Raw genomic sequence first — 56,504 nt, forward strand, 5'->3', positions numbered from 1 at the left:
GCGAAGCGTTGTCTGCATGCCGGGACGAAGGACGCCGCCGGAAGGCGATGCTCCGGGCGGCGTCCCGTCGACCAACGGTTCGACGGATCAGATCTTGCCGTCGAGTCCCTGCTGATAATATTTATGGGTGATCTTGTCCTGGTTCTCCAGCAGCCAGTCGATCGAGGGCTCGTTCCGCATCGCCTTGCGGATGGCATTGGTCATGCCTTTGCGATGGATGTCGAAGAGCGCCTTGTGATCGAGATTGTCTTCCTCGATGACGCTGGGCGCCAGCCAGACCGAGCAGATGATCCCGAGATCGTTGACCCTGTCCTTGGGCAGCAGGCCCTCGCGCACGGCGTCGAGGACGCCGTTGGCGATGGCGAACTGCACGGTGCCCATCAGGATGGAGGTATATTTCGGATTGTCGACGGTGACCTTGGAGACGCAGAGCGTGACGGGGCGCACCATGATGTCGGTGTTGAGAAGAGCGAAGACGCGGCTGTGGCCCTTGACCTGATCGCCGGTGAGCGTCGCGAGTGCGGTGCCGACGGGGCCGTCGAGTTCTCCGATGACCACTTCGGGTTCGGCGGCGGTGCCCGGAGGACCTCCGGCGACGAGGGCTTCACCGGTGCGCATGACGATACGATCGGACATGAAATCTCCAAAACCTGTTTCGATTGGTGCCTCGGTCCGCCTAACAGATCGGCGGGCGCTGCGGCAACCGGGCCGCGTCCGGTCACAGCTCCCGCCACATGACGCAGGCGTCCACCAGGCCCTCGCGCGGATGATCGAAGGCGTTCGGCAGGCGCGTCAGCGTCCTGAAGCCTAGGCTCTCCCACAGATGGATCGCGCCGAGATTGGTGGCGACGACGAAATTGTACTGCATCGCCCTGAAACCGCGTGCCTTCGCCTCGGCGAGCGAGTGCCGCGCCATGGCGCGGGCGATGCCGCGCCCGCGCGCCGCCTGCGAGACGGCATAGCCGCAATTGGCGATGTGCGAGCCGCCGCCGGCCTGGTTGCGCTTCAGGTAGTAGGTTCCGACGATCGCGCCGGCCAGTTCGGCGACGAAGGTCGAACGATCCCCGCCGAGCCAGTAGGCGAGGGCGTCCGTCTTCCCGATGTCCCGGTCGAGGGCGTAGGTCTCACCGTCACGCAGGATCGGCCCGATGATCGACCAGACGGCCTCGCGGTCCCCTGCCGTTGCAGGTCGCATGACGGGTGTTTCAGTCATGTGGGGATGATCCGAGGCGTCAGGCCTTGAGAACCGTCTTGTCGCCGATCGTGGAATCGGGATTGATCCTGTAGACGATCGGCACGCCGGTCGCGATCTCGTAACCGAGGATCTCCTCCGGCGTCATGCCTTCCAGCGCCATCACCATGGCGCGCAGCGTGTTGCCGTGGGCCGAGACGATCACGGTCTCGCCGCGCAGGACGTGCGGCTGGATCGTGTGATAATAATAGGGCCAGACCCGCGCGCCGGTGTCCTTCAGGCTTTCGCCATTGGGCGGCGGCACGTCGTAGGAGCGGCGCCACTGGTGCACCTGCTCCTCGCCCCAGTTCTTCTTCGCCTCGTCCTTGTCGAGGCCGGCCAGATCGCCGTAGGCGCGCTCGTTGAGGGCGATGTTCTCGGTCACGGGCAGATCGCTCTGGCCGATTTCCGCAAGCATCAGCGTCATGGTGCGCTGGGCCCGCACGAGCAGCGAGGTGAAACCGATGTCGAAGCGATGGCCCGCCGCCTTGAGGCGCTGGCCGGCGGCCTTTGCTTCCGAGACGCCGAGTTCGGTGAGGTCGGGGTCCTTCCAGCCGGTGAAGAGGTTGCGCTTGTTCCATTCGCTCTGCCCGTGACGGACGAGGACCAGGGTGCCGGACATTGTGATGGGATCCTTCTTGGATGAAGCGGGGATAGGAAAGACTAGCCGGTGAGGCCCAGAACGTCGCGCATGGAGTAGAGGCCCGCGGAACGGCCCTTCGTCCAGAGCGCCGCCGAGACCGCGCCGCGCGCGAAGATGGCCCGGTCGCCCGCCTTGTGGGAGATCTCGATCCGTTCGCCCTCGCCCGCGAGGATCACGGCGTGCTCGCCGACGACGGAGCCCCCGCGCAGCGTCGCGAAGCCGATCGATCCGGTCTGCCGCGGCCCGGTCTGTCCGTCGCGCACGCGCACGGCGTGTTCGTCGAGACCGATGCCCCGTCCCTTCGCGGCGGCCTCGCCCAACAGCAGCGCGGTGCCGGAGGGCGCGTCGACCTTGTGCCGGTGGTGCATCTCGAGAATCTCGATGTCGAAGAGGTTGGCCGGAAGCGCGCGTGCCGCCTGTTCGACGAGGCCGGCGATGAGATTGACGCCGAGGCTCATATTGCCGGACTTGACGATCGCGGTCCTGCGGGCGGCGTCCGCGATCCGCGTCTCGTGTTCGACCTGGAAGCCCGTCGTGCCGATCACGTGGGCGCAGCCGGCCAGCGCCGCGGCGTCCGCCAGCATGGCGCTGGCGTCGGGCGCGGAAAAGTCGATGACGGCATCGGCGCCCGAAAGCGCGCCCGCAATGTCCGAGGTGACGCGCACGCCCTGCTTGCGGATGCCGGCAAGGCTTCCGGCATCCTCTCCGAGGGCAGCCGAGCTTGCGGGCTCCAGGGCCGCGACGAGCTTCGCGCCGGCGGTCTCGGCGACGATCTCGATGATCGTTCGGCCCATCCGTCCGGCTGCGCCGAAGACAACAATACGTGTTTCGCTCATCGTTTCATGCCTTCGAGCCGGATGGGGGCCTGAAGCCGGCGGTCAGGCCAGCGGGAGAATATCGTCGCCCTGGCGACGGGTCTGCAGGGCATAGAAGCGGGCATAAAGGCCTTTCGGCCGGTCTACAAGCTCTTCGTGCGTGCCGCCCTCGGCGATCTCGCCGCCGTCGATGACGAGAATCTGATCGGCGTTGACGATGGTGGACAGGCGGTGCGCGACCACGATCGTCGTGCGATCCTTCATCGCGTTTTCCAGCGCCTCCTGCACGAGGGTTTCCGAGCGCGTGTCGAGCGCGCTCGTCGCCTCGTCGAGAAGCAGGATGGGCGCGTTGCGCACCAGAGCGCGGGCGATCGACAGGCGCTGGCGCTGGCCGCCCGATAGCGTGATCCCGTTCTCGCCGAGCGGCGTGTCGTAGCCGAGGGGCTGGCGCAGGATGAATTCCTCCGCCTGCGCCTTGCGCGCCGCGTCCTCGATGTCGGCATCGCTCGCATCCATGCGGCCAAGCCGGATATTGTCGCGGATCGTGCCCTCGAAGAGGTAGGGCGATTGCGGGACGTAGGCGATCTGGGTGCGCAGGGAGGCCTTGGTGATGTCGCGGATATCCGTGCCGTCGACGCGGATCGCGCCCTTCTCCACGTCGTAGAAGCGTTGCATCAGGGAAATGATGGTCGACTTGCCGCCGCCCGACGCGCCGATCAGCGCCGTCGTGCGGCCTGCCGGCGCCGTGAAGCTGATCCCGTTCAGAACCGCTTCGCCTGCATGATAGGAGAAGGTCACCGCGTCGAAGCTGATCTCCCCCGTCGTCAGGACGAGGGGCCTTGCCGTCGGCTTGTCGGCCTGGCGCGGCTCGAGATCGAGGATCTCGTAGATCATCGCCGCGTTGACCATGGCGCGCTCGAGCTGCACCTGCAGCTTCGCCAGCCGCCGCGCCGGATCGTAGGCGAGGAGGAGCGCGGTGATGAAGGCGAACATCGCGCCGGGCGAATAGCCGAAGACGATGGCGCGGTAGCCCGAATAGGCGATGACGCTCGCGATCGCGAGGCCGGCGACGACCTCGGTCACCGGCGTCGTGCGCTCGCTGATCGCGGCGACGCGGTTCGATCGGGCCTCCGCCGTCCTCACCAGGACCTCCAGCCGGTCGCGCAAGGGACGCTCCATCGTGAAGGCCTTGACGACGGTGATGCCCTGGGCCGCCTCCTGCATGGAGGCGAGCACGCGCGCGTTCACGTCGATGACCTCGCGGGTGACGGTGCGCAGCTTGCGGGCAAGGGTCGCGATCATGATCGTGATCGGCGGGGCCGCCAGGAGCGCGATCGCCGACAGGATCGGGTCCTGCCAGATCATGACGCCGACGAGGAAGATCAGGCTCAGCACGTCGCGGGCGAGCGAGGTGATCGTCAGGTTGAGCGTATCGCGAATGCCCGAGACGTTCTGGTTGATGCGGGCGGCCAGATGCGCCGAGCGGTTGTCGGCGAAGAAATCGACGGAAAGCTCCGTCAGCTTCTCGAACAGGCGGCGCTGATAGCGCGCGACGATATTGTTGCCGATCCGGGCCAGGAGCACGCCCTGGCCGTAGCTTGCGAAACCGCGCACGACGAAGGTCAGGAACACGATGATCGGCAGGGTCACGATCGCCGTCCGATTGCCCTCGACGAAGATCTCGTCGATGACGTCCCGCATGATCCATGCCAGGAACGCCGTCGTGCCGGCGATGAGAACCAGGCAGACGATGGCGATCGCGTACTGGCGCACGAACCGGTGGGCGTTTTCCCGGAACATCCGCTTGACGAGGCGCAGCATGACGCCGCGATCCTCCCGCTGCTTCAGGCGCAGCTTGGGCCGCTTCGAGATCGGGGGTTTTTTGTCTTCGGATTTCGTCATGTCGCGCCAAGGCTATAACGGGCCGGCTTTGCGCTGCCTATTGCAAATCTGCCCTGCGAGGGTGCGTTCGGCCCCGGCCGGGCCCATTCTCTTTGCGACCGCGTTATTCCTGCATCGCATCGCGGGCAGGGCCCGGCCGCGCAACGGTTTGCGGCGGATCGAGGGGGGCGGGAGGAGGCAGGCGCGGGGCGGCGGGCGACGCTTTCCCCGCCGGGCGGCGGGTATGCAAGGGCCGGTAGCACTTTTTTTGCGATCTCTAACCGCTCGGTAACTTCGTCCCGGTTATGGAGAGAGGGCCCTTCCGGACTTCAGGAATGTTTCGTCGCGAGGGGCTGGCAGGAGCGCACCGGATACCCATGTCGATCACGTCGCGAATCATAGCAGGTAGCTTCGTCTTTTTGTCCTTGATGGTCGCGTTCGCCCTGTTTTCCCTCCAGACCCAGTCCGCAGCCCTCGAACTTTCCGACCGGATCTACTCGGCGAGCGTCGTGCCCCTCGATCGCCTGCACGCCGCCCAGAGCAAGGCCGATGCCCTGCGCGGCCGGCTCGAGCCGTCCACCACCGATTCAACGCGCGGACCCGGCCTCATCGAGAGCGAGAAGCAGGAATTCCGCGAGGCGATCGGCCAGATCCGGTCCGATTTCGATCTCGTCCTCGCTTCACCGATCTCGACCGAGACCGCCGCGGTGATTTCCCAGATGCGCTATCCGCTCAGCCGCCTGTCCATGAGCAACGGGAAGCTGTCGACCCGCGCCGCCGTCTCGGACCTGACGGACCTTTCGCGCGACCTCGATCGCGCGATCGAAAGCCTTCGCGCCGACCTTGCCGCCGACCGCGCCGAGGCGGAACGCCGCTCGACGTCGGGCAACTGGCTGACGATGGCGGGCCTCGGCGCCATCGTGCTCGCGATCGCCGCCTTCACCATTCTGACCGTCCGCTCGATCCGCGGCGCCTTGCGCAAGGTGGCGCACACCGCTGCGAACATCGGATCCGACACCTGGGAACAGCCGGTTGTCCGCCGGGTCCCGAGCGAGGTCCGCGGCCTTCTCGAGACCCTCTCCGGCATCCATCTGCGCTTCCGCTCCTCCACCGAGTCCATGTCCGTCCAGTCGAACGCGCTTGCCGGGGAGCTGGAGGAAAAGCGGGACCAGATGGCGGCCGCGCTCAACAACATGACGCAGGCCCTGTGCATGCTGGATGCGGACAAGAAGCTCCTCGTCTCCAACGAGGTCTTCTCCTACTATTTCGGCACCCATGCGATCGGCACGCCGGCCAAGCAGTTCCTGCGCGATCCGCGCCTGACCGCGCCGCTGCCGCGCAACGAAACCTCGGTCATGCTGACGGAAACCGAGAATGGCGAGATCATGGAGGTCAAGCGTCGCGGCATGGCCGGACGTGGCCTTCTCATCACGTTCGAGGACATCACCGAGCGCCGGGAGATCGCCGAGCGTCTGGAACACATGGCCGCCCATGACGGCCTGACCGATCTGCCGAACCGGAAGTGCTTCGTCGACGAGATCGAGGCGCTCCTTTTGAAGAAGCGCGGCGATTTCGCGCTGATGGTTCTCGATCTTCGGAACTTCAAGTCGATCAACGACAATTACGGCCATCCGGTCGGCGATGCGATGCTGTCGGAGCTCGGCGACCGACTGGTGCGCATCGGCGGCCCCCGAGCCATCGTCGCGCGCCTCGGCGGCGACGAATTCGGCATTCTCTTCACCGGCGCCAAGGACCTCGAGGGGATCGGCTCGTTCGCGTCGAGCGTCCTTGCAAGCTTCGACGAGCCGTTCGAGATCGACGGGCGCCGCATCACGAGCTCCGCTGCGATCGGCGTGGTGCAGGTCAACGCCCAGGAGAAGGAAGAGGGGACGAACGCGGACATTCTCCTGCAGAACTGCGACCTCGCCCTCTACGAGGCGAAGGCCTCGGATTTCGCAACCTGGCGGATCTTCGATCCGGCCATGCGCAACCGCAAGCGCGAGCGCCGGGAGATGGAGCGCGATCTGCGGACCGCGCTGGAGAACAACGAGTTCGAACTCTTCTACCAACCCTTCGTCGACGCAGGCCAATCGGCCGTCAGCGGCTTCGAAGCGCTGCTGCGGTGGCGTCATCCCGAAAAGGGCCTGGTTCCGCCCGGCCTCTTCGTTCCCCTGGCCGAGCAGACCGGTCTCATCGAGGCGATCGGCGTTTGGTGTCTCGAAACGGCGTGCCTGGAAGCTGCGAGCTGGTCGTCGGACATGACCATCTCCGTCAACATGTCGCCGGTCCAGTTCAAGAGCACCCGTCTCGTGGCGGATGTCGACCGCGCCCTGTCCATGAGCGGCCTCGATCCGCGTCGCCTCCAGATCGAAGTGACCGAATCCCTGTTCATCGACGAGAGCGAGAACATCCTGTCCATCCTGCAGGATTTCCGCAAGCGCGGCCTGACGATCTCCATGGACGATTTCGGCACCGGCTACTCCTCGCTCGGCTATCTGTCGCGGTTCCCCTTCGACAAGATCAAGATCGACCAGTCCTTCGTGCGCGATCTCAGCCGTCCGGAGAACATCGCGATCGTGCGCTCGGTGATCGGCCTGTCGCGCGCGCTCGACATGAAGGTCCTGGCGGAAGGCATCGAGACCCGCGAGCAGATGGACATCCTGATCCGGGAGGGATGCCTGGAGATGCAGGGCTACTATTTCGCCAGACCGCTTCCGGCCTCGGAGCTTCCGCGCATGATCGCCGACATCACGGCCCGCTGGAACGGCGATCTGCGGATCCAGCGGCAGGGCCGGGCCGCAGCCTGACGCGGGCGATTGACGAGGGCGTGATCGGATCCGTAAAGTTTTAGGTAATATCCCTGCCGTAGGAATGGTTTACGCGAAATTACCGGTGCTGGAAGGCTGACGCTTGCAAGAAGCGGCGGGCTCTCGGCGACCGTTGGTGTTCGTCCGTTGATCCATGCAAGCCTGTTTCGAGGATTGTGGCCTTATGCCGGATATTTTCATCCCGTCCGCCATCTCCAGCAATCTCCAGTGGAGCCTTGCGGTTCTGGGGTTCTGCCTCGCCACCCGCTGCGCCGTCGAATGGGGCGCCTGTTGCGGGCGCGATCCGATCGTCGCGCGCCGAAGGCGGTTCACGGTGCGTGCCGTCACGAATGCGATGATCGCGATCGGGCTGCTCGGCATCTGGCTTGCCGAGATCCAGAATGCCCTGTTCTCGCTGACCGCGGTCCTCGTCGCCCTCGTCGTCGCCACGAAGGAGCTGATCATGTGCGTCGCGGGCTCGATCCTGCGGTTCGGCGGCCATCTCTTCAAGGTGGGCGACCGGATCGAGCTGAACGGAATCCACGGCGAGGTCGTCGATCATTCCCTGTTCTCGACCACGATCATGGAACTGCCGCCGGTCCATGCGGGCTTTTCGGGGACGGGGCGGACCGTGATGCTGCCCAATTCCGTGCTGTTGTCGGGGCCCGTCAAGGTGGAGGCGCAGCCGCGCCAGTTCGCGCCGCATCGTTTCACGCTGACCATGGAGCAGCAGGTGCGGGCCGGCGAGACGATCCGGATCATCGCGGAAGCGGCCCGCGTCGCGCTCGAAGGCGATCGGGAACTGGCGTCCCGCTTTCACCAGTTCGCATCGCGCAAGGCGGGCGCCGAGATCTCGGGCCCGGAGACGACGATCGTCCTTGGCACCAGCGACATCGGCAAGATGCAGTTTCAGGTGACCATCTATTGCCTCGTCAAGGACGCCTCGCAGCTTCAGAACGCCATCATATCGGCCGTGCTCGACACGCTCGAACAGGCCGCGAGCCGCCCCGCGGACGCGGAGCGGAGCGCTTCCGGCCAGACATGGTCGGAGCTTGCCAACCGCTTGAAGGCGCAGGTTCCGAGCGCCGTGAGCAAGGCCGCGAACAAGGCGGCCTGAGCCCGAAGGGATACTCCCCCAATACGCGCCGGAAACCCCGGGAGCCCTGCCGCGCGGGCCCTCCAGGGGAGGCGGAGCCACGATTCCAAGCGCCGTTTCACCCTTCGTTAAGCTTAATTCGGTTAGCTGCTCCCCACGTCCCATTGGACGCTTCCGGCGAGCGAAGGCGGTTTGGGCGAGGGTGTCTCGGCAGATGATGGCAGTGTCGAAATTTCTGGCCGAGAAGGGGAGAAGCCATGTGAGGATGATCGCCATCCTCTCGATCGTCTCGAACCTGATGATCCTCGCGCCGTCGTTTCACATGCTCCAGGTGTACGACCGGATCCTGGCGTCCCAGTCGGTGCCGACTCTCGTGTCCATCACCCTCATCGCCATGTTCGCCATCGCCGTCTACGGCGTGTCGGAGGCGGTGCGCATGCGCGTCGCGCGGCGCCTCGCCAACGTCCATGCGGTGGACGTGTCGCCCAAGCTCTTCACATCGCTCGAGCATGCGGTCTCGGGCACCGACGGCGGCAAGGTCCTGCGCGACTATGCGGCTGCCAATGGCTGGCTCGCTTCCAAGGCCTTCGTCAATTTCTTCGATCTGCCGTTCATTCTCCTTTTCGCCGTCATCCTCTATCTCGTCCATCCGCTCGTCTGCCTTCTCGGTGTCGTCGGGCTCGTGCTCCTCGTGGGGATCGGTTGGCTCAACGTCGCGGCGACGCGCAAGACCGCCGCGGCAAGCCGCAGCGCGGATACCGAGACCAGCGCGTTCGCCTTGAGCGCGGTCAAGCGCGGGGCCGAAATCCGCGCGCTCGGCATGCTGCCCGATCTCGCCGCCGTCTGGGGCGTCAAATCCGCCCGCTCGATCCAGGCCGCCCAGAACGCCGCCGACAAATCGGCAAGCCTCACCGCTCTCAGCCGCACCGTGCGCCAGGCGATCCAGATCGCCACGCTCGGCTGGGGCGCCTATCTCGTTCTCGGCGGCGACATGTCGGGCGGCATGATCTTCATGGCGTCCATGGTCTCGGGAAAGATGCTGCAGCCGGTCGAGCAGATGATCGCATCGTGGGACGCGACGACGCGCGGCCTTGCCGCCTTTGCTGCGACTGCGGACCTGACCGCCGCCCACGAACGCCTGGCCGAACGGCCCGACCTGCCGACCGCCAGGGGCGCCGTCGAACTGCGCGACGTCGGCGTCCGCGGCCATGGTGATACGATCCTCGTCTCGGACGCGACCCTCAAGGTGGCGCCCGGCGAGTGCGTGGTTCTCGGGGGAGCCGCCGGCGCGGGCAAGAGCCTTCTCCTCGGCTGCATCGCCGGCGGCCACGAGCCGGCGAGCGGCCTCGTCCTTCTCGACGGTGCGCCGCGCGAGCGCTGGCCCATTCGCCAGTGGGGCCGTTCGGTCGGCTATGCGCCCGAGGAGCCCGGCTTCGTCCTCGGCAGCGTCGCCGCCAATATCGGCCGCTTCGAGCCGGACGGCGACATGCGGGAGATCTACCGGCTGACCCAGGCGCTCGGCCTGCACCGGGCGCTCGTCGAACTGCCGCGCGGCTACCAGACGCCGCTCGTCGACGGCGCGAGCCTTCTTTCGGCCAGCCAGCGCCACCGCGTCTCGCTCGCCCGGGCCTTCTACGGCAACCCGAAGCTGATCGTTCTCGACGAGCCGACCGCGCGCCTCGACGCGCGCGCCGAAGGCGCGCTGACGAACCTCATCTCCGACGCGAAGAAGGCCGGCTGCGCGATCGTCATGACCACCCGCTCGCCGCTTCTCCTCAGGCTTGCCGACCGGGCCTACGAAATCGCCGGGTGCCGCCTCGTCGAGCGCGACATCCGGCAGCCGTCCGGCCTTCGGTCCGCCCCGAGCGCCAAGCCCGGGCAGCCGGGCCCGCACGGCGCCGCAAGCCCGCATAGCCCGGCCCTGCCGTCGAGGCCGCGCGCCTTCAATCCCGTTCCCGCGCCGGCCCCGCCGAACGACCGGACCGCCTCGGTGACCCGATGACGACCGGCGAACTTGACCGGGCCGCCGATCCGTTCGGCGCCATCGAGACGACCGCCACCGGCCAGAGCGGCACGTTCGGGCGCGCCATGTTCGCCGCGTTCGCCGTCTTCGCGCTCTGGGCCTTTGTCGCACCGCTCGATTCGGCCGTCATCGCCCCCGGCGCTCTCGTATCCGACGGGCGCAACCTCGTGCTCCAGCACATGGCCGGCGGGACGATCCGCGCGATCTACGCAAAGGAAGGCGCGTTCGTCGAGAAGGGCGAGACGATCCTCGATCTCGCGCCCCTCGTCGATCAGGCGCGGCTGAGCAAGCTGAAGGCCCGTCAGGCGACCCTCCTGGCGATCAAGTCGCGGCTCGACGCCGAACAGTCTCTCGAAGGGGGCGACGGTGCGGACGATGACGACACGGCGGATGGCTCGATATCGGCCGACATGCTCGACGGCCTGCGCCTTCGAACCGACGCGACCGCGACCGAGGCCTCGATCGGGGGCGATGGGCTAAGCGACATCGTCCGGCTTCTCAACATCGAGCAGGAGCGCGAATTCTCCCGCGGGCGAAAGGCCGTGTCCGCCCAGCTCGAGGCCCTGCGCAACCGCAGCCAGGCCGAAGAGCGCCGGCATGGCGGGCTCCTCGAACAGGCGAGCGACAGCGAACGCCAACTCGCGCTTCTCGAAAACCAGGTCGCGCGCGCGCGCCGGCTCGCCGATCTCGGCCACCTGCCGAGCCGCGAGGTGTGGGACCTCGAAAGCCGGCTCCTGCAGCAGCAGTCGCTTCTGTCGAAGATCGCGTCGGATGCGGCGGCCAGCGAGCGCACGGTCGCGGAGATCGCGTCCGAAATGGTCCGGGTGGTCGCCGACGATGCGCGCTCCAATTCCGAGGAGCTCACCAACGTCCTGTCGGAGATCGAGCAGATCCGCGACGAGATCGCGGCCGCCGAGGAAACCCTTGCGCAGACGGCCATCGTCGCGCCCGCGAGCGGCTATCTCATCCGCTTCGTCGCCAACACGCAAGGCGGCGTGGTGCCGCCCGGCGAGACCGTGGGCGAGATCGTGCCGAAAGACGCCGAGCTCGTCGCCCGCGGCCGCGTCCCGGCCCGGAACATCGCCAGCGTCGCCGTCGGCCAGAGCGCCGACATCAGGCTGACGGCCCTCAGCTTCAGCAAGGAGGATCCGGTGCCGGGCACCGTGCGGTTCGTCGCCCAGGATGCGAGCGTCGACGAAGCTTCGGGCGAGCGATATTTCGAGGTCGAAGCGCGCCTCGACCTTGCCGGGCTCGACCACGTCGCCGCCCGGATGACGGCCGGCATGGGTGCCGATCTGTACATCAAGGGCAGCCCGCGCACCTTTGCGAGCTACCTGACCCAGCCGCTGACCGATGCGCTTTCGCACACCTTCAAGGAGCAGTGAGTGATGACGAAGGCGCGGCGCACACTCCTTTCGGCATGCGTGGCGATCGCGACGCTGCTTCTTGCGCCGGTCCACGCCCGGAGCGAGGAGACGCAGGGCGCAAAAACCATCGACAGGCTGACGGTCTCCTCGCTGGCGCGCTACAAGGCGGTGCCGCCGGCGCGCGACGCGGGCTCTTCGTCCTATGCGCTTCGCGGCGCGCTCGACCTGGTGCTGGAGCGCGATCCGCGCATCGGCGAGGCGGCGGCCGAGGCGCGGGCGGCCGAAACGGACGTCTTTGCGCAATTGATGCGCTACACGCCCGTCATCACCGCCAGCATCGAGAGCCGGATGGATGTTGCGACCGGCCGGGACGTCCTGTTCCGAAACGATGCGATCCCGGACAGTTACGGCAAGGTCGAGCTGCGTTTCCCGGTCTTTACCGGCGGCCGGCGAAGCGCCGACCTCAAGCGCTCGCGCGAGCTCTCCCTGGCCCGGCAATACCGCTATCAGGCCGTGCGCGACGACGTTTCCCTCCAGGCGGTGGAACTGTGGACGAACGCCTGGCTCGGCATTGCGGAACAGGGCATCGTCGAGGAGCGGATCGCCCGGCTGCGGTCGCTGCGCGCCTCGATCGACGATCGGCGCCGGAACGGCTTTGCGAGCGGGTCCGACCTCGCCCGGCTCGATGCCGAAATCGCGGCCACGCGCCGCATCTTCAACGACGTCGTCGCGCGGCGCGACAAGGCGCGCGCCGAGCTTGCGCGGCTCGGCGGCGGCGGCGCCGCGACCGCCCGGGGCGCGCTGCCGCAGCTCTCCCGCCACCTGCCGGCGTCCAAGGCGCAGCTTCTCGCCCTTGCCAGACGGGCCAATCCGAGCCTTTTGGCCGCCGCCGCCGATTACCGGGCCTCGATCCACCAGGCGCGCTCCTCCTACGGGCAGCTCCTGCCGCAGGTGGATGCGACGGCCGAGTGGCGCCACGATCTGGAGCGGGCCGATCATCTGTCGCGGCGTGACGGCTGGACCGTCGGCCTGTCGCTCAAGGTGCCCCTGTTCGACCTGTCGAGCGGCGCGGCGAGCCGGGCCGATCGCGAGCGCACGGACGCCGCGCTTTATCGCGAGGCCCAGACCCTCAACACCGTTCAGATCGATATCGATCGCCTCTACATCGACAAGGCGACGCTGCGCGAGAACGATCGCGCGCTCGAGGCGGAGCTCGCCGCCCGCCGCAAGAGCGCGGCCGCCGCCCGCAGCCGATATGCCGAAGGCTTCGGCGATCTGGAAGAGGTGATCGACGCCCAGAACGAACTCGACGACACGCGGCGCCTCGCCGTCCTCGCGAAGGGCGAAGCCTTCATGGTCGACGCCCGCCTCCTCGTGCGCGGCGGCCTCTTCAGGACGACAATGCTGGGCGGGTAGGCGTTTGCGGGGGATCGCAAGCCGCTGGACGATGTTCGCGGCACAGCTATCGATAACGAAAAGCGCTGGACCGGACCGGGAGGGACTTGGTGGAGCTGAGCGGGAAAGTTGGCCCTGTTCGCCAAAGCCTTGATTTCCTTGCAACCTCTTGATCCTCTAGCCTTCTGGGTACATTCTCTGGGTACGAGAATGGGTACGCGAGGAGGTTCTTTGGCCCGGAATACAGCCGATCGTAAGAAGTATCTCGAATGGCATGGCGGCAGCTATCGTGTCTCGGTGCATGTGCCTCAGGGAGCGAGGGCTAAGCTTGGAACCCGCCTCAAGAGGTCCCTTAAGACTGATAGCCTGTCAGTTGCCAATCGGTTGAAATGGACAGTGGTGGCTGAGTTCCGAGCTATCATCGAAGCCGAGCTTGATGGATCCGGCTCAACGCAACAGCGTGAAGCACTAGCGCTCGCAAAAGAGCTAAGAGACGCGTCGACCAAAGAACACCGCGACTTCGTTGAAATGCTCATCCACGATCGTGCGAGCGAGATCGCAGGCCCTCCAATCGATCATGGATATGACCACGATGGAGAATATGCTCCAGAGTATGAGCCGAAGAAGGAGAGCGAAGCCCGATGGTTTGCCGATCTGGCTTTCGGCAAGCGCGTTCCCATCGATTTTTATCACGCCAAATACCTCGAACAGCTTGACGTGAAACGGCGGACGCTCGCAGACGCCGAGCGCTCCATGAAGTACCTCCTCGAGTGGTGCCAACGTGAAGATATTCCACCGTTCCTGAGCGACATCACTGAACGCGTCGCGGTACGCTTCATGGACGAGCTGCATACCGTGGCGTCCAGTAGTCACCCAAGAACCCTGAACAAGTATCTCAGCCGGCTCTCGCTGTACTGGAAATGGCTGAAGAGGCGACACGAGGTCGAAAGGAACGTCTGGGACGGCGTGACGCTATCCCTCCCGAATGACAAGGCAGGCGACAGAGAGCGGCCTTTCACTGACGCGGAAGTCCTAAGGCTCCTCTCCGGCCCTGCCTCGCCGGAACTACATGACCTCATGAGGATCGCGGCGCTGACAGGATGCCGGCTAGATCCTATCGTCTGCCTGCGGGTTCGGGACTGTGATGGTGGGAACTTCGTGTTCAAGCCGCAAAAGAGAGAGATCGAGCCCCGGATCTGCCCCATCCATCCTGATCTTCGTGAGATCGTTGCGAGGCGATCACACGGCAAGGAACCGGACGCCGAGCTATTTCCCGAGTGGCCCTATCCGAAGACAGGCGATAGAGAGAAGAGCTTCAAAGCGTCTGGGCACTTCCTCGACTACCGCAGGTCCATCGGCGTCGACGAAGTCGTCCCCGGTCACCGTCGCTCGAAGGTCAACTTCCACTCGTTCCGGCGGTGGTTCGCCACGAAGGCGGAACAGGCTGATCAGCCGCCGCACATCATATCTGCTGTCATTGGTCATTCGAACGGACGCCAAGGCATGACCCTGAGGACGTACTCCAGCGGCCCGAAGATCGAACAGGCGAGACGTTGCGTAGAAGCCGTCCACCTTCCCGCCCAGCCGACATCGAATTAGGGGGGAGCCTATACAGGATGGCCACCCAAGGGGATGTATACCCCGCCCTAGAAATCCGGGTTGTGCCTGTCCGCTTGTTCCTCAAGGATCGCATCGAGCTGATCATCCGAGAGGTGCCCCAGCAGTTCCTCGGCGACATCCGAAAGGCGCCGACCAAAATACCTCTCAAGCGCCATAGCGGCGATCTCAGGAAGATTGACCATCTTGGGCCCGAACTTTCTGCTCAGGTCTTCGGCCCAACGATCCGCAAGTTGCTCTTTCCACTGCTCCAGCTGGTCGTCGCTCATGTCCTCATCGGTCTCATTGGCTGCCCGTTGCGCCTGCCCCCAGCTGTTGAACTCGAAGGCTCGATCCTCAAGCTTGTTCTTCGCCGTCCTCATGTTCGCGACGGTGGAAGTGCCAACGCCTGAGGCATCTGCGATCTGCGCCTTGCTGAGGCGTTCAAGGAGCGTCAGACGCCACGCATAGTTCAGCCGTTCTGGCTGACGCATGACGAGCTTCGCCCGCGAGTTTGCACGTCCTGAGGCAATCACGGCCTCCTCAAGGGTCCCCTCGAAGTAGGAGACCGGAACAGCGTCCGACCACTTCGCCTCTTTATAGGCATCGAAACGATGGTGTCCGTCGATGATGATCAGCTCCGGACCGGCCTGAAGGACCTCGATAGGCTCCAATGGCTTCCCACCGGACCGAATGGCCTTGGCGAGAACACCGACATGATGCTCATCGATGCCGCCACGTGGTTGGAACAGCTCGGAACGCCTGCCAAGGTCCTCTAACCGGACTTCGGCCGGCCGGTCAGCACTTGGCTCACTCTCGATCTTCGCAGCGAGTTCCGCCATGGCACGAGCTGGCTCGAACTCCACACCGCCTTGCTCATCGTTGCCGTCCATCATTCCAACTCCTTCAGGGCCGACTGGTGTTCCTCTCGTTGCCGAGCGTTCTGATCCATCTCCTTCGCCTCCAGCTCAGCCAGCCGGAGACCGGCCATGCCGAAGGCCTCCACGATCCATGCCTGGAGGTACTCCAGCGCCTTCGGTGGAACTTCGCTGTAGACGCGGCGAACGCGGTCCGCCCTGTGGTCCCACCTTCGGCCGACGCTCACGTCCGCTACACCACGAACACGCCGAACCAGTTGCGCCCAGAAGGCACGGTCCGACCGGAACCGCCTCGGCTCCAGCTCCTGCATCATGAACATGGCAAGCGCAGCATCGATTGCCGGCCGTGAGTTCGCCCCTTCGATGATCCTGAGAAGCTCTCTGGCGGCTCTCAGCTCGTACCGCTTGATCGGCCGGCCGGATGATGCCTGATCCACGATTGCCCGTGCGTGGCCTTCCAAGGCAGACCAGCGTGCCTCCAGTTGGCCCCATAGGGGATTGCTGGCGTTCTTCTCACGCCGCGTCTCCACACGACGGAGATACGGAGCGAAGTCCGCTTTCCCGATCCCGCGTTGATCGACACTTCCGTGGCGACGCAGCCGGGTCTTATGGGCAGGACAATAGGCACTGTAACGCGATGCGGTTTCGTTCGTACAACTGCTCACTCGACACGTTCTAGGCATGCTTCTCCATCAAGATTTGCAACCATGTTCAGACGGACAGAGACAATTCAATTCAACTACGTTGGTCCCCCTTCTTCTGACGTGGCCTTCGTCGCAGGGTTCGGCAACACCTACTGGCCCTCAACGAAGGAGCAGTTGCGCCACAATGCTTCTGCCGCAACTTTCCCCATCGAATGTACCTGGTCCCAATTGCGTGACGTATAGGCGAGCCCTAGCCAGAGAGACTGGACTATCGGCTCAGTCCGGCTAAGGATATCGGTAAGTGCTTGGTAATTGACATCCGGCACATTTTGCTTCGTTTCCTTATCAAGTGCGTGTGCGATGTTAGCATCTCTGAACTTCTTCAACGCAACCTGCTCTTCCGATCGTCGCACTGCGTCTGACTGCTGGATCGCCTGTTCAACGTCTGAACGCCTCTCACTGACGACTTTCTCGGTATGCCGTAGGGAAATATCAAGCGCCCAGCCTGTGAGCTTGGGCGGTAGATGCTGATTTGCGTTCTTTACCGCTTTTGCAACGAGTAGGTCCAACACGTGACGATCATCCAGCAACATCGTAATGGATGGGATGGAGTTTCGGTTCTCTGCTGCTGCGTCCCACATGGCGCAGAGTGGAAGAATTTCACCTCGCATCATGTTGTCACGAAACATGTTAAACGCTAATGCGGCTTCGTTCCCTTTGATCTGATCCGAGAGATGCGTCGAGAAGCAGACCAACTGATTGCACTCATGCTGAAAGATAACAGCTTGAAGGTCTATCTGGACTTCGTTGATCCGTCGTTGCGCATCATCTAGACGTTCCTCGGAAGACATCTTGGCGACTTCATCACTCCACTGACGACTTTTTCCCATCGGGGACCATCTCTTTGAGTTGTACGGATAAGCCCGCGCGAATGGTTAACGTCCTAGAGCTTTCTGCACGGTGGCCTTCGAGAAACCTACCTTTGCCGCAATCGCACGGATACTCTCGCCTTCCTCTCGTAGCTTCAGGATCGACGCTCGCGTCTCATCGGTCACCTTGGGAGGACGACCACCAACCCGCCCCTCAGCCTTCGCCTTGGCGATGCCTTCCATCTGGCGTTCTTTCCTGATCTCGGTCTCGAACTCGGCAATCAACGCGAGAATGCCCATGACGAGCTTGCCAGTGCGTGTGGAGGTATCGACAGCGCTGTCATCCAATACCTTAAACGCCACGCCTTTGGCCTGAAGATCGGTGATGATCCGATAGAGATCTGCCGTCGAGCGAGCGAGCCGGTCCAGCTTCGTGACGATGAGCGTATCGCCCTCTCGCACGTATCGGAGACACTCAGCGAGTGCTGGCCGATCCCCGTCGAGACCCGAGCGCTTCTCTTGAAAGACCCTTTTGGCCCCCGCCTCTTCGAGCCGTGCGATCTGCGTTGTGTAGTCCTGTTGTCCGGTGGAGACGCGAGCGTAAGCGACCGTTGCCATGTCCATAATCCCCTAAGGCTTCGATGGACAACCGGTTATCGGACGCAAAGGGTACAGTCAACCCGACTGGGTCAGAAAGGTATAGAATTGTGGACATGAACTTGATTTGGGTTGTACAACGACGTCGAGATCAGTCGGAGGAAGCTTATGGCTTGGATGCCTGGGGAGGAGCTGCTGAAGCGGCTCTGGGAAAGCATCGAGAAACTTGGGACAGGTCTTGCAAGCCCAGCCCAAATACGCCGTGAGGGGAAGGCGAGAGCAGATGTTCGCCGTTACGAATTGCTTCGAGATGCCGAGGCGATGCGGGATGCGCAGGATATCCTTGCAGGACGTGCAAAGCTAAATCCGGAAAGCAAGCTGATCACAGGCCCTGCCCATTCTCAAATTTCCTATAACGCGGACACTGGGGGTATGCAGCTCCCCAATGTTGTAGGACGGGATGCACAGCTCGACCTCAACAATGCCTTACGTGACACAACTCACCTTTCAGCTCTCGCAGCCCAATCACAAATATCCGCCAATATCAGTGATATCGAGAGATTAGCGGCGCTCCGCGCGACTGTGAGCATGACAGAGGATGTATTGGTAGCCGATGCTGCGGACAGCGACAAAATAGCAGAGAAAGCTCCGAGCGAAGAAGAAGAGACGATAAACCCACAAAATGCCGGTATCGAGCCGGACTGGTTAAGTTCGTGGCGCGAAGGAGCCGAGCGAACTACCAATAACGATCTGCGTCTACTTTGGGCAAGATTGCTGGCTGGCGAAATAAAATCGCAAGGATCTTATTCTAAACGAACAATGTCGTTTTTAAATAGTATAGATGTCAAAGAAGCGAGACTAATTGAAAAGATTGGTCCATACGTTTGCGATAAGATACGTATTCTAGCTCCGGAAAATACCCACAGCGATGCAAGTTTCCTTGAGAAGTACGGAATACAATTTGTCAATCTGATCGAATTAGAAGAGCTAGGCATACTGACCGGGGCGACTGGAATAGGGTTCACTGTCCCCCTGAATTTCAGTCATGAAAATCCGATGGTTGTCAAGCTTAATCGGAACAGATGCTTGGTTGCAATTCCCAGAGATGATAACAAAACGATAAATCTCCGCGCATATAAACTTTCGACCATCGGAGCGGAGGTAGTTAGTCTTGGTTCGTTTGAGACCCCAGAGGCCTACATACACGAGCTAGCGGAGTTTTTTAAGAGCGCGAACATGAGAGTTTTAATAGGAGAGGCTAAAGACGCTGGTCTTAATCGGATTACGTTAGAGAATGGGCGAGAATTATAAATTACTTCCTATCGAAGCTCACTGGTTCGGCAGTCCCTTGCCCCCACCGGGGGGGGAAGCTTCATTCGGGTCCCATATATCGAATAGCCGCTCAGAATTTTGCACCAAACATCTCGGGTTGCAGCGGACAATCCCGGACGAAGCCCACCATATTTGATGAGGCCTCCACTCGACCCGGGTACGTTCAATGGGTACGAACGTGGGTACGCCAAAAGCGGGGTTATATCGCTAAATAACTGTTTTTTATGGATAAATAGACGCATGCAGGGAGCTGGTGGAGCTGAGCGGGATCGAACCGCTGACCTCGTCATTGCGAACGACGCGCTCTCCCAACTGAGCTACAGCCCCATCCACCATTCCGGCTCAAGAGTTACGTCGCCTTACGCGACCCGTCAACGGGTGGGCCTGGCGCAAACTTTCTCTCAGGTCACGAAAGCCGTCTGCGCGCCTCATCTTCCAGGCTTTGCGACCCTTTCGAAGCGCGAAGAGCTGCGCGGCATGGTCGTTCTGTCAAAGAACCGATCAATCGCCTGCGAAGCCGGAACCTTTCGTTACCAGATCCGCTCGACCGGCTTGGCGTTCACCGTCCAGCCGGTCGCATGCACGAGCGCCGAGTTCCGCAGATACCACCCGGCGACGCTGTGCCGGAGGCGGGCACGCCGATCTCGGCGGTCAGAGCCTCTTCGTAGCAGCGATGAGTAACTCCGGTCGGAGGCGGCGCCGATTGCGACAGGCCGGCCGGTCGCGCCGTCCAAGTGCATGCTTCAACTGTCGGAAACACCGTGACGGCCTTCGCCGGGCAAGGCGGATCTCTCGGACAGATAGGACAGGCGGAACTGTAGAAAGGGACGTTCAATCAACCGGTAGCTCAGGGCTGAAATCGCTGCGGTTGCGGCAAAGCAGACCAACCCGACCAGAAGAACGGCCCCATTGTTCTCGAGATTGAACACAGAGCGGTCGATGGCGGTCGCCATCGCGAACACGAAGAAGAAATGCAGAAGGTAGATCGAATAGGACCATCGCCCGATCGGGGCGGTCCATCGAATGAACCGATTCCGTTTGGAGAGATTCAGGTTTTCCACCATGTAAATCATGGGAGCGAAGAACAGACCTTCGATGGTCGTCAGAACGATCCAGATTGCCGATGATGACGGATATCCACCATTGCCGTAAAAACCGCCGAGACGATCGAACTGCCACCATAGGAGGTTGAACAGGACGAAGACGAACAGCAATTGCCAGCCAACATGCCGTTTGGGGAACGCCCGAGAACCCCAATAAGCAGCCCACATACCGAACAGAAACTGATCGAGGCGACCGATGATGGAAAAATACGCCGCGTACTGGATGGAGCCATTCCGCTCCCAAAGCCCGTAGCGCAACGCGATCATGACGATGATCAATGGCAGGATGGTCCAGATCCGATGCCGAATTATGGGTATCAGGATTGGTATCAGAAGATAGAAATGCGCTTCTACGGTAATCGACCAGGCGCCGCCCGGGGCGACGGGAAAGATAAGCCCTTCGACGATGCTCGAAACATAAGCCGAGGTAACGAGAGAGGCGGTCGCAAGATCGGTGACCTGGGCCTGCCAAAGCGCGAGAACGTAAAATCCGGCAAACGAAACGCATAGAAGCGGCAGAAGGCGTAGGGCCCGATTGGTCAGAAACCGTCCGAAACGAATGGTCCCGTCACCGATGATCCGCGCGAAGAGATAACCGCTCAGTGTCATGAACACGGCGACACCCGTATGGCCTTCGGTCAGGAGCGAGACGAACGGCGCAAGTGGCGGGTCCAGCTGGCCCTCGTCGAAATGGTTGAAGTGCCAAATGAAAACCAACAGGGCGGCCAGGGCTCGAACCGAGTCAAGCGAAGCAAAATACTGACCGCTGGTCGACTGCATGTCCGTTGATTCTTCTTCTGTCGACCGTGGGCCGGACCGGGGATCTGGCACCGACCGGGAAGCCGTGGATGGATCTCGTTTTGGATCGGGCGGCGTTCGTCAAGACCATCCCTGGCGAAACACCCCTGCGTCGACCTTCCACTGAATTTTCATCCGCCAGCGATGAGTGCCTCGTCTCGTTCTGTTATCCCGTATGGCGCGGAACGAGCAACCGGCGTAGGCGCGGGGCCCTTCGATCGCAAAGCGCCGGAGGCGGGCGTGGGATCGGGCGGGACGTGAGCGAACGGCGCCTTTCATTTCATCATAGCGCGCAATATGCACGCGTTGACCGTCTGGAGAAACTATGGTCTCGTCGTTGGAAACGATTGAATCGACAACCGACGGGTAACCGATGCACCATTTCCTCAAGGCTCTTGTCAGCGCCGTTGCCCTCTGTGCGGTGACGGGGCTTTCGCCCGCTGCTGCCGTCACGCTGAACCTTCACAATGGCGGCGATGCGACCTCGCTCGATCCGCAAAGGGTCAGCGGAGATTGGGAAAACCGCATCGTGGGCGACATCTTCGAGGGGCTCGTGACGGAGGATGCGAAGGCCAGGCCGATTCCCGGCATGGCGCGGGACTGGACGATCTCCGACGACGGCCTGACCTACACGTTCAATCTGAAAGAGGGAATCAAATGGTCGGACGGCGAGCCGGTCAAAGCGTCGGATTTCGTTTTCGCATTCAAGCGCCTGATGGATCCTGAGCAGGCCGCGCAATACGCCTATCTCCAATATCCGATCAAGAACGCCGAAGCGATCAACACCGGCAAGATGGACGATCTCGACGCGCTCGGCGTCAAGGCCATCGACGATAGGACCGTGGAGATCACGCTCGAGCGGCCGACCCCGTACTATCTCAGCGCGCTGCTTCACTACACGGCCTATCCGTTGCCCGAGCATGTTCTGAAGGAGAAGGGCGACGCCTGGGTCCAGATCGGCAATATCGTGACCAACGGTCCTTACCGGCCGGTCGAATGGGTGCCGGGCAGCCATGTCCTGACCGAGAAGAATCCGGAATGGAGCGATCCGGAGAGCCTCGATATCGACGGCGTCAAGTTCTTCACGCTGGAAGACCAGTCGGCGGCGCTGCGCCGGTATCGCGCGGGCGAATTCGATATCCTGACCGGCTTCCCGACCGATCAATACAAATGGCTTCAGGAGAACCGGCCCGGCGAGGCGCGCGTGGAGCCGTTCGCGGGCCTTTATTATTACGTCCTCAACACGTCCAGGCCGCCGCTCGACAAGGCCGACGTGCGCAAGGCGCTGTCGATGGCCGTCTATCGGGAGATCATCGGGCCGAATGTTCTGGGAACCGGAGAGCTGCCGGCCTTTTCCTGGGTGCCGCCAGGGATCGGCAATTACGAGAGCGGTCCGGCCTATGTCGAGTGGAAGGACATGGCCTATCCTCAGCGGGTCGAGGAGGCCAAGAGGCTTCTGGCCGAAGCGGGCCATGGGCCGGACAATCCGCTGAAGCTCACCTTGAGCTACAACACCGACGACAATCACAAACGCATTGCCGTTGCGGTCGCCGCCATGTGGAAGCCGCTCGGTGTCGACGTCGAACTCACCAATGCCGAGACCAAGGTGCACTATGCCAATCTGCGCCAGGGGACTTTCGAGGTGGGGCGCGCCGGTTGGCTCGCCGATTACGACGATCCGACGAATTTTCTCGACCTTCTGAAAAGTGGCATCGAGATGAATTACGGCCGCTGGACCAACCCCGAATATGACGCGCTGCTGAACAAGGCGGCAGAGATGCAGAACCTCGAGGAGCGGGCGGCGACCCTCGTGAAAGCGGAGACGATCGCTCTCGAGGATTCGGCTGCGATCCCGATCTACTATTATGTCAGCCGGAACGTCGTGTCTCCGCAGATCTCGGGCTTCGAAGACAATATCAAGGACATCCATCGCACGCGCTGGCTGGCGAAGACCGAGTGAGCGACGAACCCGGCTCGATGCCATCGCGCGGCATGGTGGAGTGCGCTGAATGATCGCGTTTGCAGTTCGGCGGCTTCTCACGACGATCCCGGTTCTCCTGATCGCGATCACCGCCTGCTTCTTCATCCTGCGGCTGGCTCCCGGCGGCCCCTTCGACCAGGAGCGGGCCCTGCCGCCGGAGGTCATGGCCAATCTGCGGGCCTACTACCACCTCGATGATCCGCTCATCTATCAATATTTGCGCTATCTTGGCCGGCTCGTGCAGTTCGACCTCGGACCGTCCTTCGTCACCAAGGACTTCTCGGTCGCACGGCAGATCGCGATCGGGTTGCCCTACACCCTGATCCTCGGCGGCGCGGCCTTTCTGGTCGCGGTGGTGGGTGGAGTGGCCGCCGGCATCTACGGCGCGCTCTACCAGAACCGTATTCCCGACTATGGCATTGCGGGGATCGTCATGATCGGCCTCGTCGTTCCGAATTTCCTGATCGCGCCCATCCTGCAGCTGGTGTTCGGCGTCGAACTCGGCTGGTTGCCGGTCGGCGGATGGGGCAATGGCTCGCCCTATTATCTGACGCTGCCCGTCATCGTTCTGGCGCTGCCGCATGTCGCGCGGATCTCGCGGCTGATGCGTGGCTCGATGATCGAGACCCTCAATGCGAACTTCATCAAGACCGCGCGGGCCAAGGGGATCGGGCGTCGGCGCATCATCCTGCGCCACGCGCTCAGACCCGCACTGACGCCGGTCGTTTCCTATCTGGGTCCGGCCGCGGGCTATCTGCTGACCGGCTCCATCGTCGTCGAGCAGATCTTCGGCATTCCGGGCATCGGGCGCTATTTCATCAACGCCGCCCTCAACCGCGACTATGGCATGGTTCTCGGGACGGTCATCTTCTACATGGCGCTGATCGTACTCCTGAACCTGCTGGTCGATCTCGCCTATGCTTGGCTCGATCCGAAGGTAAGAACGCGATGAGCATGACCCTCGACAAGCGCGCTGCGCTTCAGCGGTTCATCCCGGATGCCGGTGACGGTCCGGCCGGCGCGCCGCGATCGCTGACCTCGGACGCGATGCGCCGGTTCCGCTCGAACCGGGTGGCGATGGTCTCGCTCTTCGTGCTGTGCTTCATCATCGCCGCCGCGATCGTCGGTCCCTGGTTCATCCCCTACGACTACGAGACGCCGGACTGGTCGGCCTTCACCTCGCCCCCCTCGTTCGAAACCGGACACTATTTCGGAACGGACCAGAACGGCCGCGATCTTCTGGCCCGCACTCTGCATGGCACCCGCGTCTCGCTGCTCGTCGCCCTGATCGCGACCGTCGTCTCGGTCTGCGTCGGTGTTCTCTATGGCGCGACCGCAGGCTATCTCGGCGGCAGGGTCGACAGCACGATGATGCGCTTCGTCGATGTCATGTACGCCTTGCCCTACATCCTGTTCGTCATCCTTCTCATGGTGATGTTCGGGCGCAATGTCGTCCTGCTGTTTGCCGCCATCGGTCTTCTGGAGTGGCTGACCATGGCACGGATCGTTCGCGGTCAGACCCTCAGCCTGAAGCACATGGAATTCGTGGAGGCGGCGCGGGCCGCCGGCGTATCGACCTTTCCGATCATTCTGCGCCACATCGTGCCGAACCTTGTCGGACCGGTGGTCATCTACGCCACGCTGACCATTCCCGAAATCGTCGTCACCGAGAGTTTCCTCTCCTATCTGAGTTTCGGCGTGCAGGAACCGCTGACCTCGCTCGGCACCCTGATCTCGGCCGGTGCGGACGTTATCGGGGTCGCCGACTGGCTGCTGTTCTTCCCGGGCGGCGTGCTGGTCACGCTGCTCCTGGCCTTCGCCTTCGTCGGCGACGGGTTGCGCGACGCCTTCGACCCGAAAGACCGATGATGACGCCCTTTTTCGAACTCAGCGATTACGGTGTCGTCTTCGACACGCCGGACGGCGCGCGGCATGCGGTCGAGGATCTCAATCTCACCGTCGCACGCGGCGAGACCGTGGCCGTCGTCGGCGAGTCGGGCTCGGGCAAGAGCCAGACCTTCAACGGCGTCTTCGGTCTTCTTTCACGGAACGGTTCGACGCGCGGCAGGGCGCGTCTCGAGGGCCACGATCTTCTGACGATGGCGGAGAGGGATCTCGATCGGGTGCGCGGCCGCGACATGGCGATGGTGTTTCAGGATCCGATGACCGCGCTCAACCCGGCCATGAAGATCAGGCATCAGCTTTCGGAAACCTTGCGCATCCATCGAGCCCTGCCGAAGAAGCGGGCCGAGGCGGAGGCGCTCGCCATGATCCGTCGCGTCGGTATTCCCGACGCCGAGCGCCGTTTCGATCAGTACCCGCACGAACTCTCCGGCGGCATGCGCCAGCGAATCGTGATCGCCATGGCGCTCCTGTGCCGACCGAAGCTGATCGTGGCGGACGAGCCGACGACGGCGCTCGATGTTACCATCCAGGCCCAGATTCTCGATCTCTTTCGCAATCTGACGGCCGAACACGACACGGCGTTGGTGATGATCACCCATGATCTGGGTGTCGTTGCCGGTATCGCCGACCGGGTTGCTGTCATGTATGCGGGGCGCATCGTCGAAGACGCGCCGGTTTTCGCGCTCTACGAGCGGCCCGCGCACCCCTATACGGCCGCTCTGCTGAAATCGATCCCGCGCGTTGATCGCGAGGCGAGCGCCGTCGAACCGATTCCCGGTCGTCCGCCAAGTCTTGCATCATCGCCGAAAGGGTGTGCGTTCCATCCGCGATGCCGGTACGCGAAGGCGCGTTGCGCGAGCGAACGGCCACCGCTCGAGGCGATCAAGAACGATCGGCAGGTCGCCTGCTGGTTCCCGTTTGGGGTGACACGGGCGGACCCGTCCGATCCGTCGATCGACGAGGCGCCCCATGGTTGAGCCGATCCTGTCCGTTCGCGACCTTTCGAAAACCTTCGATGTCGGCGGAGGTCTGTTCCGGAAAAGCGCCAAACTGCGCGCCGTCACCGAGGTGTCTTTCGACCTTGCAGCGGGGGAAACGCTCGGTATCGTCGGCGAATCGGGCTGCGGAAAATCCACCCTCGGTCGTTCGATCCTTCGGCTCGTCGAGCCGACCCGGGGCCATATCGTGTGGCAGGGTCGCTCGCTGACGGATCTCACCGAGCGTGACATGCGTGAGGCCCGCAAGGACCTCTCGATCATTTTCCAGGACCCGATCGCCTCGCTCGATCCGCGTATGACGGTCGAAGCGATCATCGCCGAACCCTTGCGGGTGTCCGAGCCCGCGCTTTCGCGATCGCAACGCCGTGACCGGGTGCTTGAAACGATGGAGGCGGTCGGGTTGGCTCCCGAGATGGCCAACCGCTATCCCCATGAATTTTCGGGCGGCCAGGCCCAGCGGATCGGCATCGCACGGGCGATCGTCACGCGACCGAAACTCATCGTCTGCGATGAGCCGGTTTCCGCCCTCGATGTCTCGATCCAGGCGCAGATCGGCAATCTCCTCGGTGCCCTAAGAGAGAAATTCGGGCTGACGCTGATCTTCATCAGCCACGACCTGTCCGTCGTTCGCCTCGTCTCGGACCGTATCCTCGTTCTCTACCTCGGACGGATCGTCGAGATCGGCCCGCGTGCGTCCGTGTTCGAAACCCCAACCCATCCTTATACCGAGGCACTTCTCGCTTCGGCGCCCATACCAGACCCGCTGCTTGCGAGGCGCGCAAACGGCGCGGACATCACGGGGGATCCACCGTCTCCGATCAATCCGCCGTCGGGCTGCGCCTTTCGAACCCGCTGCCCGATTGCGGAAGACCAATGCGCCGAGAGAGTGCCGCCGATGATCGACGTCGGCGAAGGGCACAGCGCGGCCTGTCTGTTTGCCGAACGATAGTTGCAGGACGGTCTGCGAGGAACGTTCCGTCGTCTGTCCGCGCGGCGGCGGGCTTCGCGCCGTTGCTCCGGCTTAACGAGAGCTTTGGTTTCGCGGGCGAGTGGACGGTCCGTGGACGGACCCCCACCGGAACGATCTCGTCGCACAGCCCGTCGCGCGTCGAACCGTTGACGGGGCCCGAGCGGGCCTGAAGAGGAAGCTTGGAAACGGCCTTTGTGAATTGCGCTGGATTTTGCCCGGTGCCCTCAAGGGTCGCGTTGTTTTCGGCTCTTCGGCTCGATCGTCCAAGGCCCGTGCCCGCGTGCGTCCGGGCCTTGCGATTCCCAGGGCTAGCGGTTCTTGAACTGGGGCCCGCGTTTCTGGACGAAGGCGGCCATGCCTTCCGTCTGGTCTTCGGTGGCGAACGAGGCGTGGAAGAGGCGGCGTTCGTGCCTCAGGCCGGAGGCGAGCGGGGTCTCGAAGGCTTCGACGACCGCCTCCTTGGCCGCCAGAACGGCGGGCAGGGAGAAGTCCGCCACCTTTTCGGCGATCTTCAAGGTTTCTTCCAGAAGATCGGCGGTCGGGACGATGCGCGAGACGAGGCCGCAGCTTTCGGCTTCCTTCGCGTCCATCATCCGGCCCGTCAGGACGAGGTCCATGGTCTTGGCCTTGCCGATGGAGCGCGCGAGCCGCTGGGTGCCGCCCATGCCGGGCAGGATGCCGAGCGTGATCTCCGGCTGGCCGAACTTCGCGTTCTCCGCCGCGATCAGGATGTCGCACATCATCGCGACCTCGCAGCCGCCGCCGAGCGCATAGCCGCCGACGGCGGCGATGAGGGGCTTGCGGACGCGCGTGAGACGGTCCCAGCCGGCCCACAGATCCTGGAGATAGGCTTCGGAATATTCGTAGGCTTCCATCTCCTTCACGTCCGCCCCGGCCGCGAATGCCTTGTCGGTGCCCGTCAGGACGATGGCGCCGATCCTGCCGTCATGGTCGAAATCCTCCGCCGCCTGGCAGATCTCGCGCATCATCTGCTGGCTGAGGGCGTTCATCGCCTTCGGCCGGTTGAGCGTGATCAGCCCGGTCCGGCCGCGGGTTTCCGATTTGATGGTTTCGTATGCCATGATGTCCTGCGCCCTCGATGGTCTCGCCATGCCTCGATCTTCAAGGCGCATAAAGAGCGCGCGCGCGTCCGGATGCAACATGCGGTGCCACGCCTTGCTGCGAATGGGTGCGGCGACCGGCACCCGAGGCAAAAACCCCGGATCGGCCGGATGCGCGATCAGCGCTGGCATCGGGGACAGAAGAAGGTGGAGCGGCCGGACTGGACGATGCGCGCGATGGTGCCGCCGCACCCTTCGCGCCGGCAGGGCTCGCCCTCTCGCCCGTAGGCGGCGAACGAATGCTGGAAGTAGCCAAGTTCGCCATCGGCCTTGCGATAGTCGCGCAAGGTGGAGCCGCCGGCGAGGATCGCGTCGGCGATGGTCCGGCGGATGTGATCGGCGAGATCGGCGAGCCGCTTCGTCGCCGTCCCGTCCTTGCGCACGAGCGTGCCGGCGCTCCTGCGCGGCGAAAGCCCGGCGCGCCAGAGCGCCTCGCAGACATAGATGTTGCCGAGCCCCGCGATGAGGCGCTGGTCGAGGAGCACGGCCTTCAGCGGTGACGCCTTGCCGGCAAAGAGCGGCGCGAGGACCGCGCCGGTCAGCGCGTTTCCCGTCGGCTCGATGCCGAGATGGGAAAAATGGGGATGGGTCGCGATCTGGCCGGGCTCGATCAGCGTCATGTAGCCAAATCGTCGCGGATCGTTGAAGACGACCGACACCAGGGGCGCGCCCGGACGCTGCAGCCGGAAGCGGACATGGTCGTGCGTCCTTGCCTCCGAGCGCGGATGGACGAAGGCGCCGGGAACCGTTTCCAAGCCCTCGGTCTCGATGCGGAACGCGCCGGACATGCCCAGATGCATGGCAAGCGCGAGCCCGTCCGTGGTTTCGGCAAGCAGATATTTGGCCCTGCGCGACAGGCTCGCGATCGTCTGACCGACGAGCCGTTCGGCGAACCGGTCGGGAAGCGGGAAGCGCAGATCCGGCCGCGCAAGATGCAGCCCGGTCACGGTGGCGCCCTCGAATACGGGCTGCAATCCGCGGCGGACCGTCTCCACCTCTGGCAATTCCGGCATGAGCGTATAAGTCCCAGACTGTGTGGCGCGGATCGTTGGCGCGACATCCACATTAAGCATTGCAGGACGGACCGCCTTGCGGGGGTCGGTCCTCTTTGATTTGTCCCATCGATATCGTCATCCAGGACGGTGCGATCAAATGCTAGGTTCGAATGCCATGTCCGACAGCCGTGCGACAGATGCCGATGCCATGGAAACCAGCTATGGCTATGCGACCGTTTCGGGCCGCGACGAGAAGCAGGCGCGCGTCAACGACGTGTTCCATAGGGTCGCTAAGCGCTACGATCTGATGAACGATCTGATGTCGGGCGGCCTGCACCGGGTCTGGAAGGACGCGATGGTGGCGTGGCTGAGCCCGCCGCACCGGGCGGGATGGAATTTTCTCGATGTCGCCGGCGGCACCGGGGACGTCGCCTTCCGCATCGTCGAGCGCACGCGCCGCAAGGCGCAGGGAACGGTGCTCGACATCAACGCCTCCATGCTGGGCGTCGGGGCCGAGCGGGCGGCCAGGAAGGGCCTGTCGGACAATCTGCGCTTCGTCGAGGCCAATGCCGAGGACCTGAAGCTGCCGGACGCCGAATTCGATGCTTACACGATCGCCTTCGGCATCCGGAACGTGCCGCGCATCGACAAGGCGCTGGCCGAAGCCTACCGCGTTCTGAAGCCCGGCGGCCGCTTCCTCTGCCTCGAATTTTCCGAGGTCGACGTACCCGGCTTCGACAAGATCTACGAGACCTGGTCGTTCAAGGGCATTCCGGCGATCGGCGAACGGGTCGCCAAGGATCGCCAATCCTACGAATATCTGGTGGAATCCATTCGCCGGTTCCCGAACCAGGAGAATTTCGCCTCGCTCATCCGCGACGCCGGGTTCGAGCGCGTGACCTATCGCAATCTGACGGGCGGCATCGCGGCCCTGCATTCGGGCTGGAAGCTGTGACACACGACGAAAGCCGAGGCTGAACCGGCGTGGCCAATCCCATCCGAGGTATCATCGCACTGGCGCGCGCCGGCTTCATCCTGGCGCGTGAGGGCGTCGTCGGCGCGCTTCCCTCCGAAGGCCTGCCCGCGCCGGCGCTTCTTGCCTACAAGGCCGCACGGCTTCTGGAGCGCAAAAGCGCCGCCGACCGCGAACGCTCCGACCGCCTGTCGCGGGCGCTGAACCGGCTCGGCCCGTCCTACGTCAAGCTCGGCCAGTTCCTCGCCACGCGTCCCGACATCGTCGGAACCGCCTTTGCGGACGAATTGGGCGGGCTGCAGGACCGTGTCCCGCCATTTCCCACCGAGCAGGCGATCGAGGAGATCGAGGTCACTCTCGGCCGGCCCATGCACGAACTCTTCGTCGAGCTCGGCGAAGTGGTCGGCGCGGCCTCCATCGCTCAGGTCTACAAGGCCCGCATCCTCGATCCGGACGGCGTCGAGCGCTTTGCCGCCGTCAAGGTGATCCGCCCCGACGTGCGCGCCCAGTTCCGGCGCGAACTCGATGCGTTCGCCTTCATCGCGCGCTTCCTGGAGCGGTTCTTTCCCGCCGCCCGCCGCCTGCGGCCGGTCGCGGTCGTCGAGACCCTGACCCAGACCACCAAGATCGAGATGGATCTGCGGCTGGAGGCGGCCGCCTCGTCCGAGATGGCGGACAACATCGCGGGCGATACCGGCTTTCGCGTCCCGCGCATCGATTGGGAGCGCACCGGCCGCGACGTCGTCACCATGGAATGGATCGACGGCATCAAGATGAGCAATGTCGAGGCGATCATCGCCGCCGGCCACGATCCCAAGCTCCTGGCGGTCAATGTCGTCCAGTCCTTCCTGCGCCATGCGATGCGCGACGGCTTTTTCCATGCCGACATGCACCAGGGCAATCTGTTCGTCGCGCCCGACAGCGCGGTCGTCGCCGTCGATATGGGAATCGTCGGGCGCCTGTCCGACGATTCCAAGCGTTTCCTCGCCGAAATCCTCTACGGCTTCATCAAGCGCGATTACCGGCGCGTCGCCGAATTGCACTTCGAGGCCGGCTACGTGCCGCGCACGCAGGACGTGGCGAGCTTTGCCCAGGCGCTGCGCGCGATCGGCGAGCCGATCTACGGCCAGCCCGCCGAGACGATCTCCATGGGCCATCTCCTGTCGCTCCTGTTCGAGGTGACCGACCTGTTCGAGATGAAGGCGCGGCCGGAGCTCGTTCTCCTGCAGAAGACCATGGTCGTCGTCGAGGGCGTCGCCCGAACGTTCGACCCGAAGTTCAACATGTGGGTGGCCGCCGAACCGGTCGTCTCGGACTATATCCTCACCGAGCTCGGGCCCGCGGCCAAACTGCGCGAAACCCGCGACGGCATCGAGGCCATGCTGCGGCTGCTGCGGCGCGTTCCCGATCTCGCCGAGGGCCTCGGGGTCCTGTCGGTGCAGCTGCCCGATCTCATCGAGAACGGCATCCGCCTCAACGACGACACGCTGAAGGATCTGGCCAGCGAAAAGCGGGCTTCGATCATGTCGGGCCGTCTCGCACAATGGGTCATCGCCGTGTCCCTGGCCTCGATCGCGATTTCGTTGCTGTTCTGAGGTGAGATGAAATCGACCACGTCAAGGTTTGCCAGAGGGAGCGGCCGGGACTAAATCTGTCTTGAAAACTGGATTTGGACCGACGTGATGGCGACACTGACGATCAGGAATCTCGACGAAGCGATCGTTCGAAACCTTGAGAAGGGTGCCACCTTGCGGGGGCACTCTCCTGCGGAAGAGGCTCGCTACATCCTGCAGCGAGCGTTTGGCGCATACGATGGCGAACGCGGCTTCGATGTGAAAAGCGGCTCTGAAAGTGCGGGCAATCTCACCGATGAGCAGCAAAGACGCGCCGATCTGATGTTATCACTGGGCCGAAAACCCGATGAGCCTTTCGACTTGAAGGCATTTCGCACCGAATTGTCGGACCCTGCAGTGTGATCATCGTTGATACCTCGGCTCTGATCGCCATTATCGGTGAAGAACCGGAGCGATTTTCTTTCGTCGATCTCATGGTTCGGGTGCCGGACATTGCGATGTCAGCGGCCACATTCGTGGAGACGGGAATCGTCTATCGGTCGAAGTTCTCCGGCGATGATTTCGACCGCCTCGAACGACTGATCGAAATTGCAGAAATCGAAATCGCGCCGGTCGACGCCGGCCAGGCTCGGCTGGCGATCGAAGCCTATGTTCGATATGGACGCGGCTCGGGCCACAAAGCGCAATTGAATTTCGGCGATTGCTTCTCTTATGCTCTTGCCAAGATTCGGGGCGCGCCTTTGCTCTTCAAGGGTGAGGATTTCGCCGCGACTGACATCGAACCGGCCTTGCGGTCATGATCGGATCTTCATGAAAACCCTTGCCGGCAAACGCATCCTTCTCATCATCGGCGGCGGAATCGCGGCCTATAAGGGGCTGGATCTCATCCGGCGACTGCGCGAGCGGGGGGCGGTCGTGACGCCGGTGATGACCCGGGCCGCCACCGAATTCGTGACGCCGCTGTCCGTCGGCGCGCTGTCGGCCTCCAAGGTCTATGGCGACCTGTTCGACCGGGACGACGAACATGATGTCGGCCACATCCGGCTTGCGCGCGATCACGACCTGATCGTCGCGGCGCCCGCGACCGCCAATCTGATGGCCATGCTCGCCAACGGCCTTGCCGACGATCTGGCGACGGCGATCCTTCTGGCGGCGAGGGTGCCGGTCCTGATGGCGCCGGCCATGAACCCGGCCATGTGGGACAATCCGGCGACGCGGCGCAATCGCGACACCCTGATGGGTGACGGCATCCGTTTCGTCGGCCCGAACCATGGCGACATGGCCGAGCGCGGCGAGGCCGGAACCGGACGCATGGCCGAACCCCTGGAAATCGTGGCCGCCGCCGAGGAACTGCTCGGGCCTCGATCGAAGCCGCTGTCGGGCCGCCGCGTTCTCGTCACGTCCGGCCCGACCCACGAGCCGATCGATCCGGTCCGATACATCGCCAACCGATCGTCCGGACGCCAGGGTCACGCGATCGCGGCGGCGCTCCAAAGGCTCGGTGCGGACGTGGTCCTGATCTCCGGCCCCGTCGCGATCGCCGATCCAGACGGCGTCACGCTGATCCGCGTCGAGACCGCGCGCCAGATGCTTGCGGCGGTGGAGGCGAGCCTGCCGGCCGATGCCGCGATCTTCGTCGCAGCCGTCGCGGACTGGCGGGCAAGCACCGAGGCCGGCTCCAAGATCAAGAAGACCGGCGGGGGCGCGCCGACGATCACCTTCACGCAGAATCCCGACATTCTCGCAACCATCGGCCATGGTGAGCGGCGACCCGACCTCGTCGTCGGCTTCGCCGCCGAAACCGACGATCTCCTGAACAACGGACGGGTCAAGCTCGACAGGAAAGGCGCCGACGCGATCCTTGCCAACGACGTGTCCCCGGCCGGCGGGGTGATGGGCGGGGCCGATAACACCGTTCACCTCATCACCCGGGACGGGATCGAGGATTGGCCGACGATGACGAAGGAGGCCGTCGCCGAGCGGCTGGGGTCGTGGATCGCGGCACGGTTGCCGGGAGACGTCGCCCGATGAGCCGGACGATCGTCTTCCGGCGCCTTTCCAATGGCGAGGGCATCGATCCGCCGCGCTACGAGACGGCGGGCTCGGCCGGCGCCGACATCCGCGCCGCCGTCGAGGACGCGATCACCCTTGCGCCGGGCGCGCGCGCGGCCATATCAACCGGCTTCGCCTTCGCCGTTCCGCAGGGCTTCGAAATGCAGATCCGCCCGCGTTCGGGCCTGGCGGCGCGGCACGGCGTCACCGTCCTGAACGCGCCGGGTACGGTCGACAGCGATTTTCGCGGCGAGGTGAAGGTGCTCCTCGTCAATCTCGGCGCTTATCCCTTCACGATCGGGCGCGGCGACCGGATCGCGCAGATCGTGATCGCGCCGGTGACGCTCTGCCGGTTCGAGGAGACCGACGATCTCGGGGTGACGATCCGGGGCGCGGGCGGGTTCGGCTCGACGGGGGTTTGACGGGGGGTGACGGGGCCAGGTGCCGCCGCGCGAAGGCGTGACCGGGATGGAAATTCTCGAACGATGTCGGGTCAAGTTTTTCCCGGTTGCAACGCGGATTGGTCGGTTCTTTCTCACATTTCAGTCCGATCGACCCTACATTCCCTGTCAGACAGTCCGAAGGGACCATGAGCGGGCGGTCCGTCAGCGCTTGAACGAGGACATCTCGACCGGCCCGAACGGCAAACGACAAGGGAGTGACGACGATGGACGACCAGACGCAGAGCCAGGAAGCCCGCACCCACGGGCGCGGCAAGATCTATGATTCGATCATCGACACGATCGGCAACACGCCGCTGGTCCGGCTGCGGAAGCTTGCGGACGAAAAGGGCGTGAAGGCCAATCTCCTCGCCAAGCTCGAATTCTTCAACCCGATCGCGAGCGTCAAGGACCGGATCGGCGTTGCCATGCTGGAAAAGCTGGAGGCCGACGGAACGATCGAGCCCGGCAAGACGACGCTGGTCGAGCCGACCTCCGGCAACACCGGCATCGCGCTTGCTTTCGCGGCGGCCGCCAAGGGCTACAATCTCATCCTCACCATGCCCGAGACCATGTCGATCGAGCGCCGCAAGATGTTGCGGCTGATGGGGGCGCAACTCGTCCTCACCGAGGGCGCCAAGGGCATGAAGGGCGCGATCGCGCGGGCCGAGGAGCTCGTCGGCGAGATCCCGAACGCCGTCATTCCCCAGCAGTTCGAGAACCCCGCAAATCCGCAGATCCACCGGGTGACCACCGCCGAGGAGATCTGGAACGACACCAAGGGCGAGGTCGATATCTTCGTCGCCGGCATCGGCACCGGCGGCACGATCACCGGCGTCGGGCAGGTGCTGAAGCAGCGCAAGCCCGGCGTGCACGTGGTCGCCGTCGAGCCGGATGCCTCGCCCATCCTGTCGGGCGGCCAGCCGGGACCGCACAAGCTGCAGGGGATCGGCGCAGGCTTCGCGCCGAAGATCCTCGACCGGGACATCTATGACGAAGTCGTCACCGTCTCGAACGAGGAATCCTTCGAGATGGCGCGGCTCGTCGCGCGGCTGGAGGGCGTTCCGGTCGGCATCTCGTCGGGCTCGGCGCTCGCCGCCGCCATCAAGGTCGGCCAGCGGGACGGCATGGAAGGCAAGAACATCGTCGTCATCATACCGTCCTTCGCCGAGCGCTATCTTTCGACGGCGCTGTTCGAGGGTCTGATCGACGAGGACGAGCCGAAAGAGCCCCGCCAGGGTGCACCCTCGATCTGACCGGTCGAGGCTTGAAGCCGAAAGACCTGACGCCGGTCGGGAAAACCGCCGTCGCCGGGCCGGCCGGCGGCGATCTTTCCTACCTTATGCGGCACCGGGCGGCTTCGAGGCCCCGAATGGTTCCATCGACGCCGTTGCCGCGCGTGCCGGCCGGCTGGAGCCTCGGGCGATACTTCAGCGTCGCCCGAGACTGTCGGCTGATCGCTCGGCGCGCCAGATGCTCGCGCATCGGGACCGTCCGCGCACGCTCACGGCGACGGGCGTCTTGCAAAATCCGCAATCCGGCATGATGCTTGCCGCACTGCACATGGCCGATTAGATGGTCGTCATCGCAGCCTGCCACAGGCAGCAACGGGGCATCGGCATATGGCGCGCTTGCGCAACTATTTCCTCACGGGGTTCATCGTCTGCGCACCCTTGGCGATCACGGCGTGGATCACCTGGTCGTTCATGCAATGGACCGATTCCTGGGTGAAGCCCTACATCCCGACCCGTCTCCTGCCCGATTCCTATCTGCCCTTCGCCATTCCGGGCTTCGGCCTCCTCGTCGCCCTCCTGATCATCACGATCATCGGCGCGCTCACGGCGAACTTCATCGGGCGGACCATCTTCGGCTGGGGCGAGAACGTCCTCGGCCGCATGCCGCTGGTGCGCACGGTCTACACGGCCCTGAAGCAGATCTTCGAGACGGTGCTCGCCGATCGTTCCTCCTCGTTCAAGACGGCCGGCCTGATGGAGTACCCGCGCAAGGGTGTCTGGTCGATCGTCCTGATCGCGACGACCGCGAAGGGCGAGATCGCGCGGACATTGTCCGACCAGGGCGAGGAAATGCTCGCCGTCTTCATGCCGCCGACGCCGAACCCGACGTCCGGCTTCCTGATGTTCGTGCCGAAGGAGGATGTCCGCATCCTGAATATGAGCATCGAGGCGGCGTTGAAGCTCGTGGTCTCGGCCGGGCTCGTGACGGCCGAGGACAAGGAGGCGCCGATGACGCAGGCCGAGGCCTCGCGCCTCGTGGAGGGGCGCTCCGCCAGGAACGCGGCCGAATAGGCGCTCGCGGCAAGGGTTTTTCGAGCATCGGGGCGAAGATCGGAATCGATGTTCGGAAGGCCCGATGCGTGACATCGAAGAGAGAGCTGGAACATCATGCGTGTGAACAGAGGCACGATGTTCTAGACCGCGCCCGGCCCGAAGATGGTCCAGCCAAGGCGCGTCGTCAGCATTTCCAGCGCGATGCGCCCCAGATGCGAATTGCCGGTGGTGTCGAGGCCGGGAGACCAGACCGCGACGGACGCCCGCCCCGGCACGATGGCGAGAATGCCGCCGCCGACGCCGCTCTTGGCCGGCAGGCCGACCCGGTAGGCGAACTCGCCCGAGCCGTCGTAATGGCCGCAGGTCAGCATGATGGCGTTGATCCGGCGGGCGCGCTCCTGCGTCACCACCGAATATCCGGTTTCCGGTCTCACCCCGTTATTGGCAAGGAACCGCCCGGCGGTCGCCAATTGCCGGCAGGTCATGGCGATCGCGCAATGGTGGAAATACACGCCGAGAATGTACTCGACCGGATTGTCGAGGACGCCGAACCCCTTCATGAAATTGGCGAGTGCGCGGTTGTTGAACCCGCTCTCGTCCTCCGACGCCGCGACATTGTGATCGATGTAGATCCCGTCGTCATCGGCCAGAAACTGCATGAAGCGCAGGATTTCCCCGATCGCCTCGCGCGGCTGGTGGCCGCTGAGGATGACGTCGGTCACCGCGATCGCGCCGGCATTGATGAAGGGATTGCGCGGAATGCCCTTCTCGCGTTCGAGCTGCACGATCGAGTTGAAGGGCGAGCCGGAGGGCTCGCGGCCCACCCGGTTCCACACCCGGTCGCCGGCGAGCCCGAGCGCGAGGGTCAGCGTGAACACCTTCGAGACGCTCTGGATCGAGAACGGCACGTCGCAATCGCCGCCGCTGGCGACCTGACCGTCCTGAGTCACCACCGTGATCGCGAACTGGTTCGGATCGATCCGTCCGAGTTCGGGAATATAGCTCGCCACGACACCCCGGTCGGACCGGGCCCGCATCTCATCGGCGATCTCGGTGACGACGGCGTCGAGGGTCGACGGGATCATGGGCGATCTCCTGGCTAATGGTCCGTTGGTGATTCTTGCGCACCGCAACATGCGTCGATCCCGGCCGGCGGGCAAGGAAAGCCGGATGCGTTAGCCCGAGCGCAGCAGCCGGATCGCCTCGTCCTTGCCGAACAGGTAGAGCAGCGTGCGCAGGGCCTGGCCGCGGTCCGATGTCAGGGCGGGATCGGTCGCCAGGATCAATCGTGCGTCGTCGCGGGCGACCTCCATCAGGTCGGCATGGTGTTCGAGCCTTGCGAGGCGGAAGAAGGGCATGCCGGATTGCTGGGTGCCGAGGAGATCGCCTTCGCCGCGCAGCTTCAGGTCTTCTTCCGCGATGCGGAAGCCGTCCTCGGTTTCGCGCATGATCTTCAGGCGCGCCGTCGCGGTCTCGCCGAGCGGCGGGCGGTAGAGAAGGACGCAGGCGGAGGGTTTCTCGCCGCGCCCGACGCGGCCCCGCAACTGGTGCAGCTGGGAGAGCCCGAAGCGCTCCGCATGTTCGATGACGATGATCGAGGCGTCCGGCACGTCGACGCCCACCTCGATGACCGTCGTCGCGACGATGATGGCGGTGCGGCCCTCCTTGAAGGCGGCCATGGCCGCATCCTTTTCCTCGCCCTTCATGCGGCCGTGGACAAGGCCGACCCGGTCCCCGAAGAACTGGCGCAGGACGCTCGCGCGCTCCTCCGCCGCGGTCAGGTCGCTCTTCTCCGATTCTTCCACCAGCGGGCACACCCAGTAGACCCGGTCGCCGGCCTCGATCGCCGAGCCGATGCGCTGGACGATGTCCGGCAGGCGTTCCTCGGCAAGCGCCACGGTCGCGATCGGCTTTCGGCCGGCCGGCTTTCCGGCAAGGCGCGAGACGTCCATGTCGCCGAACGCGGCGAGCACCAGCGTGCGCGGAATGGGGGTCGCCGTCATCACGAGAAGATCGGGCCTGTCGCCCTTTTCGGCAAGCTGGAGCCGCTGGTGAACGCCGAACCGGTGCTGCTCGTCGACGATCACCAGGCCGAGATCGCGATAGGCGACACTGTCCTGGAAAAGGGCATGGGTGCCGACGACGACGTTCGTTTCGCCGCTCCCGATCCGTTCGAGCTTCTCGGCGCGCTTGCGGCCGGTGTCGCGGCCGGTCAGGAGGTCGAGCGTGATGCCGGCACGCGCGCACAGCTCGGCGAGGCCCGCCGCATGCTGGCGCGCGAGAATCTCCGTCGGCGCCAGAAGCACGGACTGGACGCCGGCCTCGGCGGCCCGCGCGATCGCCATCAGCGCGACCACGGTCTTGCCCGCGCCGACATCGCCCTGCAGCAGGCGCAGCATGCGCTCGGGGCTTTCCATGTCGGCGAGGATCTCGCCGATCGCGCCCGTCTGGCCCTCCGTCAGCGTGAAGGGCAAGGCTTTCTTCAGGGCGGCGAGCCGCGTTCCGTCGCCGCGCAAGGCTCTGCCGGAGCGGCCTTTCATGGTCTGACGGGCGAGCGCCAGCGCCAGCTGGTTGGCCAGGAACTCGTCATAGGCAAGGCGCCGGGCCGGCGGCGAGGCGGGATCGAGATCGACCGCGTCCGCCGGATCGTGCAGGCGGGCAAGGCTGGCCTTGAGGCTCGGAAACGTCTGGCGTCTGACGACGCTCGGCTCGATCCATTCGGCAACGTCCGGCATCCGTTCGAGCGCCTGGCCGATCGCGCGGCGCAGGACCTTTCCGGACAGTCCCGCCGTCAGCGGATAGATCGGCTCGACGAGGGAGAGGGTTTCGGCCTCGGCAAGCGTCGCCACGAAATCGGGATGCACCATCTGCGCGCGCCCGTTGAACCATTCCACCTTGCCGGAAACGAGCATCGTCTCGCCGATGGGGAAGAGGTTCTCCATCCAGGCGGACTTGGCGCGAAAATAGGTGAGGGCGATCTCGCCCGTATCGTCCTGCGCATAGACGCGGTAGGGGGCGCCCGCCTGCGCGCGGCCGGGCGCCACGTGCCGGTCGATCCGCACGGTGAGGGTGACGATCGAGCTCTGGCCTGCGGACAGAATTTCCTCACGGCGGCGCCGGTCGATGAGGCCGCTCGGCAGATGGAACAGGAGATCGCGCACGCGCAGCGACTGGCCCGGCCGCACGAGCAGCGTCTGCAGGAGGCCGGCGACCTTCGGCCCGACCCCATCGAGGGTGGTGACGGCGGCAAACAGGGGGTCGAGAAGGGAGGGGCGCATGGCGCTGTGGTTTGGCGAGCCGCGCGCCGTTTGGCAAGCCCGATCGCCGCAGGCGGGAACGTTTCGCTGGCGCGCGGTTTCCCCAAGGGAGCGTGAAGCCCTTCGCAAGCGCGGGGCTTCGAACCGGCCGACACCTCAGGAGCGAGCCTTGCCATGACGCCTATCGACCGCCGAACCCTTCTTCACGGTCTCGTGGCCGCCGGCCTCGCCACGGCGCTGCCCGCCTTCGGGCAATCGCCCGAGCCGCTGGCAACACCGGCCGGCGGGCCGTCCCCGGCGCTTCCCGCCGTCGGGCTCGGGAGCTGGATCACCTTCAATGTCGGCAACGACCCCGTCCTTCTCGACGAATGCGCGGCCGTGATGGAGGCGTTCTTTGCCGCCGGCGGGCGGATGATCGACAGTTCGCCCATGTACGGCTCGTCGCAGGGCACGATCGGATACGGCCTGAAGACGCTCGGCAGGACGGACGTGTTTTCCGCCGACAAGGTGTGGACGCCGCTCGGGACCGAGGGGCGCGAGCAGATCGAGACGAGCCGGGCGCTTTGGACGGTGCCGGCCTTCTCGCTTCTTCAGGTGCACAATCTCGTCGCCGTCGAGGAGCACCTGCCCATGCTGTTCGAGATGAAGGCGGCGGGCACGGTCGGCCATGTGGGCATCACCACCTCGCACGGGCGGCGGCACGAGGATGTCGCGAAGCTGATGGAGACCCAGCCCCTCGATTTCGTGCAGTTCACCTACAATCCCGTCGATCGATCCGCGGAGGAAAGGCTGCTGCCGCTGGCCAGGGAGCGCGGGATCACCGCGATCGTCAACCGACCGTTCCGGCAGGGCCAACTGACGCGGCAGCTCGAGGGCGAGCCGCTGCCGGGCTTTGCGTCCGAACTCGGCGCGTCGACCTGGGCGCAGCTCATCCTGAAATTCATCCTGTCCAGCCATGCCGCCACCCTGCCGATCCCGGCCACCACCGTGCCGGCGCATGCGGCCGAGAACGTTGCCGCGGCGGCCGGGCCGATGCCGGATCGCGCCATGCGCGAAGCGATCGCAGCGGCCATCGGCGACATCTGACCGGGCCGATGGAAACTTTCGCCACCTATCAGCTGCAGGATTTCCTGCTGTTCTCCGAGCGCGTCTATCGCCGGCTCTTCGAAGCGCAGAACGCGGCATGGTGGCCCCTGCCACCCGTCCTGGCGGGTCTCGGGCTCGCATTCCTCCTTCTCATCGCCCTGCGGCGGGGCGGTGCATCGAGGCGGATCGCTGGGGCGTCCTTGCTTGCCGTCGCTCTCGTCTGGGGCTTCGTCGCAGTGGATTTCCTCCTCGGCCGCTACGCGCCGATCAGCCCGATCGCGCTGGCCGGCGCCTATGCCTTCATGGCCGAAGCGGTGCTTCTGGCGATCGTTGCGGCTCTCGGCTTACGGGCTCGGGCAACGCTCGTCTCGGGACTGCGCCTGACGCTCGGCATCTTTCTCGCAGGTCTCGGCATCCTGATCTATCCGGCGATCGGCTTCGTGCGAAATGGCGGAGCCGTCTCCGCCGAATGGTTCGGCATGGCGCCCGATCCCACCGCGATCGCGACATTGGGTTTTCTTGTCATTGCGGTGCGCGGCCGCTGGGCGCTGGCGGGGCTCTCGATCGTGCCCTGCCTCTGGCTTTGCCTGTCCGCGCTGACGCTTCGGGTGTTCGGCGACCCGGCCGAATGGGTCCTGTTCGCCGCGGTCGGTCTGGCTCTCGTCGCCCTCGTCCTGCCGGCGCGCCGTCAGGCAGGCGCCGAGTAGGGCGGCAGGGTGCGCTTGGCCCCGCCCGTATAGTCCACCGCCGTCAGGTACAGCCCGTCGGGCGGCGCGACCGGCCCGCACGCCTTGCGGTCGCGCGCCTGAAGCGCGTTCGCGACGTCCCCGACACTCCACTTGCCTTCGCCGACGAGCTTCAGCGTGCCGGCGAAGGAGCGGATCTGGTTGTGCAGAAAGGACTGCGCCATGGCGATGATGTGGATCTCGCCGTCCGGACCCGGTCTCACTTCAAGCGTTTCCAGCGTCCGGATCGGGTTCTTCGCCTGGCAATGGGTGGAACGGAACGTGGTGAAATCGTGCGTGCCGACGAGTGCCTGGGCGGCCGCGTGCATGGCGAGAGGGTCGAGGGGCTTCGAGACCCACCAGACCTGGCCCTTGAGGATCGCCGCCGGCGCGCGCCGGTTCAGGATGCGGTAGAGATACCAGCGCTTGCGCGCCGAGAACCGCGCGTCGAAATCGTCCGGCACCTCTTCGGCGGTCAGGATCACCACCGGATCGTCGCGCATGTGGGCGTTGAGCGCGTCGCGGACCGTCTCGCCGCCATAGGCCTTCGGCAGGTCGATATGGGCCACCTGGCCACTTGCGTGAACGCCGGCATCCGTGCGTCCCGCGCCGAACAGCGTCGGTGCCGTGCCGCAAAGCCGGTGCGCCGCCCGCTCGATCACCGCCTGCACGGAGGGCTCGTCCACCTGGCGCTGCCAGCCGGCATAGGGCCCGCCATCATATTCGATCGTCAGCTTGTAGCGCGGCATCAATCGTGCCCGAGAACCGTGCCTGCCGGAACCGCGACACCGCGCAGCAGGTCAGCCGCCGCCATCGGCTTGCCACCGGCGCGCTGGAGTTCCAGAAGCCTGACGGAGCCGGACCCGCACGCGATCAGGAGTTCGCCGTCGAGCGCGGTGCCGGGCTCGCCGTGCGCGTCCTCGGCCCTTGCGCGCAACACTTTCACCCGCTCGGCCCTGTCGCCGACGGGCAGCATGGTCCAGGCGCCGGGAAAGGGCGAGAACGCGTTGATCTGCCGGGCGACGTCACCGGCGCGGCGGGTGAAGTCGATCCGCGCTTCGCCCTTGTCGATCTTGCGGGCATAGCAGGGGTCGCGGCCGGTTCTGCGCGCGATCGCGTCCTGATCCTCGAAATGCAGGACGCCCGCCTGAAGCTTGGAGAGCGCGTCGACCATCAGGTCGGCGCAAAGGGCGGCCATCCGGTCGTGCAGCTCGCCGGCGGTCTCGGTTTCGCCGATCGCCGTTTCGATGGTGCGCGCCACCGGTCCGGTGTCGAGCCCGGTTTCCATGCGCATCACCATCATGCCGGTTTCCGTGTCGCCCGCCTGGATCGCCCGCTGGATCGGGGCGGCCCCGCGCCAGCGCGGCAGGAGCGAGCCATGGCCGTTGAGACACCCGTATGTCGGCGCCTCGAGGATCTCGTCGGGAAGAAGAAGACCGTAGGCGACGACGACCGCCACATCGAGATTGTGGGCCGCGAACGCCCAGCGATCGGCCTCGTCGCGGAAGTTCAGCGGCGTCTGCACCGGCAGGCCGAGACTTTCGGCCGCCTGATGCACCGGGGAGGGCGTCAGCGTCAGCCCTCGCCGCCCGGCCTTGCGCGGCGGCTGCGAATAGACGCAGGCGATCCGGTGTCCGGCACGGTGGATCGCCCGAAGCGTCGGAACCGCGAAGGCGGGCGTTCCCATGAAGGCAAGTTTCAGTGACATCGGATCGTGTTAGCCGAAGATGGGGAGTGCGAAAACAGGTTTTTCAGGCAAGGGGCATCGGGCGGCTGACAACCCACCGCGCGCTCCGTCATCCTCAAGCGCCGTCCCGAGGATCGAGGGGACACACCGGCGGGCGCCGTCTCGGCGGCCTTGTCGCCGGCATCTCCGGACGCTCGGCACGGGGGGGCATGACGGCGGAACATAGAGCGCGCGCCTCCGGTCCCTCAATATTCCGCCAGGCGGCCCAGCGCCTCCTGGAGATCGTCGAGGCCGGCGCGTTTTTCGGACGAGGTGGCGAGAATGCCGGGGAAGGCGGCGGGGCGCTTGCGGATCTTCTCCTCGGTCGCCTCGATCAGCTTCGGGATGCCGAAGGGCTTGATCTTGTCGATCTTGGTGAGGACGATCTGATAGGACATGGCCGCCTTGTCGAGGAGCTTCAGGACTTCCTCGTCGTTCGCCTTGATGCCGTGGCGGGCGTCGATCAGCACGAAGACCCGCTTCAGGGTCGCACGGCCGCGCAGATAGTCGAAGACGAGTTCGGTCCACTCGTCGACCTTCTCCTTCGGCGCGCGGGCGTAGCCGTAGCCGGGCATGTCGACCAGCGCGAGGGGAGGCAGCGCGGGATTGTCGCCACCGAACCCGTCGGGCACGAAGAAGTTCAGCTCCTGGGTGCGGCCGGGCGTGTTCGACGTGCGCGCAAGGCCCTTCTGGCCCAGAAGCGCGTTGATCAGCGAGGACTTGCCCACGTTCGAGCGGCCCGCGAACGCCACCTCCGGCGGGCCTTCGGACGGCAGGAACTTCATGGCGGGCACGCCGCGCACGAAGACCCAGGGCTGGCCGAAAAGCTTCGGCCCGCTGTTGCGCGCTGGAACGGATGGGGGCATTTCGGCCGGCTGATCGGTCATGAATTCTCCGAAACGGCTTTCAACGCGGCGAGATCTGCGCCGCGAATGGCATTCAGATTGCGCGTGATCGTGTCCGTCGGCCAGTCCCACCATGCGATGTCGCGCAGCGCGGCGACGGTGGTTTCGTCGAAGCGCGCGCGGATCGTCCTGGCGGGATTGCCACCGACGATCTCGTAGGCAAGAACGGGCCGCGTGACAACCGAGTATGCGGCAATGATCGCGCCATCGCCCACGCTCACGCCCGGCATGACGACGCTGTTCTCGCCGATCCACACATCGTTGCCGATGATGGTGTCGCCCTTCAGCCCCGCCTCGATCGTCGACGGATCGAAACCATCCTCCCAGCCTTTTCCGAAAATGTTGAACGGATAGGTCGAAAATCCGGTCATGGCATGGTTCGCGCCGTTCATCACGAAGCGGACGCCGGAGCCGATCGCGCAGAATTTTCCGATCACCAGCCGGTCGCCGAGAAACGGATAGAGATGGCCGACGCAGTGCTCGACGAAGCGTTCGGGTCCGCGCGGATCGTCGTAATAGGTGAAAGCGCCGACCTGGATCTGCGGATGGTCCACCAGCGGCTTCAGGAATCCGACGCGGGGATGGTCCGGCATCGGATGTGGACGATCGGGATCGGGTCCGCGCTTCGACATGAGGAGACCTCCGGTCCGTCAGAAAGGCTCGGGAATCACGAGGCCGCCATCGGGATCGAGCGACCAGAACGGATTGTGCGCGACCTCCCAGACATGGCCGTCCGGATCGGCATAATAGCCCGAATATCCGCCCCAGAACACCTTTTCGGGCCGTTTCAGCGCGCTCGCGCCGGCTGCGAGCGCCTCGTCGTAGGCCGCATCCACCCCGGCCGTGGTCTCAAAGTTCTGGGCGAGGGTTACCGCGCCGGTGCCGAGCCTCGCGCCCGGCCTGCCCTGGTCGGCCGCCAGAGCGTCGAGGCCGAAGAGGGCGAGCGCCATGCCACTCATGCGATAGAAGGAGACGCCTTCCGCCTCGCCCGCGACCGGCGCCCATCCGAGGGCGCCGTAGAAGGCCCGGCTGCGCGCCAGATCCTCGACGCCGAGGGTGATGAGCGTCACGCGTTGGGGTGTCATGGCCTTCGTCCCTTTGCCGTCGTGCGGGAACGTCCGTGCCGCCGCCCGATGGAACGAGCCTAGCACGAAAAAGGGCGAACCGTTTCCGGTCCGCCCTCCCGATCGTTCGGCAGGCCTTCGCCGCTCAGGACGAGGTCTTCGGTTTTCGCTTGAACATGCCCCGGATGTTGTCGATCAGCTCGATCTTCGTCCCGTTCCGCTTCATGATCACGCTCTGCTGGATGATCGACAGGAAGTTGTTCCACGTCCAGTAGATGACGAGACCGGCAGGGAACGCGGCCAGCATGAAGGTGAAGACGATCGGCATCCAGGTGAAGATCATCGCCTGGGTCGGGTCCGGCGGCGTCGGGTTGAGGCGCATCTGGATGAACATCGTGATGCCCATCAGGATCGGCCAGACACCGACCATGAGAATGTCGGGAAGGGCCACGGGGATAAGCCCGAAAAGGTTGAACAGGCTCGTCGGATCGGGCGCTGCCAGATCCTGGATCCAGCCGTAGAAGGGGGCGTGCCGCATCTCGATGGTGACGTAGAGAACCTTGTAGAGCGCGAAGAACACCGGAATCTGGATCAGGATCGGCCAGCAGCCCGCGGCCGGATTGATCTTCTCCTCGCGGTAGAGCTTCATCATCTCCTGCTGCTGCTTCTGCCGGTCGTCCTTGTAGCGCTCGCGCAGCTCCATGACCTTGGGCTGGACGTTCTTCATCCGCGCCATCGACTTGTACGACTTGTTGGCGAGCGGGAAGAAGAAGAGCTTCAAGATGACGGTCAGGATCAGGATGGCGATGCCGAAATTGCCGACCAGCTTGAAGATGAAGTCGAGCGCGGTGAACATCGGCCGGGTGATGAAGTAGAACCAGCCCCAGTCGATGAGCTGGCCGAACTGGCGGATGTTCAGCTGCTCCTCATAGGCGTTGATCTTGTCGACTTCCTTCGCGCCGGCGAACGCGCGGTTCACCACCGTGGTGGACGCGCCCGGCGCGACGCTGACCGGATCCGACACGAACTCGGTCTGGTAGTGCGGCCGGCCATCGGTGCGATAGAGGAATTGCGAGCTGAAGTCGCGCTGACCTTCGGGGATCAGCGTCGTCGCCCAGTACTTGTCGGTGATGCCGAGCCAGCCGCCGCCGGAGGATTTCGGCTGGGGCAGGCGACCGTCGTCCTCGATCGATCCGTAGGAGACCTCGTCGAGCCCTTCCTCGCCGAAGACGCCGAGCAGACCCTCGAAGAGGACGTAGGCGGCGGCGACCTCCGGCTTGGAATAGCGCGCGATGCGGCCATAGGGCGAGACTTCGACGGCGGTGTCGCCATCGTTCACGATCGTATCCTCGATCGTGAACATGAAATTGTCGTCGACCGAGATCCGGCGCGTGACGGAAAGCCCGTTTCCGGTCTCGGCGGTCAGCGTCACCGGCGTCCCGGGCGAAAGGGTCGCGCCGGGCTCGGCCTGCCATTGCGTGGTCGCGCCGACAAGTTGTCCGGCGCCGGGGCGGATCAGGCCGTATTCGGCGAAATAGCCGTTCGGCAATTGTTCGGGCGACAGGAGCACGATCGTCGGAGAGCTGTCGTCGACGGTCTCGTGATAATGTTTGAGGCGCAGATCGTCGAGCCGGGCGCCCGTCAGATTGATGGAGCCGACGAGTTCCGGCGTATCGATGGGAATGCGGTTGCCGCTCGCGATCACCGCGTCGCGATCCTCGGCCAGCGGCAGTTGCGGGCTCGGCACGATGCTCTCGCGGCCGGAGGGCGCGGTCAGGCTTTCCTGCTCGGTGCCCGCCGGCGTCTGCGGCGTCTGCAGCGAACCGTCGTTCTGGGCGATTTCGGCCTGCCGCTGCTGGTCTTCCATCCGCGGGGTGATGACCAGAAATTGCCAACCCACCAGAACCATGATGGACAAAGCCATCGCGATCAGGAAGTTGCGGTTCATTTCCATCGAGCTAAACCTCTGGCGTGTTGGCGCTTTTGAGACGTTTCGTCGGCGTCTGGCCGGCGGCGGGATCGAACCGGCCGAACCGGCGCGACAATTCCCGCTGCAGGTCCGCGAAGTCGACCTCGAGAACGTCGCGCCGGGCGACGATCACGTAATCGACGCCATCGCGCATGAAGCCGGAAGCGGCTGTCCGGATCGCCTCGCGCAAGCGGCGCCTGATCCGGTTCCTGACGACGGCGTTGCCGATTTTCTTGGTCACCGTCAGCCCGACACGCGGCGGCGATTGGTCGCCGCGAACATGGGTCTCGACAAAGAAATAAGGGCCGTTCAAGCGACGGCCCCGGCGCGCGGCAAGAAATTCGCTTCGCTTCGTCAGCCGGCCGTTCGTTGGCATCCTGTCCCTCGCTTCACGGTGAAAGCTTTCGATGAGAGACGAAAGACCCCGATCGGTTCGGGTGCGAGGCGTTCCGCCGTCAGGCCGAGAGGCGCTTGCGGCCCTTCGCGCGACGCGCGGCGATGACCTTGCGGCCGCCAACGGTCGACATGCGGGCGCGGAATCCGTGACGACGGGCGCGAACGAGTTTGGATGGCTGGTATGTGCGCTTCATTGATTTTTCCCGCACAGATGAAACATGCGGGCCTTCCGTGTCGAACAATCGTTTGAACTGGTGCGGATGAGGTGTACGCGGCGCGCGAGCGAGCAACGCGCGTGACACCGTCCGCTCGTGGCGCGCTTATAAGAGCGTTCGGGGCAGAAAGTCAACGAACCGGAGAGGCGTTCGGATGGGCTTCGCGCGAAGGGCGATACGCCGCGGCGGTTCGCGTCCGGCCCCCGAACCTTCGACGAAACCGCCGTCCTGTGCGGGGACGCCGGACGAACTCTAGAGGGAACAGCATACCGATGTCGATCCATGAACCAACGGGTGACGGGAAGGAGAGGGCGTCCTGGCTGCGCCGGCTCTGGCCCGTCGCGCTGATCCTCGCCGTCTTCACGCTCGCCTATGCGCTGGACCTTCAGCGTTACGTGTCGCTGCAGGCCTTTCTCGACAGCCGCGAGGCGCTGCGGTCCTTCGTGGCCGGGAACTTCGCCGCCGCCGTCCTGCTCTATGTCCTTGCCTATGCGCTTCTCGTCGCGATCGCCTTTCCGGCAGCCTCGATCATCACCATCGCATCGGGATTCGTGTTCGGCTGGCTCGTCGGCGGCATCCTCACCGTCATCGCCGCCACCATCGGCGCGGCGGCGATCTTCCTGGCGGCCCGGCATGCGTTCGGAGACGTCCTGCGCCGGAAGGCGGGCGGCGCGATCAAGCGCTTTGCCGAAGGCTTCCAGAACGATGCGTTCGCCTATCTCTTCGTCCTGCGGCTGACGCCCGTCCTGCCGTTCTTCGCCGTCAACATCGCGCCGGCCTTCGTGCGCATCCGGCTGCGGACCTATGTGCTGGCGACGTTCTTCGGGATCATGCCGGGAAGTTTCGTCTACACCTTCCTGGGCAGTGGCATCGATCAGGCGGTCGCGAACGTTTCCCATGCGGGGCCGGTGACGGTGGGCGATCTGGTGACGACCGAAATGACGATCGCCCTGTTCGGGCTTTGCGCGCTGGCCATTCTCGGCCTCGTCTTGAAAAAGACGTTTCTGAAGGGCCGTGGCGCCCTCGACAACGAAGCTCGATAGAAGGTGCCTGCCTCATGGCTGACGATACGACCAATCCCGACATCTGCGTCATCGGTGCCGGCTCGGGCGGCCTCACGGTCGCGGCGGCATCCGCCGCCTTCGGGGTTCCCGTCACCTTGATCGAGCGCGACAGGATGGGCGGCGACTGCCTGAACTATGGCTGCGTCCCCTCCAAGGCGCTGATCGCGGCGGGCAAGACCGCCGAAATGTTTCGAAGGGCCGACCGGTTCGGAGTGAGGAGCACCCAGCCGCAGATCGATTTCGCCGCCGTCCATGCCCATGTGCACGGCGTCATCGGAAAAATCGCGCCGAACGATTCGGTCGAGCGCTTCGAGGGGCTCGGCGTCGACGTCATCAAGGGCGACGCGCGGTTCGTCGATCCCGACACGGTCGCGGTGAACGGAAAGCGCATCAAAGCGCGGCGCTTTGTGGTCGCGACCGGATCGCGCCCCTTCGTTCCGCCGATCGAGGGCCTGAAGGATACGCCCCATCTCACCAACGAGACCCTGTTCGACCTGACCCGGTGCCCGGAGCATCTCCTCATCATCGGCGGCGGGCCGATCGGCATGGAGATGGCTCAGGCCCATCGCCGGCTCGGCGCCAGGGTTACCGTCGTCGAAGGCGCGACGCCGCTCGGCAAGGACGATCCGGACCTGACCGCCGTCGTCCTGAAGCGCCTCGAAGCCGAGGGCGTCGTGATCGAGGCGAACGCGAAGGTCGTGGCGGTTTCGGGCATCGAAGGTGCGATCACGCTGCGCGTCGAACGCGATGGCCGGCGCTTCGAGGTTCGCGGCAGCCATCTTCTGGTCGCGGTCGGGCGGCAGGCGAACGTCGACGATCTGGGGCTCGAGGCTGCCGGCATCGCCTACGATCGGTCGGGCATCACGGTCGGCAGGGATCTGCGCACGTCGAACAGGCGGGTCTATGCGGTCGGCGACGTCGCGGGCGGTCCGCAGTTCACCCATGTGGCGGGCTATCATGGCGGGCTGGTGTTGCGGCCGCTCCTGTTCCGCCTTCCGATCAGGACGAAGCACGACGAAATGCCGCACGTGACCTACACCGACCCCGAGCTCGGCCAGGTCGGCCCGACCGAAGCGGAGGCCCGGGCCGCCGGGCACGATGTCGCGACGGTCAGCTGGTCCTACGAGGACAACGACCGGGCGCAGGCCGAGCACGAGACCGAAGGCCTCGTCAAGTTCGTCGTCGGAAAGCGCGGCCGGATCGTCGGGGCGGGCGTTGCCGGGGCGAAAGCCGGGGAGATGACCAATCTTCTGGCGCTCGCCGTCTCGCAAGGCATGAAACTGTCGGACCTGCAGGGGTTCGTCTCGCCCTATCCGACCCTGTCGGAGATCGCGAAGCGGGCGGCCACCTCCTATTATGCCTCATATACGAGCAAACCGGTGGTGCGCAGCGCCATCGCTTTTCTGCGACGTTTCGGTTAAACCTCGACCCGTCTTGGGGAAGACGAAAGGGGCGGGCCGCGCGTGCGAGACGCCCCTCCGGTCCGTCTGGGGGAACGGGGAGCGTGTTGGGCGATCCTGATATCAGCAAGAGCGCGGAGCTCGTGCGTCCGGCGCCGGCCAGGGGCGGATATTTCTCCCGATCCCTGTCGGCCAAGCTTCTCGTCCTGACCGTTCTGGCGGTGCTGGTGGCCGAAGCCCTGATCTTCCTGCCGCTTCTGGCGAACTTTCGCGAAGGCTGGCTGCGAGAGAAGCTGGAGACGGCCGCGATCGCGGGCCTGGCGACAGTGGAAACCGTGTTGCCGGACACCGGCTCGACGGGCGCGATGCCGCAGAGCCAGCAGAAGGCGCTCCTCGACGCGCTCGGCGTTCAACTCGTCGCCATCGGCGATGCCGAGCGAAACCGGCTGATCGCGCGATATGTGTCGATCGCCCCCATCGACCGGACCATCATGCTCGACGAGACCACCGCGCTCGCCAGCATGAAGGATTCGTTCGGCGCCTTGCTGTTCGGCGGATCGCGGGCCTTGCGCATTCTGGGAAGCACGGGAGACGGAGCGTTTCGCACGGAGATCGTCCTTCTCGATTCGCAATTGCGCGAATCGCTCCTTTCCTATGCCCGCCGGTTCTTCCTTCTGTCGCTCGTCATCGCGGTGGTGACCGGACTTCTCCTGTGGGCGGCCATCAACCGGCTGATGGTCACGCCGATCCGACGCATGACGGAGGCCATGATCCGCTTCGGCGACCAGCCGACCGACCCGGCGCGCATTCTGGTTCCCGAGGAACGGGCGGACGAGCTCGGCATCGCCGAGCGGGAGCTTTCGGCCATGCAGGCCAAGCTTTCCGAGGTCATGAAGGAGCAGCAGCGGCTGGCCAATCTCGGGCTCGCGGTTTCGAAGATCAATCACGACATGCGCAACATCCTGGCGTCCTCGCAGATGATTTCCGATCGTCTGGCGACCTTGCCCGACCCCAAGGTGCAGCGCATGGCGCCGATGCTGATCAAGAGCCTCGACCGGGCGCTGCACTACACGCAAGCGGTTCTCGCCTACGGCCGGGCCGCCGAGAGAGTGCCCGAGCGCAGGCGCGTGGATCTGCGCGCGATCGTCGTCGACGTCTGCGATCTCCTGGCGCTTGGGGTCCAGGACACCGGCATAGAGTTCGTCAACGCGGTGCCGGAGCATTTCGAGGTGACGGTCGATCCCGAGCAGATCCACCGCCTGCTCACCAATCTTTGCCGCAACGCCGTCCAGGCCATGATGTCCGACGATATGGGCGGCGTCGGCGTCGTGCGCAGGCTGACGGTCGGTGCCCGCCATCTCGATGCCCTGCGCACGCAGATCTATGTGGAGGATACCGGCCCGGGCCTGCCGAAGAAGGCGCGGGACAATCTCTTCCAGGCGTTTCGCGGTTCGGCGCGCTCGGGCGGGACCGGGCTCGGCCTTGCCATCGCGATGGAGATCGCCCAGGCCCATGGCGGCGACCTGCGCCTTGCCGCGACGGGTTCGACCGGAGCCCGGTTCGAGGTCGAAGTGCCGCGAAACGTCAGGCCGGGCGACGAAGCGACGCCCTGACGAGGCGCCCCTGTGCTTTGGACGGGACGCCCATGATCGGGCCGCGGCGCCGGAGCCGGCCGGAAAGGGTGATGGCCGGGCACTTCGTCGGGGCGGCGCGAGCGGCGCGGAACCGCGACGGCACGGGGGGCCGAGCCCATCGCCTTGCCGCGCATCCTCGGCGCAAGCCCTTGCGCCGCCCGCTTAGGAAGGGCGCGCCCGCTCGGCGGAACCGGCCGGCAGACCGGCCGCGCCCTCGTCCGCCCATCCCCGAAATCGGCCCTTGCAATCGCCGATCAGACGGTCTACCTAGCCGCCAGCGAAGCCGACACGCTTCGCCCGGTACGCGCCCGTAGCTCAGCTGGATAGAGCACCAGACTACGAATCTGGGGGTCAGGAGTTCGAATCTCTTCGGGCGCACCATTATTTTTCAGACACTTTGCATGTTATAAACGGCTTTCCCGGGTGGCCGGTCAGTCGGACTGCCGGTACGGGTAAGAGGCGCTCTCGCTTTTCACTCCGTGACTCATGCCTCGTCCGATCGGGGTTTCACATGAGCGCTGACACGGCGTTTCGATGGATCGACGGACATGGCTCGACGCAATTCCTCTCTCGGCTTGTTCGGCGTCTTCGGACGGTCCGAGGACTTGCGGCAGCTGGATAGCGCGATGCGCTCGGTCGACCTCCACCCGAATACGGTTCCCGAGGCGGTGAAGCTGACGGTGGTCAATCTCCTGAAGGATCACGCCATCGGCGACGAGCCCGCGCCGCAGGCATATCGATCGGCGGCAGAGCTTCTTGGCTACTGCATGATCGGTGCCGACGGGTTCGCCGGGGCCAATGATGCCTCGCTCTCCCATCAGGTGGAGAACCGGATCGAACAAGCCTTGACCCACGGCGACACCCTCGATGCCCAACTCGTTCTGGTCACCATCGCCGCGAAAGTGATCCAGCCCAGCGTGGTCGAGCGTTTCGATCTCACGCGTGAAGCGGACTGAACAGTTCTCGACGTCGGGACAATCGGCCCCCGTCCTTCTGGGCGATGGGCCCGGACAGGGCTCGAGACCAGCCGTCCGCATCCGAACGCGAAACCAGCGGAACGCGTGATCCAGCTTCTGTCCCTTCGAAGACGTCTTGAAACGACAGCGCGTTTGTCGGAAGCGAACCCAACCCGAGCGTCACCCGGTGACGGAAACGTCCGATCCCGATCCCGATCCCGATCCCGATCCTGATCCCGATCCCAATCCCGTGAATGGCCTCGCATCCTGCGTCTCGTGCTACACGGCGCCCGGCAGTTCCGTCGCCGGCGCGACCGCCTGGATGCCCCAGTGCAGAACGCCCGCAGCCGGCTGACCCGGTCGATCGACCGGGCAGCGTGCGACGTCGATGCGTCCACGCACCATCCGGCATCACCCCTTGCGAACGTCGCAAACGCAAAAGTTCGCTCGGACCCTTCGCCGCTTTGCTAGACAGGCTTCCCGCCGGCGCGAAACGGATAGGCCGTGTGCGGAATAAGCCGATCGAGGATGGCAAACACCAGCCCACAGATAAGCCAGGCGAGGATAACATCCGAAAGGAAATGGCCGCCGAAGGCGATCCGGTTGAGCGACAACAATCCGGCATAGACAAGAGCCATTGCCGTTGCAGCCAGCCTTACGGGCTGGGGCGTCACGAGGGCCGCAGCGACGAGCCACGCCGACGAGGAAGCCTCTCCGCTGACGAACGAACAGTTTCGATCGCACCAATCGCTGATGACCCAGACCATCTGGTGAACTGCGTCCCCTCCGAAGACGTCGACCTGCCTTGGTCGGGGTCGGCCCCAATGCTCCTTCAAAAGGCCGTTCACGATGAGGCCCGGACCAAGGACCAATCCAGACAGCAGCCAAATCGGCGTCCGCACTCTGGTCCAGGTCAAGGCGCCGTTGATGGCATCCCGGAAAATGCGGGCCAGGATAACAACAATGATTCCGGCCAGAATCCAGGGAGAACTGTTCCGGAGCCATTGCAGGCTTGAATTGTCGGACAGGCTGAAGCCGTCGCTCGAGCTGAAAAACCAGCGACTGACTACCAAATCGACATCCGGAAAGACCCAGAAGAAGGCACTGACAGCCAAAATGCCGATTGAGAACGCGACAATCAGACGGTCCGGTTTCGCGACGGATGAAACGGTGTTGGATAGGGGTTTGCTCATAGCCCCGGCGGATGCGCGGGGTAACTTGCAGAAAACTTGCAGATTTTGCCCCTACGGAGCACTGCTGCCGGCCTGCTCAGGGGCCGCTTCTTTGGCTTCCCAAGGCCGGATCCGGTGCAAGTCGACCGTCGTCAAAAGCCGGATCCGGTAAGAGATCATCGCTCTGCGGCCGACGCCCACGCCGTGCTCGATCGCTGCGTCCACACTGCCGATCGCCTCGATCCCGGCGACGACCGCCCGCCGCGAACGCGCCTTCAGCCCCCGTCGGAAGATTGACCGAGCACGCTCCGGGTGACAGGAAAATCAGAGGCCGGCGCTGCTCGAAAGGGCGGGCGACATCATCCCGCAATCCGGGCGACCGCGTCGGAATACGCACGGTCCGTCGGCAGATGGAGAGCTTCTTGTCGACCGGCCGACGTAAGGTTATTGAGAGTGGTGATGCGAATTCTGGTCGTCGAGAATGATCGCTTGCTTTCCGAGGCCTTGGGGCGACGGCTTGCCGAGGCCGGGCATGCGGTCGACGTGTTCGCGACCGTCGCGGACGCCGAAGTGGCGTGGAAGATAGCGGCGTACGACCTCTGCATCGTGGATGTCATGCTCGACGATGGCGATGGGCGGGCGCTCGTCAGGTCCGCCCGTGCCGCCGGTCTTCGGACGCCGACATTGATGCTCACCGCGCGGGACGAGATCGGGGACCGGGTGACCGGACTGGATGCAGGGGCTCACGACTATCTCGTCAAGCCGTTTGCAACCGAAGAGCTGCTGGCACGACTGCGGGCGCTGCGACGACGCGCGCCGGAAATCACGGCGACCGAATTGCGGATAGGAAATCTTCTCTACGATCCCCATAGCGCCAGCCTGACGGTGGCTGATCGAGACGTAAGGCTGACGGCTCAGGAACATGCAGCCCTCGACAAGCTGATCCGTGCCGGCGACCGCGTGACTCCGAAGCGGATGCTGGGCGAGCATCTCTACGCGCTTCACCAGGAGTGGTCGGACAATGCGGTCGAGACGCTGGTTCATCGGCTTCGCAGGAAGCTTACGGACGCGGGGGCGACGGTCGAGCTCAAGGCGCTGCGGGGCCTTGGCTACATCCTGTGCGAAGCAGGACCATGAGACGGGCCTATCGCCTCGATGTAAGGCTCGCGGTCGTCGTGACCGTGATATCCGTGCTGACGCTCATCGGCGCGGGTACGATCCTCTCCATGGAGTTCACGCGCGGTCAATTCGCGATGGAAGAACGCGGACTGTCCACCCAGGTCGAGGACTGGGCAGGATTGCTTCGGTTCGATCCTGGCGGCACGGTGGTATTCGACCGCCCGGCCGAGCCGTCTTTGGAGATCGATCCATCTTATACCGGGCTCCTGTCGGGCACACGACCAGTCTACGGCTACACCGTCACGGATGCGGCAGGGACGGTGCTGGATCGCTCCGACGTCAACGCTCCGGCCGGGCGCCCTGGACTGGCGGACCCGGAACCCGTTCTTTCGATCGGACCGACGCTCGACGGCACCGGTCCGGTCCTGATCGCCGAACTGTTCGTGCCGGAGTTTGGGGTATGGCTGCGGCTGGCGCGATCGCGTTCGGATGTCACCGCTTTGACCAACACTTTCTTTGCCCAATCTCTGGAAGAGCTGGGGTGGGCGGCGCTGGCCATGCTCGTTGTCATGGTGCTCACCGCCGTGAGCATCGTTCGATTCAGCCTGTTGGGACTGCGGCGAGTGGCCGCGCAGGCCGAACGGATCACCTTCGACAATCTGGGCCATCAGCGGCTTTCCGGCTCCTCGGCACCTGCGGAGGTTCAGCCGTTGATCGCCGCCGTCAACCATGCCCTGGACGGCATAAGGGCCGGTGCCGTTGCGCAACGCGATTTCTCCATCCATGCCGCCCATGAGCTGAGGACGCCCCTGGCCGACCTGAAGCTACGGCTGGAAAGCCTTGCATCCGATCCGGACCGGGATGCCGCCATGCAGGACGTCGATGCGATGGCCCGTCTCATCGAGCAGCTGCTGCAAATCGCCAGGTTGGATGGCAGTACGGTCTTCTCGCTACAATCGCTGCACCTTGGCGAGACGGTTGCCCAGATTCTGCAGGAGGCGGCCCCGCGGCTTGTGTCCGATGGATGGTCGCTCGAGGCGGACGGCCTGGACGACCCTGTCCAGATCATCGGCGATGCGACACTGATCGCCCTCATCATGCGAAATCTCCTGGATAATGTGCGCAAGCACACATTGGCCGGCAGCACTGTGAGGGTCTCCATCTCCAGCGACGGAACGCTTCTATTCGCCGATACGGGTCCGGGCTTGCCAAGCGGGTTTCCCTGTTCGAGCTTTGCACGATTCGTCCGGGGGAATGACGATGCCCGTTCCGGAAGCGGGCTGGGACTTTCGATCTGTGAAACTGCCATGCGGCGCATGCATGGAACTTTCAGCCTCAAACCCACCGTAAGCGGCGCAGCATTTCGAATGGTTTTCAGGTTGGATCGACCGCCCTCGAATCGGACAGACATGTCGAACCCACAGGCCGTCGCATCCCGACCTCC

Annotated in this window: 51 protein-coding genes and 2 tRNA genes (1 of these 53 cut by a window edge); 29 read left to right on the forward strand and 24 right to left on the reverse strand. The window is 64.5% G+C overall.

Going from position 1 to position 56,504, the window contains the following annotated elements:
- Positions 1-87: 87 nt before the first annotated feature.
- From U0C82_RS08580 to U0C82_RS08600, 5 genes are all read right to left on the reverse strand, one after another.
- The gene (locus U0C82_RS08580; protein WP_322186655.1) at positions 88-636 is read right to left on the reverse strand and encodes a formaldehyde-activating enzyme; all 549 of its coding nucleotides are present in this window, start codon (positions 634-636) and stop codon (positions 88-90) included.
- 82 nt (positions 637-718) lie between these two features.
- Positions 719-1,213 carry a GNAT family N-acetyltransferase gene (locus tag U0C82_RS08585; RefSeq protein WP_322186656.1) on the reverse strand — a complete coding sequence of 165 codons (495 nt, stop codon included), beginning with the start codon at positions 1,211-1,213 and terminating at the stop codon, positions 719-721.
- Positions 1,214-1,232: 19 nt separating this feature from the next.
- Positions 1,233-1,853 carry a 2,3-bisphosphoglycerate-dependent phosphoglycerate mutase gene (locus tag U0C82_RS08590; RefSeq protein WP_322186657.1) on the reverse strand — a complete coding sequence of 207 codons (621 nt, stop codon included), beginning with the start codon at positions 1,851-1,853 and terminating at the stop codon, positions 1,233-1,235.
- A gap of 41 nt (positions 1,854-1,894) precedes the next feature.
- Positions 1,895-2,710 (reverse strand): 4-hydroxy-tetrahydrodipicolinate reductase, encoded by an 816-nt coding sequence (gene dapB, locus U0C82_RS08595; protein ID WP_322186658.1) that lies wholly within the window; start codon positions 2,708-2,710, stop codon positions 1,895-1,897.
- 42 nt (positions 2,711-2,752) lie between these two features.
- Entirely contained in the window at positions 2,753-4,591 is a 1,839-nt protein-coding gene (locus U0C82_RS08600; protein WP_322186659.1) for an ABC transporter ATP-binding protein, read from the reverse strand.
- Between the two features lie 356 nt (positions 4,592-4,947).
- On the opposite strand from U0C82_RS08600, the gene U0C82_RS08605 reads away from it, so the two are divergent.
- From U0C82_RS08605 to U0C82_RS08630, 6 genes are all read left to right on the forward strand, one after another.
- A complete protein-coding gene (locus U0C82_RS08605; RefSeq protein ID WP_322186660.1) occupies positions 4,948-7,377 on the forward strand; it encodes a putative bifunctional diguanylate cyclase/phosphodiesterase in 2,430 nt (809 codons plus the stop codon).
- 184 nt (positions 7,378-7,561) lie between these two features.
- Positions 7,562-8,494, forward strand: coding sequence for a mechanosensitive ion channel family protein (locus U0C82_RS08610; protein WP_322186661.1), 933 nt, complete (start codon positions 7,562-7,564; stop codon positions 8,492-8,494).
- A 193-nt stretch (positions 8,495-8,687) separates the two neighbouring features.
- On the forward strand, positions 8,688-10,475 hold the full coding sequence (locus U0C82_RS08615) for a type I secretion system permease/ATPase (protein WP_322186662.1): 1,788 nt from the start codon (positions 8,688-8,690) through the stop codon (positions 10,473-10,475).
- Entirely contained in the window at positions 10,472-11,881 is a 1,410-nt protein-coding gene (locus U0C82_RS08620; protein WP_322186663.1) for an HlyD family type I secretion periplasmic adaptor subunit, read from the forward strand. The genes U0C82_RS08615 and U0C82_RS08620 overlap by 4 nt, the downstream gene beginning before the upstream one ends.
- 3 nt (positions 11,882-11,884) lie before the next feature.
- Positions 11,885-13,279, forward strand: a complete 1,395-nt coding sequence (locus U0C82_RS08625; RefSeq protein ID WP_322186664.1) for a TolC family protein — start codon at positions 11,885-11,887, stop codon at positions 13,277-13,279.
- Positions 13,280-13,657: 378 nt separating this feature from the next.
- Positions 13,658-14,857, forward strand: coding sequence for a site-specific integrase (locus U0C82_RS08630; RefSeq protein ID WP_322186665.1), 1,200 nt, complete (start codon positions 13,658-13,660; stop codon positions 14,855-14,857).
- Positions 14,858-14,904: 47 nt separating this feature from the next.
- Here U0C82_RS08630 and U0C82_RS08635 read toward each other — a convergent pair whose 3' ends face one another.
- From U0C82_RS08635 to U0C82_RS08650, 4 genes are all read right to left on the reverse strand, one after another.
- Positions 14,905-15,750, reverse strand: a complete 846-nt coding sequence (locus tag U0C82_RS08635) for a ParB/RepB/Spo0J family partition protein (RefSeq protein WP_322186666.1) — start codon at positions 15,748-15,750, stop codon at positions 14,905-14,907.
- Positions 15,747-16,169: a hypothetical protein gene (locus tag U0C82_RS08640; RefSeq protein ID WP_322186667.1), complete on the reverse strand. Its 423-nt coding sequence runs from the start codon at positions 16,167-16,169 to the stop codon at positions 15,747-15,749. The genes U0C82_RS08635 and U0C82_RS08640 overlap by 4 nt, the downstream gene beginning before the upstream one ends.
- 356 nt (positions 16,170-16,525) lie before the next feature.
- Positions 16,526-17,266: an AbiU2 domain-containing protein gene (locus U0C82_RS08645; protein ID WP_322186668.1), complete on the reverse strand. Its 741-nt coding sequence runs from the start codon at positions 17,264-17,266 to the stop codon at positions 16,526-16,528.
- Between the two features lie 45 nt (positions 17,267-17,311).
- Positions 17,312-17,863, reverse strand: a complete 552-nt coding sequence (locus U0C82_RS08650) for a recombinase family protein (protein ID WP_322186669.1) — start codon at positions 17,861-17,863, stop codon at positions 17,312-17,314.
- 147 nt (positions 17,864-18,010) lie between these two features.
- On the opposite strand from U0C82_RS08650, the gene U0C82_RS08655 reads away from it, so the two are divergent.
- Entirely contained in the window at positions 18,011-19,153 is a 1,143-nt protein-coding gene (locus tag U0C82_RS08655) for a DUF2806 domain-containing protein (protein WP_322186670.1), read from the forward strand.
- A 272-nt stretch (positions 19,154-19,425) separates the two neighbouring features.
- On the opposite strand, the gene U0C82_RS08660 is transcribed toward U0C82_RS08655, so the two are convergent.
- Both U0C82_RS08660 and U0C82_RS08665 read right to left on the reverse strand, forming a co-directional pair.
- Positions 19,426-19,501: transfer RNA gene (locus U0C82_RS08660), tRNA-Ala, on the reverse strand.
- Positions 19,502-19,917: 416 nt separating this feature from the next.
- Positions 19,918-21,057 (reverse strand): acyltransferase family protein, encoded by a 1,140-nt coding sequence (locus U0C82_RS08665; protein WP_322186671.1) that lies wholly within the window; start codon positions 21,055-21,057, stop codon positions 19,918-19,920.
- 391 nt (positions 21,058-21,448) lie between these two features.
- Between U0C82_RS08665 and U0C82_RS08670 the strand changes: the two genes are divergently transcribed.
- The 5 genes from U0C82_RS08670 to U0C82_RS08690 are packed head-to-tail and all read left to right on the forward strand — an operon-like array spanning position 21,449 to position 26,908.
- On the forward strand, positions 21,449-23,035 hold the full coding sequence (locus U0C82_RS08670) for a peptide ABC transporter substrate-binding protein (RefSeq protein ID WP_322186672.1): 1,587 nt from the start codon (positions 21,449-21,451) through the stop codon (positions 23,033-23,035).
- Between the two features lie 49 nt (positions 23,036-23,084).
- A complete protein-coding gene (locus U0C82_RS08675) occupies positions 23,085-24,008 on the forward strand; it encodes an ABC transporter permease subunit (RefSeq protein ID WP_322186673.1) in 924 nt (307 codons plus the stop codon).
- Complete coding sequence (locus U0C82_RS08680; RefSeq protein WP_322186674.1) at positions 24,005-24,925, forward strand: ABC transporter permease; 921 nt, start codon at positions 24,005-24,007, stop codon at positions 24,923-24,925. Before U0C82_RS08675 ends, U0C82_RS08680 begins: the two co-directional genes overlap by 4 nt.
- Complete coding sequence (locus U0C82_RS08685) at positions 24,922-25,938, forward strand: ABC transporter ATP-binding protein (RefSeq protein WP_416186639.1); 1,017 nt, start codon at positions 24,922-24,924, stop codon at positions 25,936-25,938. Before U0C82_RS08680 ends, U0C82_RS08685 begins: the two co-directional genes overlap by 4 nt.
- Complete coding sequence (locus U0C82_RS08690) at positions 25,931-26,908, forward strand: ABC transporter ATP-binding protein (RefSeq protein ID WP_322186676.1); 978 nt, start codon at positions 25,931-25,933, stop codon at positions 26,906-26,908. The genes U0C82_RS08685 and U0C82_RS08690 overlap by 8 nt, the downstream gene beginning before the upstream one ends.
- A 329-nt stretch (positions 26,909-27,237) precedes the next feature.
- Here the strand turns inward: U0C82_RS08690 and U0C82_RS08695 are convergent, their stop codons facing one another.
- Both U0C82_RS08695 and mutM read right to left on the reverse strand, forming a co-directional pair.
- Entirely contained in the window at positions 27,238-28,011 is a 774-nt protein-coding gene (locus tag U0C82_RS08695; RefSeq protein WP_322186883.1) for an enoyl-CoA hydratase, read from the reverse strand.
- 158 nt (positions 28,012-28,169) lie between these two features.
- The gene (gene mutM, locus U0C82_RS08700) at positions 28,170-29,063 is read right to left on the reverse strand and encodes a bifunctional DNA-formamidopyrimidine glycosylase/DNA-(apurinic or apyrimidinic site) lyase (RefSeq protein WP_322186677.1); all 894 of its coding nucleotides are present in this window, start codon (positions 29,061-29,063) and stop codon (positions 28,170-28,172) included.
- A gap of 157 nt (positions 29,064-29,220) precedes the next feature.
- On the opposite strand from mutM, the gene ubiE reads away from it, so the two are divergent.
- From ubiE to U0C82_RS08740, 8 genes are all read left to right on the forward strand, one after another.
- Positions 29,221-30,000 carry a bifunctional demethylmenaquinone methyltransferase/2-methoxy-6-polyprenyl-1,4-benzoquinol methylase UbiE gene (gene ubiE / locus U0C82_RS08705; protein ID WP_322186884.1) on the forward strand — a complete coding sequence of 260 codons (780 nt, stop codon included), beginning with the start codon at positions 29,221-29,223 and terminating at the stop codon, positions 29,998-30,000.
- Between the two features lie 29 nt (positions 30,001-30,029).
- Positions 30,030-31,613, forward strand: coding sequence for a 2-polyprenylphenol 6-hydroxylase (gene ubiB / locus U0C82_RS08710; RefSeq protein WP_322186678.1), 1,584 nt, complete (start codon positions 30,030-30,032; stop codon positions 31,611-31,613).
- An 87-nt stretch (positions 31,614-31,700) separates the two neighbouring features.
- A complete protein-coding gene (locus U0C82_RS08715; RefSeq protein WP_322186679.1) occupies positions 31,701-31,994 on the forward strand; it encodes a FitA-like ribbon-helix-helix domain-containing protein in 294 nt (97 codons plus the stop codon).
- Positions 31,991-32,392, forward strand: coding sequence for a type II toxin-antitoxin system VapC family toxin (locus tag U0C82_RS08720; protein WP_322186680.1), 402 nt, complete (start codon positions 31,991-31,993; stop codon positions 32,390-32,392). The genes U0C82_RS08715 and U0C82_RS08720 overlap by 4 nt, the downstream gene beginning before the upstream one ends.
- 10 nt (positions 32,393-32,402) lie before the next feature.
- Complete coding sequence (gene coaBC / locus U0C82_RS08725; protein WP_322186681.1) at positions 32,403-33,623, forward strand: bifunctional phosphopantothenoylcysteine decarboxylase/phosphopantothenate--cysteine ligase CoaBC; 1,221 nt, start codon at positions 32,403-32,405, stop codon at positions 33,621-33,623.
- The gene (gene dut / locus U0C82_RS08730) at positions 33,620-34,066 is read left to right on the forward strand and encodes a dUTP diphosphatase (protein WP_322186682.1); all 447 of its coding nucleotides are present in this window, start codon (positions 33,620-33,622) and stop codon (positions 34,064-34,066) included. Before coaBC ends, dut begins: the two co-directional genes overlap by 4 nt.
- 245 nt (positions 34,067-34,311) lie before the next feature.
- Entirely contained in the window at positions 34,312-35,340 is a 1,029-nt protein-coding gene (cysK, locus tag U0C82_RS08735) for a cysteine synthase A (RefSeq protein WP_322186683.1), read from the forward strand.
- Positions 35,341-35,706: 366 nt separating this feature from the next.
- Positions 35,707-36,390: a DUF502 domain-containing protein gene (locus tag U0C82_RS08740; RefSeq protein WP_322186684.1), complete on the forward strand. Its 684-nt coding sequence runs from the start codon at positions 35,707-35,709 to the stop codon at positions 36,388-36,390.
- Positions 36,391-36,512: 122 nt separating this feature from the next.
- Here U0C82_RS08740 and U0C82_RS08745 read toward each other — a convergent pair whose 3' ends face one another.
- Together U0C82_RS08745 and recG are read right to left on the reverse strand one after the other, a co-directional pair.
- Positions 36,513-37,457 (reverse strand): glutaminase, encoded by a 945-nt coding sequence (locus U0C82_RS08745; protein WP_322186685.1) that lies wholly within the window; start codon positions 37,455-37,457, stop codon positions 36,513-36,515.
- Between the two features lie 90 nt (positions 37,458-37,547).
- Positions 37,548-39,650: an ATP-dependent DNA helicase RecG gene (gene recG / locus U0C82_RS08750; protein WP_322186686.1), complete on the reverse strand. Its 2,103-nt coding sequence runs from the start codon at positions 39,648-39,650 to the stop codon at positions 37,548-37,550.
- 153 nt (positions 39,651-39,803) lie between these two features.
- Between recG and U0C82_RS08755 the strand changes: the two genes are divergently transcribed.
- On the forward strand, positions 39,804-40,715 hold the full coding sequence (locus U0C82_RS08755; protein ID WP_322186687.1) for an aldo/keto reductase: 912 nt from the start codon (positions 39,804-39,806) through the stop codon (positions 40,713-40,715).
- An 8-nt stretch (positions 40,716-40,723) separates the two neighbouring features.
- On the forward strand, positions 40,724-41,422 hold the full coding sequence (locus U0C82_RS08760) for a DUF6064 family protein (RefSeq protein ID WP_322186688.1): 699 nt from the start codon (positions 40,724-40,726) through the stop codon (positions 41,420-41,422).
- Here the strand turns inward: U0C82_RS08760 and truA are convergent.
- The 8 genes from truA to rpmH form a co-directional block, all read right to left on the reverse strand.
- Positions 41,404-42,189 carry a tRNA pseudouridine(38-40) synthase TruA gene (gene truA, locus U0C82_RS08765; protein WP_322186689.1) on the reverse strand — a complete coding sequence of 262 codons (786 nt, stop codon included), beginning with the start codon at positions 42,187-42,189 and terminating at the stop codon, positions 41,404-41,406. The genes U0C82_RS08760 and truA overlap by 19 nt on opposite strands.
- Entirely contained in the window at positions 42,189-43,148 is a 960-nt protein-coding gene (fmt, locus tag U0C82_RS08770) for a methionyl-tRNA formyltransferase (RefSeq protein ID WP_322186690.1), read from the reverse strand. Before fmt ends, truA begins: the two co-directional genes overlap by 1 nt.
- A 224-nt stretch (positions 43,149-43,372) precedes the next feature.
- The gene (gene yihA, locus U0C82_RS08775) at positions 43,373-44,032 is read right to left on the reverse strand and encodes a ribosome biogenesis GTP-binding protein YihA/YsxC (protein ID WP_322186885.1); all 660 of its coding nucleotides are present in this window, start codon (positions 44,030-44,032) and stop codon (positions 43,373-43,375) included.
- 17 nt (positions 44,033-44,049) lie between these two features.
- Positions 44,050-44,703, reverse strand: a complete 654-nt coding sequence (locus tag U0C82_RS08780) for a CatB-related O-acetyltransferase (RefSeq protein ID WP_322186691.1) — start codon at positions 44,701-44,703, stop codon at positions 44,050-44,052.
- Between the two features lie 18 nt (positions 44,704-44,721).
- On the reverse strand, positions 44,722-45,156 hold the full coding sequence (locus U0C82_RS08785; protein WP_322186692.1) for a VOC family protein: 435 nt from the start codon (positions 45,154-45,156) through the stop codon (positions 44,722-44,724).
- Between the two features lie 124 nt (positions 45,157-45,280).
- On the reverse strand, positions 45,281-47,089 hold the full coding sequence (yidC, locus tag U0C82_RS08790) for a membrane protein insertase YidC (RefSeq protein WP_322186693.1): 1,809 nt from the start codon (positions 47,087-47,089) through the stop codon (positions 45,281-45,283).
- A 4-nt stretch (positions 47,090-47,093) separates the two neighbouring features.
- Entirely contained in the window at positions 47,094-47,480 is a 387-nt protein-coding gene (gene rnpA / locus U0C82_RS08795; protein WP_322186694.1) for a ribonuclease P protein component, read from the reverse strand.
- A 79-nt stretch (positions 47,481-47,559) separates the two neighbouring features.
- A complete protein-coding gene (gene rpmH, locus U0C82_RS08800) occupies positions 47,560-47,694 on the reverse strand; it encodes a 50S ribosomal protein L34 (protein ID WP_322186886.1) in 135 nt (44 codons plus the stop codon).
- A 293-nt stretch (positions 47,695-47,987) separates the two neighbouring features.
- Here rpmH and U0C82_RS08805 point away from each other — a divergent pair, with 293 nt between their 5' ends.
- From U0C82_RS08805 to U0C82_RS08825, 5 genes are all read left to right on the forward strand, one after another.
- Positions 47,988-48,758, forward strand: coding sequence for a TVP38/TMEM64 family protein (locus tag U0C82_RS08805; protein ID WP_322186695.1), 771 nt, complete (start codon positions 47,988-47,990; stop codon positions 48,756-48,758).
- 14 nt (positions 48,759-48,772) lie between these two features.
- Positions 48,773-50,200 carry a dihydrolipoyl dehydrogenase family protein gene (locus U0C82_RS08810; RefSeq protein WP_322186696.1) on the forward strand — a complete coding sequence of 476 codons (1,428 nt, stop codon included), beginning with the start codon at positions 48,773-48,775 and terminating at the stop codon, positions 50,198-50,200.
- 83 nt (positions 50,201-50,283) lie between these two features.
- Positions 50,284-51,792, forward strand: coding sequence for a sensor histidine kinase (locus U0C82_RS08815; protein WP_322186697.1), 1,509 nt, complete (start codon positions 50,284-50,286; stop codon positions 51,790-51,792).
- Positions 51,793-52,117: 325 nt separating this feature from the next.
- Positions 52,118-52,194 (forward strand) — tRNA-Arg (locus tag U0C82_RS08820).
- 167 nt (positions 52,195-52,361) lie between these two features.
- Complete coding sequence (locus tag U0C82_RS08825; protein WP_322186698.1) at positions 52,362-52,769, forward strand: hypothetical protein; 408 nt, start codon at positions 52,362-52,364, stop codon at positions 52,767-52,769.
- 467 nt (positions 52,770-53,236) lie between these two features.
- Here the strand turns inward: U0C82_RS08825 and U0C82_RS08830 are convergent, their stop codons facing one another.
- Positions 53,237-53,962: a phosphatase PAP2 family protein gene (locus U0C82_RS08830; protein ID WP_322186699.1), complete on the reverse strand. Its 726-nt coding sequence runs from the start codon at positions 53,960-53,962 to the stop codon at positions 53,237-53,239.
- 438 nt (positions 53,963-54,400) lie between these two features.
- Between U0C82_RS08830 and U0C82_RS08835 the strand changes: the two genes are divergently transcribed.
- Together U0C82_RS08835 and U0C82_RS08840 are read left to right on the forward strand one after the other, a co-directional pair.
- Positions 54,401-55,078: a response regulator transcription factor gene (locus tag U0C82_RS08835; protein WP_322186887.1), complete on the forward strand. Its 678-nt coding sequence runs from the start codon at positions 54,401-54,403 to the stop codon at positions 55,076-55,078.
- Positions 55,075-56,504, forward strand: the 5' portion of a protein-coding gene (locus tag U0C82_RS08840; protein WP_322186700.1) for a sensor histidine kinase. 10 nt of this gene lie beyond the right edge of the window; the window shows 1,430 of its 1,440 coding nt (coding positions 1-1,430); the start codon lies at positions 55,075-55,077; the stop codon falls past the right edge of the window. Before U0C82_RS08835 ends, U0C82_RS08840 begins: the two co-directional genes overlap by 4 nt.

Origin of the sequence: Fulvimarina uroteuthidis, assembly GCF_034321785.1 — a bacterium.
GTDB lineage: Bacteria > Pseudomonadota > Alphaproteobacteria > Rhizobiales > Rhizobiaceae > Fulvimarina > Fulvimarina uroteuthidis.

What these genes read in the sequence shown, in the direction of transcription:
- dut (WP_322186682.1), top strand. Translation starts at nt 33,620, where the DNA reads ATGAGCCGGACGATCGTCTTCCGGCGCCTTTCCAATGGCGAGGGCATC.
- U0C82_RS08760 (WP_322186688.1), top strand. Translation starts at nt 40,724, where the DNA reads ATGGAAACTTTCGCCACCTATCAGCTGCAGGATTTCCTGCTGTTCTCC.
- recG (WP_322186686.1), bottom strand. Translation starts at nt 39,650, where the DNA reads ATGCGCCCCTCCCTTCTCGACCCCCTGTTTGCCGCCGTCACCACCCTC.
- U0C82_RS08590 (WP_322186657.1), bottom strand. Translation starts at nt 1,853, where the DNA reads ATGTCCGGCACCCTGGTCCTCGTCCGTCACGGGCAGAGCGAATGGAAC.
- U0C82_RS08835 (WP_322186887.1), top strand. Translation starts at nt 54,401, where the DNA reads ATGCGAATTCTGGTCGTCGAGAATGATCGCTTGCTTTCCGAGGCCTTG.
- U0C82_RS08625 (WP_322186664.1), top strand. Translation starts at nt 11,885, where the DNA reads ATGACGAAGGCGCGGCGCACACTCCTTTCGGCATGCGTGGCGATCGCG.
- U0C82_RS08655 (WP_322186670.1), top strand. Translation starts at nt 18,011, where the DNA reads ATGGCTTGGATGCCTGGGGAGGAGCTGCTGAAGCGGCTCTGGGAAAGC.
- U0C82_RS08810 (WP_322186696.1), top strand. Translation starts at nt 48,773, where the DNA reads ATGGCTGACGATACGACCAATCCCGACATCTGCGTCATCGGTGCCGGC.
- cysK (WP_322186683.1), top strand. Translation starts at nt 34,312, where the DNA reads ATGGACGACCAGACGCAGAGCCAGGAAGCCCGCACCCACGGGCGCGGC.
- truA (WP_322186689.1), bottom strand. Translation starts at nt 42,189, where the DNA reads ATGCCGCGCTACAAGCTGACGATCGAATATGATGGCGGGCCCTATGCC.
- ubiE (WP_322186884.1), top strand. Translation starts at nt 29,221, where the DNA reads ATGTCCGACAGCCGTGCGACAGATGCCGATGCCATGGAAACCAGCTAT.
- dapB (WP_322186658.1), bottom strand. Translation starts at nt 2,710, where the DNA reads ATGAGCGAAACACGTATTGTTGTCTTCGGCGCAGCCGGACGGATGGGC.
- U0C82_RS08665 (WP_322186671.1), bottom strand. Translation starts at nt 21,057, where the DNA reads ATGCAGTCGACCAGCGGTCAGTATTTTGCTTCGCTTGACTCGGTTCGA.
- mutM (WP_322186677.1), bottom strand. Translation starts at nt 29,063, where the DNA reads ATGCCGGAATTGCCAGAGGTGGAGACGGTCCGCCGCGGATTGCAGCCC.
- yidC (WP_322186693.1), bottom strand. Translation starts at nt 47,089, where the DNA reads ATGGAAATGAACCGCAACTTCCTGATCGCGATGGCTTTGTCCATCATG.
- U0C82_RS08805 (WP_322186695.1), top strand. Translation starts at nt 47,988, where the DNA reads ATGTCGATCCATGAACCAACGGGTGACGGGAAGGAGAGGGCGTCCTGG.
- U0C82_RS08620 (WP_322186663.1), top strand. Translation starts at nt 10,472, where the DNA reads ATGACGACCGGCGAACTTGACCGGGCCGCCGATCCGTTCGGCGCCATC.
- U0C82_RS08715 (WP_322186679.1), top strand. Translation starts at nt 31,701, where the DNA reads ATGGCGACACTGACGATCAGGAATCTCGACGAAGCGATCGTTCGAAAC.
- coaBC (WP_322186681.1), top strand. Translation starts at nt 32,403, where the DNA reads ATGAAAACCCTTGCCGGCAAACGCATCCTTCTCATCATCGGCGGCGGA.
- U0C82_RS08685 (WP_416186639.1), top strand. Translation starts at nt 24,922, where the DNA reads ATGATGACGCCCTTTTTCGAACTCAGCGATTACGGTGTCGTCTTCGAC.
- U0C82_RS08615 (WP_322186662.1), top strand. Translation starts at nt 8,688, where the DNA reads ATGATGGCAGTGTCGAAATTTCTGGCCGAGAAGGGGAGAAGCCATGTG.
- U0C82_RS08675 (WP_322186673.1), top strand. Translation starts at nt 23,085, where the DNA reads ATGATCGCGTTTGCAGTTCGGCGGCTTCTCACGACGATCCCGGTTCTC.
- U0C82_RS08785 (WP_322186692.1), bottom strand. Translation starts at nt 45,156, where the DNA reads ATGACACCCCAACGCGTGACGCTCATCACCCTCGGCGTCGAGGATCTG.
- U0C82_RS08830 (WP_322186699.1), bottom strand. Translation starts at nt 53,962, where the DNA reads ATGAGCAAACCCCTATCCAACACCGTTTCATCCGTCGCGAAACCGGAC.
- U0C82_RS08650 (WP_322186669.1), bottom strand. Translation starts at nt 17,863, where the DNA reads ATGGCAACGGTCGCTTACGCTCGCGTCTCCACCGGACAACAGGACTAC.
- U0C82_RS08825 (WP_322186698.1), top strand. Translation starts at nt 52,362, where the DNA reads ATGGCTCGACGCAATTCCTCTCTCGGCTTGTTCGGCGTCTTCGGACGG.
- U0C82_RS08695 (WP_322186883.1), bottom strand. Translation starts at nt 28,011, where the DNA reads ATGGCATACGAAACCATCAAATCGGAAACCCGCGGCCGGACCGGGCTG.
- U0C82_RS08635 (WP_322186666.1), bottom strand. Translation starts at nt 15,750, where the DNA reads ATGATGGACGGCAACGATGAGCAAGGCGGTGTGGAGTTCGAGCCAGCT.
- U0C82_RS08690 (WP_322186676.1), top strand. Translation starts at nt 25,931, where the DNA reads ATGGTTGAGCCGATCCTGTCCGTTCGCGACCTTTCGAAAACCTTCGAT.
- U0C82_RS08755 (WP_322186687.1), top strand. Translation starts at nt 39,804, where the DNA reads ATGACGCCTATCGACCGCCGAACCCTTCTTCACGGTCTCGTGGCCGCC.
- U0C82_RS08740 (WP_322186684.1), top strand. Translation starts at nt 35,707, where the DNA reads ATGGCGCGCTTGCGCAACTATTTCCTCACGGGGTTCATCGTCTGCGCA.
- U0C82_RS08780 (WP_322186691.1), bottom strand. Translation starts at nt 44,703, where the DNA reads ATGTCGAAGCGCGGACCCGATCCCGATCGTCCACATCCGATGCCGGAC.
- U0C82_RS08605 (WP_322186660.1), top strand. Translation starts at nt 4,948, where the DNA reads ATGTCGATCACGTCGCGAATCATAGCAGGTAGCTTCGTCTTTTTGTCC.
- U0C82_RS08580 (WP_322186655.1), bottom strand. Translation starts at nt 636, where the DNA reads ATGTCCGATCGTATCGTCATGCGCACCGGTGAAGCCCTCGTCGCCGGA.
- rnpA (WP_322186694.1), bottom strand. Translation starts at nt 47,480, where the DNA reads ATGCCAACGAACGGCCGGCTGACGAAGCGAAGCGAATTTCTTGCCGCG.
- U0C82_RS08745 (WP_322186685.1), bottom strand. Translation starts at nt 37,457, where the DNA reads ATGATCCCGTCGACCCTCGACGCCGTCGTCACCGAGATCGCCGATGAG.
- U0C82_RS08610 (WP_322186661.1), top strand. Translation starts at nt 7,562, where the DNA reads ATGCCGGATATTTTCATCCCGTCCGCCATCTCCAGCAATCTCCAGTGG.
- U0C82_RS08600 (WP_322186659.1), bottom strand. Translation starts at nt 4,591, where the DNA reads ATGACGAAATCCGAAGACAAAAAACCCCCGATCTCGAAGCGGCCCAAG.
- fmt (WP_322186690.1), bottom strand. Translation starts at nt 43,148, where the DNA reads ATGTCACTGAAACTTGCCTTCATGGGAACGCCCGCCTTCGCGGTTCCG.
- rpmH (WP_322186886.1), bottom strand. Translation starts at nt 47,694, where the DNA reads ATGAAGCGCACATACCAGCCATCCAAACTCGTTCGCGCCCGTCGTCAC.
- U0C82_RS08680 (WP_322186674.1), top strand. Translation starts at nt 24,005, where the DNA reads ATGAGCATGACCCTCGACAAGCGCGCTGCGCTTCAGCGGTTCATCCCG.
- yihA (WP_322186885.1), bottom strand. Translation starts at nt 44,032, where the DNA reads ATGCCCCCATCCGTTCCAGCGCGCAACAGCGGGCCGAAGCTTTTCGGC.
- U0C82_RS08645 (WP_322186668.1), bottom strand. Translation starts at nt 17,266, where the DNA reads ATGGGAAAAAGTCGTCAGTGGAGTGATGAAGTCGCCAAGATGTCTTCC.
- U0C82_RS08670 (WP_322186672.1), top strand. Translation starts at nt 21,449, where the DNA reads ATGCACCATTTCCTCAAGGCTCTTGTCAGCGCCGTTGCCCTCTGTGCG.
- U0C82_RS08585 (WP_322186656.1), bottom strand. Translation starts at nt 1,213, where the DNA reads ATGACTGAAACACCCGTCATGCGACCTGCAACGGCAGGGGACCGCGAG.